This is a genomic window from Brevibacterium metallidurans (assembly GCF_037101285.1).
Taxonomy (GTDB): Bacteria; Actinomycetota; Actinomycetes; order Actinomycetales; family Brevibacteriaceae; genus Brevibacterium; species Brevibacterium metallidurans.
Window position 1 is genome coordinate 457,156 of record NZ_BAAAAF010000001.1, and the last position, 56,170, is coordinate 513,325.

Genomic DNA, 56,170 nt, shown 5'->3' on the forward strand with positions numbered 1-56,170 from the left:
GAGGACTCCGCCCCGTGCGGCAACTGCGACACGTGCCTCACCCCGCCGGCGACCTGGGATGCGACGGTGGCCGTGCAGAAGCTGCTCTCGACCGTCATCCGCCTCGACCGCGAACGTGGGCAGCGCTTCGGCTCCGGCCAGGTCATCGACGTCCTGCGCGGCAACGACAACGACCGCTCCCGCGCGTCGAACCACGACCAACTCAGCGTGTGGGGCGTCGGCGCGGAGCTCTCGGAGACCGAGTGGAAGGCCGTCATCCGCCAGAGCCTGGCTCGCGGACTCCTCGAATCCCACGGCGACTACGGCGTGCTCGTCCTCGGCCCCGCCGCCGACCCTGTGCTGCGCGGAGAGGCCGAGGTCTCAATGCGCATCGACCCGGTCAGACGCTCCGGTGGCGGTCGCAGCGCATCCAAGCGCCGAGGCGGTGCCGAGGTTGCGCTCGACCCCGCGGACTCCGCGCTGTTCGAAGCGCTGCGTGCGTGGCGGGCGACCCAGGCCAAGGAGCAGTCCGTGCCGGCCTACGTCGTGTTCCCGGACGCCACGATCTACGGCATCGTCGACGCCAAGCCGAGGACGATCGCCCAGCTGGGCGAGGTCAGCGGGGTGGGGCTGAAGAAACTCGACCGCTACGGCGCCGAGGTGCTCGAGGTCATCGCCGCCCACGCCGGGTGAGTCGGCGCCGCGTTCACCCCTCGGCTTCGAGGAACGCCTCCGGACCCACCTCGGCGGCGGTCGGATCCATCCACATGAACTCGAGGATGTTGCCGTCCGGATCGGTCATGCTGATCGCGTACATGAACCCGTGATCCTGGGGCGGACGGTTCTCCCCGCCACCGGATTCGAGGATCGTCGTGCGCATCGCATCGACATCTTCGCGGGAGTCGCGGCTGAGCGCCGTCATCACCTGCGCGGTCGAATGCGGGTCGGCGATCGGCTTGTCGGTGAAGGTCTGCAGGTACTCCTTCGTGAGGATCATGAAGAAGATCGAGTCGTCCCACTTCACGCACGCGGCGTTCTCATCGGAGAACTCGGGGACGATCTGGGTGCCGAGGGCGGAGTAGAACGCCTTCGCCTGCTCGAGGTCGAGGGTCGGAAGGTTGACGAAGATCTGGGACATGGCTGCTCCTTCGCAGAGGTGGGGCGGTGCGGGGTGACGTTGCAGATCATCCTCATCCTCGCCTGCCCGCTAACCAGCGTCAATGGCCTGAGTCGACGCCTTGGTTCGCTGCCCTCGGCAATTGTCCTGGCTCACCGTGCTGATGCCGGTCGTGCACCCGCCCCCGCCCTGTCACGGGTCATAGGACAGAAAGTGTGTCGTTCCCGGGCGCGTCATCCGCGATGGTGGGCGAAGACGAGACTCGTCTGCGTATGCGCGATCGCCTGGTCAGCGAGATGGTCGTCGATGTAGGTGTGGAGCCCGATCGGGTCGGTCGTCGCGATGTGGACGAGGAGGTCGCGCTCCCCGGAGACCTGGAAGATCTCGAGGGTCTCGGGCACCGCGAGCAGCCGGTCGATGACGGCAGACATCGAGGCCCGGCCAACCGGGGTCATCCGCACCGAGATCATCCCGAACACACGCAGACCGAGCGCCTCATAGTCGATGTCGGCGTGGAAGCCCCGGATCACTCCGCGCCGGCGCAGCGCGCTCACCCGCCCCGAACACGTCGACGGCGCGATGCCCACGCGCTCGGCGAGCTCCTTGTTCGAGATCCGCGCATCGGCACTGAGCTCACGGAGGATCGCGAGGTCCGCCTCGGCGAGCGGTTCGGTCTCAGCTGTACGGTGATCGGCGATCAGCTCCGAATGATTCGTCATTTCCAACCCGGTTCTCCGTCGATCGTTCATTTTCACCTCGATCTTCCCGCATCTTTGGCACGATGGAAAGATGACCGACCTCACCGGAACCACCGACCCCGCGACCGAACTCGACGGCGACAGCACGGCCGACAGCACGGCCGCCATCGACCGCGCCGCGTGCGAGCGCCTCGACGCCGCCGACCCGCTGCGCGCCTTCCGCGAGGACTTCATCGTCCCCGCGGACACGATCTACCTCGACGGGAACTCGCTGGGCGCCCGCCCCAAGGGAGCGGCCGAACGCGCCCGCGATGTCATCGAAGACGAGTGGGGCGAGGGGCTCATCCGGTCGTGGAACACCGCCGGCTGGTTCGAGCTGCCGGGCATGCTCGGCGACAAGGTCTCCGGCCTCATCGGCGGCGGCGCCGGCAGCACCGTCGTCACCGACACGACGTCGATCAACCTCTTCAAAGCCGCCTCGGCGGCCCTGCGGATCCAGGCCGAGGACGCCCCCGAGCGCCGGGTCATCCTCACCCAGCGGGAGAACTTCCCCTCCGACATCTACATGCTCCAGGGACTGGCCGAACAGCTCGACGACGGCTATGAGGTCCGCCTCGTCGACGACGCCGAGGTGACCGAAGGCTTCCCGACGTCGATGACCGACGAGGTGGCCCTCGTCGTCCTCACACACGTCAACTACCGCACCGGCCGCCTCTTCGACATGCGTTCGACGACCGAGGCGATCCATGACGGCGGGGCGCTCGCGATCTGGGATCTCTGCCATTCGGCCGGCGCCCTGCCCATCGACCTCGCCGGGCACGGCGCGGACATGGCCGTGGGCTGCACGTACAAATTCCTCAACGGAGGACCCGGATCCCCGGCGTTCGTCTGGGTCTCCGAGTCCCTGCAGAACCGCTTCGCCCAGCCCCTGTCCGGGTGGTGGAGTCACGCGAAGCCCTTCGAGATGAGCCCCGACTATGCTCCCGCCGACGGCATCCGCCGCTTCCTCACCGGCACCCAGGGGATCGTCTCGATGTCCGTCGCCGAGGTGGGCCTCGACGTGGCAGCGCGTGCGGACCTGGGTGCGGTGCGGGAGAAGTCGCTGGCGCTCAGCGACCTCTTCATCGACCTCGTCGAGACGCGGCTGGCACACCATCCGGTCGAGATCGTCACCCCGCGCGACCACGCGCAGCGGGGCTCGCAGGTCTCGATCGCCCACGCGGAGGGGTTCGCGATCATGAGCGCCCTCATCGACCGCGGGATCATCGGCGACTACCGGGAGCCGTCGATCCTCCGCTTCGGCCTCACCCCGCTCTATCTCGGCTATGCCGATGTGTGGGACACGGTCGAGGCGCTACGAGACATCCTCGACAACCGTCTCTGGGACACCCCGGAGTACAAGGTCCGCGGCGCAGTCACCTGAGTTTTGAGCAACCCTCCGGGCGTTCGGCAACCCTGCGCCAAGTTGCCGAGCGCCCGGAGGGTTGCTGAGATTCACACCATCTCGGCGTAGACCCCGAAGTACGGTTCGCCCGCGCGGTTCGTCGTGCGGGTCGCTGCGAGGGTCGCGAGCAGGCGGGCATTCCGCTCTCCGGTGACGGGGTCGAGCTCGATGACCGCGCAGCGCGGCACCGGCGCACCGATCCGCACCCGCAGGTCGGCACTCGTCTCGACGCCGGGCGCACTCGTGTCGGCGCCGGGCGCACTCGTGTCGAAGCCGCGCGCACTCGTCTCCCGTCCGGCGCCGCGCACGAGCATCTCCCGACCCGCCCAGGTCTCCTCGACGAACGGCTCCGCAGTCTCGACAAGCAGGGTCGCCCGGAATCGGGCCGCTTCGCGAAGGAGGGTCGGGTGTCCGGCGCGGACTCCCACCTCGGCGAGGGATGCTGTGCCCACGATCGTCAGCGGTCGGCCGAAGACGATCGCCCCGCGCGGCGCTTCGGCAAGGCGCACAGCTCGCCCGAGATGTGCCGACAGCAGCTCATCGTGGGCACCGCCGGTGAGGGCGAGCGGAACCTGCCTGCCCCAGTAATCGCAGGTCAGCGTCTCACCGGAGAGACCGGGCACCCCGGAGACCGATCGTCCGTCGGGCAGCGTCACCTCGAGTTCGGTCCCATGCAGCTCGGCGACGACGGCGAGCAGTCGCGGGTTCTGCACGGTCCGCAGTACGCGCCTCGTCCCGACGTCGATGAGGCAGAAGCGACGATCGCCGACCGGCCCCGCGGCATCGAAGCGCGCCTCCGGCTGGCCTCGGTGGCGGGTGCCCTTGATCGGCGTGAAGCCGACGGAACGGGCGTCGAGGACGTGGTCGTCCACCTCGGCGAACCCCCTTCCATTCCACTCCGTGAACATCTTCGTCCCACCATAGGCGATGGCCGACCTCGGACGATCGCCGTCCCTAGGCTGGTGGGAGCCGTGCACCCACGATCAAGGAGCCTGCACATGCCGAAGACCACGATCGGCCTCGGAATCATCCTCATCCTCATGGGCGTCATCGGATGGCTCGCCACCGCAATGGCGAGCTGGACCGCGCTCATCCCCGCGATCCTCGGCCTCGTCATCGCGATCTGCGGGTTCATCGGCCTCCGCAGCCCGAAGATCGGCATCCACATCGCCCTCGTCGTCGCGCTGCTCGGCGTCATCGGCACCTTCATGAACGTGCTCAAACTCGGCGATCTCCTCGCCGGCACCGCCGAACGCCCCGCCGCCGTGATCATCAGCACCGTGACGTTCGTCCTCCTCGTCGTCTACATCATCATGGGCATTCGGTCCTTCATCGCCGCCCGCCGGAGCCCATCCGTCGTCTGAGTCACCGTCTCCGCAGTCGAGTTGCGGTGCCGCTCCCGACAGTCTCGTCGCCTCCCCACGCCGAGGCGGTCGTGTGCATTGTCCTCGCAGGCGCCTCCCGGCGGTGCGGCTGTGTTTGCGATGCCGGGGGCTGTTGCTGTGTCCGTGGCGTCGGGGGCCGCCACCGTGTCCGCGGTGCCAGGGCTCCGGCTGTGTCCGTGGCGCGCGTTAGTCTGCCCTTGACCGCGCATGTGCGACCGGCACATGATCAACAGTGAACAAGGAGGATCACATGTCCACCGACAGCACTGCCCAATCCCAGCCCGCCCTGCCATCCGATCGACCGAAGACGGCCCTCGTCGTCATCGATGCCCAGAACGGAGTCCTGGCCGAGGCCTGGAACACCGCCGAGGTTGTCGGGACCATCGCCGACCTCGTCGACCGTGCCCGCGACTCCGGGACCGAGGTCGTCTGGGTCCGCCACAACTCCGACGAGCTGCCCCTGGACTCCGAACAGTGGCAGATCGTCGCAGGGCTCACCCCCGCAGAGGGAGAGGCGATCGTCGAGAAGACCCACGCCAGCAGCTACGAAGACACCGACTTCGAGGACGTGCTCGCAGCCCGAGGCATCGGACACCTCGTCGTCACCGGCGCCCAGACGGACTGCTGTGTGCGCTCGACGATCCACGGCGGGTTCGCCCGCGGCTACGACGTCACCCTCGTCGCCGACGCCCACACCACCGAGGACCTCACCGAGTGGGGAGCACCGCCGCCCCAGGATGTCATCTCCCACACGAACCTGTCCTGGACCTTCGAATCGGGGCCGGGACGGACCGCCGCGGTGAAGGAGGCCTCGGAGGTCGACTTCGGCACACGGTGACCGTGACCGCGGGAGTGTCGGCGTTGCGCCTGCGCTGTCTGCTGGGTCTGCGTCTACTGCCCGGACTGCACCAAGTGCCCGGACTGCGTCGATCGCCGGGTCTGCGATCATGGTGCCATGAGTGACGAGACGCGCAGCATCGACCTGACCCGCATCGCCGAGAACCACTACCGCGCGACCGCTCCGAACGGGGCGAGCATCGAATTCGGGCGCGGTGAGGGCCTGATGACCCCGGTCGAGCTTCTGCTCGCGGCCGTTGCCGGGTGCTCCTCGATCGACGTCGACACGGTGACGAGCAGGCGAACCGAGCCGACCCGCTTCGACGTCCGGGCCAGCGGAGACAAGGTCGTCGAGGACGGCGCGAACCGGCTCGAGAGCGTCCACCTCGACTTCGACCTCGCGTTCCCCGACGACGAGGCGGGCCGACGCGCCGACTCGCAGATCGAGAAGCTCGTCGGACTCTCCCACGACAAGTACTGCACGGTCTCGCGCACCGTCGAACTGCCGACGAGAGTCGACTTCACGATCCGCCGCGACTGAACGCTCCTCGAGGACGGATCCGGCGGATCAGGCACTCTGCGTCGAGACCTCCGCAGACTGTCCCCAATTGTGGGCCCACTGCCAGGCGATTGTGCGCCCACTCAAGGATGATCCGGAAGCCGGAATCACCCGTTGGTGGGCGCAAACCCGAGGCGTCGCGCCCGCGGCACCCGCGCGCGCGGCACTCGCGCCGTCAACTCACAAGCTGGCGTCAGCTCGCAAGCAGCCGTCAGCTCGCGAGCAGGCGCTTCTTCTCCACCTCGATGTCGAAGTCCGCGGGCGGCCACTGCGGGTCGATGCGCTCGAGGGCGTCGATGATGAGTCGCTGCACGGCGAGCCTGGCGTACCACTTGCGGTTCGCCGGCACGACGTGCCACGGGGCGATGACCGTCGAGGTGAGGTCGAAGACATCCTGGTAGGCCTGCATGTACTGGGGCCACAGCAGCCGCTCGTCGACGTCGCCGGTGTTGTACTTCCAGTACTTGTCGGGCCGGTCGAGACGTTCGAGGAGCCGGTCGCGCTGCTCTTCGGGGGAGATGTGGAGCATGACCTTGATGACGATGACCCCCGCCTCGGCGAGTTCGGCTTCGAAGGCGTTGATCGCGTCGTAGCGGCGTTCGATCTCCTCGGGAGGCGCGAGTTCGCGGACCTTGCCGATGAGCACGTCCTCGTAGTGCGAGCGGTCGAAGACACCGATCATGCCCGCGCCCGGCACGTGCGGGCGGATGCGCCAGAGGAAGTCGTGGGCGAGCTCCTCCTCGGTGGGCTTCTTGAATGCGGCGAGTTCGACGCCCTGCGGGTCGACGGAGCCGACGACGTGCCGGACGATCCCGCCCTTGCCCGCGGTGTCCATCGCCTGCAGGACGAGGAGCACGGCCGGGCCGGTCTCCTGGTCGTGGTGGGCTGCGAACAGGCGTTCCTGCAGGTCATCGAGGTCCGGTGCGGCCGCGGCGAGGTCCTTCTGGCCTGCCTTCTTGTCACCGTCGTATCCGGGGGTCGACTCCGGGTCGACGTCGCCGAGGCGGAAGCCTTCGCCGACGCGCAGGAGGGATGCGGGGTCCTGGGTCCAGTTGCTGCTCATGCGCTCATCTTCGCAGGTGGTCCCGGACGCGTCCATATGAGCACCCGTGAGTTCTCCCCGAGTAGGCCCCGATCCCCTACCCTGGAGATACCCGGCACCCTGGCGATACCCCCGCACCTCGGCGATACCCCGCAGCTCTGAGATTGCAGCGTGAGGAGCGTCCCATGGACGACGAACTGCTCATCGTCGAAGACCTCATGCTCCTCCTGCTCGCCGACGACGGCAGTCAGATCGCCGGCTCGAAGGTCCTCCACTGCGCCCTGCCTGCGGCGATCCTGACCGAACTCGCGCTGACCGGCAGGCTCGAGGTCCACTCGCATCGTCGGGTCGGAGGCACTCGCATCCACGCTTCGCGCACGAACGCCGACCCCGAGATCGATCCCCTCCTCGCCGAGGTGCTCCGCGCGATGGGCGGGTCCGAGCACTCCGCGTACGGCCTCGTCTCCGCGCTCGGCCTCGACGTCCGACAACCCGTCCTCGACCGTCTCGCCGCTCGTGGCCTCATCCTCCGCGAGACCAGGAAGATCCTCGGCGTCCTCCCCACGACCCGCTGGCCCTCCCTCGATTCCCGCGCCGAGGCGGCCCTGCGCGACCGCGTCACCGCAGTCCTCGACCGGGGCCGATCCCCCGATGCGCGGACCGCGGCCATCATCGCGCTCATCTCCGCGGCCGGGGTCTACGTCCAGCTCAGCCCGCGGATGCCGTGGAACGCCGAGGTGGCCGGGCGGCTCAAGGCGATCGAACGGGGTGAGGTCACCGGCCATGACAGCACGCCTGCGACGCAGGAGATCATCGACGAGATCGCCCGCGCGGTCTTCGCGCTGACGTCCTCGGCCTCCTCGGCGCCGATCCTCTGAGGGGCGCGAGTCTCCCGAGGTCCGGGATCCTCTGACTGCAGCGAGCCTCTGAGGTCCGCGATCCTCCCAAGCTCCGGGATCCTCTCAGCCCTCAGTCCGGGCGGCGGAAGACCGAGGGCAGACGTTTGCCTCGCGACCTGCCTTCGCGGGCCCGGAACGACCATTGCCGCATCGGCTGCGGCACCCGCCACTGCAGCTTCCATGCGAGCATCCGGAACCCGAACGCCAGGGCCGCGATGATGACCGAGGTGATGCCGCCGAGGAGGCCGACCCGCTCGGCGAGGATCGTCAGCCCCGACCCGAAGAGGGCGGGGATGAGGTAGAGGTCGGTGCCGCGGAAGATCGCGGGATCCTCGTTGGCCACGACGTCGCGCAGCAGCCCGCCGCCGCACGCGGTCAGCGCCCCCATGAGGAGTGCCACCGCTGGTGGGGAGCCTGCTTCGAGGGCGATCGCGGTGCCGGTGAGGCTGAAGAGACCCATGCCGAGGGCGTCGAAGACGATGATCCAGATCCGCGCGCGGAACGTGCGCTGGCCGATGAAGTAGATGAGCAGGGTCGCCACGAGCGGCGGGGCGAGGTAGACGGGGTGGGCGAGCGCATTGGGCACCCGGTCGAGGAGGATGTCGCGGATGATGCCGCCGCCGATCCCGGCGAGGATACCGAGGACGAGCCCACCGGTGATGTCGAAGTTGCGCCTGGCCGCGAGCAGAACTCCGGAGATCGCGAAGACGAAGGTGCCCAGGAGGTCGAGGGCGAGCAGGACGGTCTCGGTGAAGGTCATGGTCCTCCTCGGTGGGTTCGTCTGCCTGCGCCCCACTGTAGTGCGGCTAGGGTGAGTCCATGACCTCGCCTGCCCCCGCGACCACCCCCTCAAGGTCCTCTGCGACCGCCCAACCGACCGTCGTCCTCATCCACGGTGCCTTCGCGAACTCGTTCTCCTTCGCGCCCCTCCAGGCGGCACTGGCCGCCCGCGGCATGCGCTCTGCGGCGCTCGACCTGCCCGGTCACGGCTTCGCCACGACGTCTCCCGCCGCCTACCAGTCCCCACAGGACCTCGAGGCGCTGGCGAGTGCGCCGAGTGCGATGGCCGGGATCTCCCACACCGACACCGTGACCCACCTCGCCGAGGCGGTCGCCTCGATCCGTGCGCACGGCCCCGTCATCGCCCTCGCCCACAGTCGCGGCGGCGCCGCACTGACCTCGGCCGCGAACACCCGGCCCGAGCTCTTCGACCACCTCGTCTACGCCTCGGCGTGGGCTCCGGTCGACCTCGACGCCGCCGCCTACAACGCCGAACCCGAGATGGCCGGGGTCGACAATGCGGTGCTCGCATTCCTCCTCGTCGGCAGCCCGGGCGAGCTCGGGGCGCTGCGCTGCAACTTCCGGGCCGCCGCCGGTGAGCAGTTCGCCGCCCTCAAGGACCTCTTCGGCGCCGATCGCAGCGACGACGAGTTCCGCACGTTCCTCGGCCTGTTCCAGACGGACGAAGGCCTCGACGCGGGAGGCGCCGACGACCGTGCGCAGGCGGGCACCTGGGGGAGAATCCCGCGGACGTTCCTCCGCCTCGGCGCGGACCGCTCGATTCCCCCGGCGATGCAGGACCGCCTCATCGCCGAGGGCGACGCACTCACCCCGGACAACCCCTACCGGGTGCGGACCCTGGACTCATCCCATCTGGGATGGCTCATCGATCCCGCCGAGGCGGCCCAGGCGATCGCGGACATCGTCGCCGAGGTGAGGGCCGGCTGAGATCCCCGGTCCGCGGACCCGGAGAACGACCGACGCCGCAGCCCCGGTGAGACTGCGGCGTCGGGGTGGGTCAGCCGAGCTGAACGTCGTCGGCTGTCAGCTGAGCTGGAAGTTGTCGGGGTTCTTGTACTCTTCGATCTCGACGCTCGGGGTGCCCATGCCTTTGAGCAGCTTCGAGATCGGGCAGCGGGCGTGCGCGCGGGCCGCGTACTTCTCCGCGTCGGCGTCCGAGATGCCTTCGACCGAGATGTAGGCGCGGGGCACGAAGTAGTACCCGCCGGACTTCTCCTGGTGGACGTCGACCTCGCAGCGGACCCGGGAGAGGGCGTCGATCTCGTTGACGGCGAGGACCACTTTGAGGGTCTCGCCGAGGCAGGTGCTCCAGGCCATTGCGAGGAACTGCTCCGGATTGCTGCCGAGCTCCGTGTGGGAGGTCGGTGCGGTGGGCAGAGTCATCCCGTCCTCGACCCGCACCTCTCCCGAGGTGCCGCCGAGGTTCTCCACCTTCGCGGTGTAGATGGGGGCATTCGGGCTCTTCGGTTCGTCGTCCGAGTCTTCGCGGCGTGCCTGCGGCTCGGCGTATCCGGGGTTCTCAGTCATTGATCCATGCTACGACAGCAGCGCGGCACGCGGCTGAACGTTTCGTGAAATGGCGGTCACGACGAGGGCACGTTCTCGGCACGCATCTGCAACATTCGGAACGCGCTCCCCGGCAACAGGCGCGGCGCTCCCCGGCAGCGAGCTCGGCACACATCTGGACCGGGTTCGGCTCCGAACCACGGTCATGAGACCATCCCTGCGCCAGCGCGCGCCTCTCCTGCGTTCGATCCTCAGCGGGGTCGCTGCGACTCTGCTCCTCTTCGGCCTCGCCGACCTCCTCGCACGGCTGATCGGGCCGACCTCGGCGCCGCTGCTCGTCCTCGGACAGGCGATCATCCCGTTCACGCCGACGAGCGTGATCAAACCCGTCATCGCCCTCTTCGGCAGCAACGACAAGATCGTCCTCGTCGCCACCGTCGGGATCGGAGCGCTCGTCATCGGTGCCCTCATCGGGTGGCTCGGCGCCAGACGTCCGCGGGCGGCGCTCATCGCGTTCGGGCTCGCCGGACTCGTACCCGCGCTCGCGGTGCTCACCCGCTCAGCGGCCGGTCCGGTCGACATCGTGCCCACGCTGGCAGGCCTCATCGCCGGTCTGATCGTGCTGTGGGCGGGCCTCCGGTTCGACGGTGCCGGCGCGAAGACGGGTGCCGCTGCCGACCCACCCGCCACGCCAGCCGACGCAGGCGCCGAGTCCGACCCAACCGAAACTACCTCCACCCCGACCCATCTGCTCTCGCAATCAGCGTCCCCGACTCCCACCTCGGCGAGTCGGCGGCGCTTCTTCGCGCTCACCGGCGCGGCGGCGGCGATCGGAGCGATCGGGCTCGCCACAGGACAGTCACTCGTCGCACTGACGAGGGAGGCGGGCGGCGCTGTTGCGAACCTCGTCCTCCCCCGCGCCGCGCGGAGGGCACAGCCCATCCCTGCGGACGCCAGCCTCGGCGTCAAGGGCATCCGGCCCTTCATCACGAAGCAGTCGGACTTCTACCGCATCGACACGGTGCTCGCCCCGCCGACGATCGACCCGCGGGACTGGTCGCTGCGGATCCACGGAATGGTCGAGAACGAGGTGACGATCACGATGGACGAACTCCTCGACCTGCCGCTGACCGAACAGCACACGACGCTGACCTGCGTGTCCAACCCGGTCGGCGGGGATCTCCTCGGAACGGCGACGTGGCTGGGCTACCCCGTCCGCGAGCTGCTGCGCCGCGCCCGCCCGCAGGCGGATGCGGACATGGTCCTCTCCCGGTCCTTCGACGGATTCACCGCCTCGACTCCGCTCGAGGCGATGCTCGACGACCGCGAGGCGCTCCTGGCGGTCGGCATGAACGGGGAGCAGCTGACTCCCGAGCACGGCTTCCCGGCGCGTCTCGTCGTCGCCGGTCTCTACGGGTTCGTCTCGGCGACGAAGTGGGTGACCGAACTCGAGCTCACCCGCTTCGACGAGCAGGAGGCGTACTGGACCCAGCGCGGCTGGGATGCGAAGGCGCCCATCCTCGTCGCCTCGCGCATCGACGTGCCGCGGCCCCTCGCGCGGCTGGCCCCGGGCACGATCGTCGCCGGCGGCAGTGCGTGGGCGCAGCGGCGGGGGATCGCCCGCGTCGACGTCCGCCTCGACGACGGGGACTGGACACCGGCCGAACTCGGCGCGGAGGCCACGGTCGACACGTGGCGGCAGTGGAAGGCCGAGTTCCCCGACGTCGGTTCCGGTCTCCACGCGATCACCGTGCGCGCCGTCGACAAGGACGGCACGGTCCAGACCGCCGAGCGCCGTGAGTCGATCCCCAATTCGGCCACCGGCCACCACCGCATCCAGTTCACCGTCGACTGATGCCGTCGACTGATGCCGCCAACTGGCGTCGTCGGCAGGCGAACTTTCCCAAGATTTCTCACCCGCACACCCATCCGAAACGACAGCGGCTGCGAACACCAAGTACACAGCAGGACAGTCAAGAGCTGTGTCGACCAGAGAATCGCAACACAGTGAAACAAGGAGAAGAACGATGACCACCACGCTTCGCACTCGCACTGCAGCTCTCGTCTCGGCCGGCGCGATCGGCCTTCTGGTGCTGTCCGGATGCTCGGGCACGAGCGGTTCGGAAGGCAGCTCGGAGTCGGAGTCGAGCAGCTCGGCCGAGACCTCGGCACCGGCGTCCGAAGACACGATGGCCGACTCGGCCCTCGTCGGCCCCGGCTGCGCGGCCTACGCCGAGCAGAACCCCGATGGCGCCGGCTCGGTCGAAGGCATGGCCAAGGATCCCGTGGCCACGGCGGCCTCGAACAACCCGATGCTCTCGACGCTCACCGATGCCGTCTCCGGCAAGCTCAACCCCGACGTCAACCTCGTCGACACCCTCAACGGCGACGAGTTCACCGTCATCGCCCCGGTCAACGAGGCGTTCGACAAGATCCCGAAGAAGGACCTCGAAGCGGTGGCGGGCAACGCCGATGAGCTGACGAAGGTGCTCACCTACCACGTCATCCCCGGTCAGCTCTCCCCCGATGAGATCGTCGGCGAGCAGGAGACAGTCGAGGGCTCGAAGGTCAAGATCGCCGGCAGCGGCGACGACCTCACCTTCGACGACGCCAAGCTCGTCTGCGGTGGAGTGAAGACCGCGAACGCGACCGTCTACATGGTCGACAGCGTGCTCATGCCTCCCAAGTGAGGCATGTCCCGACCTCCCACGTGAGGGATGGGAGGAGCTGCCGGGGACCGATCTCTCAGTCCGGTCCCCGGCGGCGCTCACGGGTCTCGCTCCCCCACCGAGGCTCCACGACCCACCCCCACATCAGGTCGGCCTGACGCCCACGTCACTCAGGGCCTTCCCCTCACCCCGCAGTCGCCGCTACCGGTATGTCGTCCAACCGCCTCGGCGGGAGATGACATGATGGGAACATGACTTCCCATGACCACGGGGCCGAAGGGGACTCCCCGCCCGGCAGCAGCGATCAGGCCGGCACCCGGACGGAGACCGCGTCGGACCCCTGCGGCCGGCTGCTCGTGCAGATCGCCGCCGGCGATCGCGACGCGTTCGAGGAGCTCTTCGTCTCCCAATCCCCCATCCTCATGGCGGTCATCATGCGCATCGTCGTCAGTCGCTCCCTCGCCGAGGAAGTGCTCCAGGAGTGCTTCGCCGAGGCGTGGGCGCGCTCGGGCAGCTTCGATCCCTCACGGGGAACCGGCCGAGCCTGGCTGGTGACCATGTGCCGCCGACGGGCCATCGACTGCGTACGCAGCGTCCAGGCCTCCCGAGACCGGGATGTGGCCGACGGACTGCGGTCGGCCGCGGAGGTCGGCGAGGAGGTCGAACAGACGGTCATCGATCACGCCGAGTCCGATCGCACCGTCTCAGCACTCAAGCTCCTGCCTGCCGATCAGGCTCAGCCGATCGTCATGGCGTTCTATCAGGGCATGACCCACGCTCAGATCTCGGAGAGACTCGGAGTCCCGTTGGGCACGATCAAATCGAGGATCAGAGACGGCATGAGGAAACTGCGGAAAGAGTTGGAGGCGAGCCGATGAGCGCAGATCGCGACTACCTGGCCGCCGGACTGGCCCTGGGCGGGCTCAGCGACGACGAACTCGCCGAGGCGCGCGCCCTGACCGAGACCGATCCCGAGTTCCGTGCCGAGGTCGAAGCCTACGCTGACACCGTGGCCCTCATGGCGCTCTCCGACGAGCCCCAGACCGTGAGCGCGGAGACGCGGCAGGCGATCCTCGCCGTGCCCGATGCCGTCGCGCGGGAGGATCCTCCCGCCGAGGCGGCCCCCCGAAACAGCGAACCGACGACGGCAGCGCCGATCGGGTCGACATCCTCGGCAGCGGGGTCCGGGTCAGCGTCCGCGGCACCGTCGGCGACGGAGTCCGAATCGGCCGCATCAGCAGAGCCGATCGACCTCGCGCAGCGGCGCCGACGGCGGATGCGCACGTGGCTTCCATGGGCGGCGGCCGCGGCCGCGGTCATCCTCGTCGTCACCGGGTTCTCGGTCAACGCGTGGCAGATGCAGCGCAAACAGGACGCGGTGGCCGAGCGGCTCGAGCACACGCAGCGGACCCTCGACGACGCGACCCGTCTGCTCAGCGCGCCCGACCTCAAGGCCTCGACGACTGTGCTCGCCACGGGTGGGACGGTCACCGTCGTCTCCTCGGAGGCCGAGCAGGCCATCCGCGTGAGCACCGCCGACGTCGCCGATCCGCAGGACAAGTCCCTGCAGATGTGGGTCATCGGCGCCGATGGGGCCAAGAGCGCCGGTCTCCTCGTCGGCAGCCTCGCCTACGTCGATGACAGCACCTTCGGCGCGGGCAGCCAGTTCGGCATCACCGTCGAACCCTCCGGCGGTTCCGAGCAGCCGACGACCGAACCGATCCTCGCCGTCGACCTCTAGGGTTTCCGGCGGGCCCGTCCACGCTGCCCCGTGCCGCACGGCTCCGCCCTGCGGCGGAGCCGACGGACCCGCACTCCGCACAGCGGTGGATGCCCTGCGTTCACCTCGGTGCCTAAGCTGGAGGAATGGCAGAGCAGATCACCGCCGAGGAGAGGCGGCCCCGGGCACGCGACTGGTACCTCGTGGTCGCCCTCGGCGCCGGGTCGGCGATCTTCGCCGCGCTCTACGATGCGACGGGGTACTGGCCCTTCAAGGTCCCGCTGTGGGTCTCGTGCCTGGCCTCGTTCGTCGTCGCCGTGCCTCTGGTCTGGCGCCGGCGCTTCCCGAGCTGGGTGGCGTGGGTGGTGTCGACGATCTTCGTCGGCGCGCAGTTCCTCGGGGCGATGGAGCCGGGAGTCTCACAGATCGCCGTCTTCCTCGCCGTCTACTCCGTCGGGGCGTGGCAGAGCGACCGGCGGCGGGCCGTCCTCTCCCGACTGCTGCTGTGCATCGCGATCTTCGTCTCCCTCATCGCAGCTGCCGCCGTCCAATGGTCGAATCTCGGTCAGCTCACGGTGCTCCAGTACGCAGCGTGGTCGAGCATCTCCTTCCTCATCAACATCGTCTTCTTCGGCGGAGCCTGGGTCTTCGGCAATCGCGCATGGAGCCAGCGTCGGCTCATGACCGAACTCCGCGAGGCCAACGAGGAGGTCAGTCGGCAGAGCCGGCAGCTGGCCGACCAGGCGATCGACCTCGAACGGGTGCGCATCGCCCGCGAACTCCACGACGGCGTCGCCCACCACATCGCCGGGGTCGGCATCCACGCTGCCGCCGCCAGGCGCAGTCTGGAGAAGAACCCGGAGAAGGCACGCGAGTCGCTGAGCATCATCGAGTCCTCGACCAGGGAGACCGTCGACGAACTCCGGACCCTCGTCTACACCCTGCGGGACACGGAAGGGCAGACCGCCTCGGCGAATCGGACGAGCGGCAATCCGGGTTCCGGCAACCCGGGCTTGGGCGATCTGCCCGAACTCATCGCCGATGCCCGCCGCGCCGGGCAGACCATCGACGTCGAGACGCTCGGGACTCCGCGCCCGCTCACCCCGATCATGGAGCTCTCCGTCTTCCGGGTCATCCAGGAGTCCCTGACGAACTGCCGCCGGTATGCGGGTGCCGACGCCGAGGTGTCGGTGCGGCTGCGCTACGGCGTGAGCGACCTCGAGGTCGAGGTCAGCGACTCCGCGGCGGGCCCGACCGCGCACCAGTCGGTGGGCACGGGGCTCGGCATCGTCGGCATGCGCGAGCGCATCGGCGCCCTCGGCGGGACCCTCGAGGCGGGTCCGAAGTCCCGCGGCGGCTGGCTCGTGCGCGCCCGCCTGCCGTATGCCCGCAGCAGCGCTCCCGCGTCCCCGACCCCCGATTCCGCGAAGGCCTGAGCATGATCCGTGTCCTCCTCGTCGACGACCAGTCCCTCGTCCGTGCCGGCTTCCGCACGATCCTCGAGACCGAGGACGGCATCACCGTCGTCGGCGAGGCCGAGAACGGGCAGGTCGCCATCGACCGCGCCCTCGAGCTCCGCCCCGACGTCATCTGCATGGACGTGCAGATGCCCGTCATGGACGGCCTCGTCGCGACCGCGGAGATCGTCCGTCGCGGCCTCGGCAGCGCCGTCCTCATGCTCACGACCTTCGACCGCGACGACTTCCTCTTCGACGCCCTTGCTGCGGGCGCCGGGGGCTTCCTCCTCAAGACCGCCGAGGCGGAGCAGCTCATCGACGCCGTCACCGCCCTCGCGCACGGCGACGGTCTGCTCTCCCCCGAGGTGACCCGTCGCGTCATCGAACGCTCCGTGAGCACCCCGGCGGCCACGGCGACGCCGGCACCCGAGCTCGACCTGCTCACCGACCGCGAACGCGAGGTCCTCCAACAGCTCGCCACGGGACTGACGAACGCGGAGATCGCAGGCCGGCTCTACCTCGGTGAGGCGACGGTGAAGACGCACGTGTCGAACGTCCTCGGCAAGCTCGGCATCAGGGACCGCACGCATGCGGTGATCTGGGCGTATGAGAACGGGGTCGTCAGGGTCGGCGGGAACCCGGGGTAGGGCTCCGCACGGATTGCCGAGCGCCAGTCCGCGCGAAGAGCCGACCGAACCGGTGCGGAGGTCCGGGGCTGTCGGCGTCGCTCGCGGCACCGACAGCCCCTGATGACGAGGATGGGAGCGACAGGTCGTCTCCGGGGAACTGCGTCATCGGGTACTCCTCAGAGGGGATGCAAGGGAGTCGGACTCCACTTACATTCCGTAGCGTAACGCAATGTAGACTGCTGTTCAACGGCTCCCTCGACGATGCGAACATGTGCCGCACTCGGGACGGGCACCCCACCTGACGAAGGACGATCGACATCACCACCCATCGACTCTCCGGTCGACCGCGAGACGATTCGATCGACACCGCGATCCTCGACGCGACCGCGCAGATCGTCATCGACGACGGCTACGGCGCCGCGACGATCGCCGCGATCACAACGGCCGCCGGCACGAGCAAACCGGCCTTCTACCGCCGGTTCAGCGGTGTCGCCGAACTCGTCCCGGCTCTCGTCGAGCGCCGCCACAGCCTTCCCGTCCCCGGTGACACCGGTTCGCTGGCAGGGGACCTCCGTGCCTTCCAAACCGAGCAGGCGAAGATCTTCAACGACCCGTTCGTCCGGGCCGCGATGCCCGGCTGGCTCGCGCACATGCAGGAGAGCCCGGAGGATTCGGGCCCGTTCGTCGACGGGTTCCTGCCGCAGCGGATGGCGGTCCTCAACGAGATCGTCGCCCGGGCGGAGGCGCGGGGAGAGGCCGTGCGGACCGCACTCGACATGGATGCGCTCATGGAGGCCTGCGTCGGGCCGTTCCTCATGCGCTCGCTCATCCCCCAGTCGCCACCGATCCGGCGGGGCGAGATCGAGCGCACCGTCGATCTCGCCTGCCTTCTCATCGAGCAGGCGCGGCAGGCCGCAGGCGACGCGCCTGTGGTCACGCAGCCCGCGTCTCCCCCGGACAGCGGAGGCCGAATTCGCCCTCACGGCTGAGCCGCCCGGGGCGTCCTCCGCCTAGCGTGGAGGCATGATCAGTCTCGAGGGAATCTCCCGCAGCTTCGGCGACCGCCAGGTCCTTGACGACCTCAGCTTCGACATCGGGGCCGGCCGGATGACCGGCTTCGTCGGATCGAACGGTTCGGGCAAGACGACGACGATGCGCATCCTCCTGGGCGTCCTCGCCGCGGACTCCGGCCGGATCACCATCGACGGGACCGAGATCACCGCGGCCGACCGCAGCGCGATCGGCTACATGCCCGAGGAGCGCGGGCTCTATCCGAAGATGCCGATCATCGACCAGCTCGTCTACCTCGCCCGCTTCCACGGGCTGAGCCGGCATTCGGCGAAGCGCCGGGGTCTCGAACTCCTCGACCGACTCGACCTCAAGGGGAAGCCGAGCGACACCCTCGAATCGGTCAGCCTCGGCAACCAGCAGAAGGTGCAGATCGCGGCCGCCCTCATCCACCGACCCCGCGCGCTCGTCCTCGACGAACCGTTCTCCGGTCTCGACCCCGCCGCCGTCGAACGCACCCTCGAGGTCCTCACCGCCTTCGCCGACACCGGTGCTCCCGTCCTCTTCTCGAGCCATCAGCTCGACCTCGTCGAACGCCTCGTCGACGACCTCGTCATCATCGGCGACGGCCGGCTCATCGCCGCCGGCACCGCTGAGGAGCTGCGCCGCTCCCGCAGCCTGCCCGAATGGACGCTCGAGACCGATGCCGACCTCGCGTGGGTCCGCACGATCCCCGACATCACGGTCACCGAGTTCGACGGCCGTTGGGTGCGCTTCTCCGCCCCTGACGACACTGCCGCCGAGGCGGTCCTCCGCCGCGCGATCGACGTATCGTCGGTCCGGTCCTTCGCCCCGCATTCCGTGCCCCTCAACCGTCTCTTCCAGGAGGTCACGCAGGCATGAGCACCCATCAGCCCACCCCGGCCACCCATCTGTCCACGCCGGTCGAGACGACTCGGGCCGGTTTCACCACGGCGATCGGACTCGTCATCGAACGTGAGGTCATGGTGCGGCTGAAGTCGAAGTCGTTCATGATCTCCACCCTCCTCTCGATCGTCCTCTTCGGCGCCTTCGTCGCCGTCTCAGGGACGCTGCCCTCACTCTTCGCCTCCACGGACAGAGTGGCGGTCACCTCGGCGGAATCCCTATCGGGAATCGAGAACGTCGAACCGGTCGTCGTCGCGAGCGTCGAGGAGGCGAAGCGGCTCGTGAGCTCCGAAGACGTCGCCGCGGCCGTCGTCGAGGACCCCGGGTCGCCGACCGGGTCGACGGTCATCGCGCTGCGGCCGGCACCGGAGTCGCTGACGACCGCACTCAGCCGCACCCCGAACGTCGAACTCCTCGATCCCGATGCCCCGGACCCGACGCTCACGCGGTTCATCGGTCTGGGTCTCGGGCTGATCTTCCTCTCCTCGGCGATGACCTTCGGGATGACGATCGCCTCCTCGGTCGTCGAGGAGAAGCAGTCGCGGATCGTCGAGATCCTGCTCGCGTCGACCTCGGCGAGGGTGCTCATGTTCGGCAAGGTCATCGCCTGCTCCCTGCTCGCGTTCGCGCAGATCGCGCTCACCGCGGTCTCGGTGCTCGTCGGGGCGGCGATCAGCGGCAACGATCTCGTGCTCGGACGGCTGGCGGAGCCGATCGCGTGGTTCATCCCGCTCTTCGTCGTCGGCTTCGTCATGATCGCCGCCCTCTACGCGGCGGCGGCCTCGATGGTCTCGCGTGCGGAGGATCTCGGGTCGACGAGTTCGCCGATCATGATGCTCATCCTCATGCCCTACATGGGCGTCGTCCTCTTCGCCGACAACGAGGCGGTCATGGCGGTGCTCAGCTACGTTCCGTTCTCTGCGGCCGTGGCCGTGCCGATGCGGGTGTTCACGGGCACAACGCAGTGGTGGGAGCCGCTCGTCTCCCTTGCGATCCTCGTCCTCACGACCCTCCTCGCCCTGCTGCTGGCCACCCGGATCTTCCAGCGCTCGATCCTCCGCTCGGGTCCGAAGGTCTCGTGGAAACAGGCGCTCTCGCGGTCGTGACTGGGTTGTTCACGTTCCCTTCATTCCGGATCAACACAGTCTGCGAATTGCCTGAGTAGGTTGAAGAGGCAGTTTCGCGCACTCGCGCACCACGATCCGGAAGGACATCCATGGCCAGGACAACTCTGCGCGTCGCCGCTGCGGCAGGCGCCCTCACTCTCGCACTCTTCGGAGTCGCGGCCCCCGCCTCGGCGGCGGGAATCGACGAACCCGGCGGCGCCCGCCAGCTCGACGGCGACATGACCGACTCGATCCGCAAATCCATCGAGGATGCGGGAGCGAAGAACGTCATCCTCCTCATCGGCGACGGCATGGGCGACTCGGAGATCACCGTGGCCCGCAACTACGCCGAGGGCGCCAACGGCCGCTTCTCCGGCATCGACGAACTGCCCCTGACCGGCAGCTACACGACGTACTCGGTCGACAAGGAGACGGGCAAGCCCGACTACGTCACCGATTCGGCGGCGAGCGCCACCGGTTGGGCCTCGGGGACGAAGACCTACAACGGGGCGCTCGGCATCGACCGCAAGGGCAACCCGCAGAAGACGCTCATCGAACTCGCCCGCGCGAACGGGCTGAAGACCGGCAACGTCTCGACCTCGGAGATCCAGGACGCGACCCCGGCCGCGCAGGCCTCCCACATCAGCGACCGCGGCTGCTACGGACCGGAGGAGACGAGCAAGGAATGCTCCACCGCGGCGCTGGAGAACGGCGGCCTCGGTTCGATCAGCGAGCAGATCCTCAACACGCGTGCCGATGTCACCCTCGGCGGCGGTGCGGCCTCGTTCGAACAGACCGCGAAGGCCGGCGACTGGCAGGGCAAGACGCTGCGCCAGCAGGCGACCGACCGCGGCTACCAGCTGGTCAGCGACGCGAAGTCCCTCGAGGCCGTGACCGAGGCCAACCAAGACAAGCCGGTCCTCGGCCTCTTCTCCGACGGCAACTTCCCCGTCCGCTGGCAGGGACCGCTGGCCACCCGCACCGGCGGGGCCGAACCGGCTGCGAAGTGCGAGCCCAACCCGGAGCGCACGTCTTCGGTGCCGTCCCTCGAAACGCTGACGAACAAGGCCGTCGACCTCCTCGACAACGACAAGGGCTTCTTCCTCCAGGTCGAGGGCGCGAGCATCGACAAGCAGAACCATGCCGCGAACCCGTGCGGTCAGATCGGTGAGACCGTCGACCTCAACGAGGCCGTCACCGCGGCCCTCGACTTCGCGAAGAAGGACGGCGAGACCCTCGTCATCACCACCGCCGACCACGCCCACTCGAGCCAGATCGTCTCGACCGGGTCGACGACCCCGGGCCTCACCCGCACCCTGACCACGGCTGACGGCAGCCCGATGACCGTCGCCTACGGCACCGCCGAGGCCGGCAAGTCGCAGAGCCACACCGGCTCCCAGCTGCGCATCGCCGCCTACGGACCGGGAGCGGCCAACGTCGTGGGACTGACCGACCAGACCGACACGAACTACACGATCGCCGACGGCCTCGGCCTCGACCGCAATGCCGAAGTCCCCGGTGACCCGGGTGACGATGCGAACGGTTCCGACGACTCGAAGGGCGCGTCCGACTCCAACGGCAGTGCCGATGGCGGTGGCAGCTCCGACGGCGGCCAGGACTCGAACGGCGGCGGCGATTCGACCGGTGGTGCCGACGGCTCCGAGGCCGATGCCGGTGGTGCCGGCGGGTCGAACGGCGGCAGCGCGGACGGCGGCGAGGGCAACACCGGTTCCGGTGGTGACAAGGGCCCGGGCATCGCCCGCGGCGGCGGAGGGTTCCTGCCCCGCACCGGTGTCGAGATCGGCGCGGCGATCTTCTTCGGCGTCGCTGCGATCATCGGCGGCACCGCACTCGTGCGCCTCGCCCAGCGTCGCAAGCTCATCAACATCTGAGCGCAGTCGCCGAGGCTCCCTCTGACCTCCTCCCGGAAGGCGACCAGTCCTGGTGAGGGGCATCCACAGCGGTGAGTCGGCGTCGGCTCGGTCCGAACGGACCGGGGCGGCGTCGCCTCACCGCTGTCGTGCATCGTCAGTGTCCGCCCGGCGGCGAGGCCCGTGCATCGACACAAGCAGCACCCTCGCCCCACCACCGTCCCGAGTCGCAGTCACTCCGACAGGCACCCCCATTCCTTGACCGGGCAGTCCCTGCGTGGTTCGGTGGACTCTATGACTGAGCCTGCGCTCACCCTCACCACCGACCGCCTGCGGCTGCGCACGTACCAGCCCTCCGACGCCGAGGCGCTGCTGCCCATCTACTCCCGCGACGACGTTTCGCGGTTCCTCCTCGGTGATCCCTGGACCGCCGAGGTGGCCCGCACCGAGATCGGCAAACGAATCTCTAAGACGGGGCTGAGCGGTGAGACGAAGGCGCTCGCGCTCGTCATCGAGACCGATGACGACAACGACGCGATCGCCGGGTCGCGGGTCATCGGCGACATCGCGATCTGGCTCGACGGCACAGATCCGACGAAGGCCGAGATCGGCTGGGTGCTCGACCCCGCAGCGGGCGGCCACGGCTTCGCTTCGGAGGCCGCGATCGCCGTGCTCAACATGGCTTTCGACGACTGCGAGCTGCGGCGGGTCGTCGCGCAGATGGACGCCCGGAACACCGCCTCGGCGAGGCTGGCGGAGCGGATCGGGATGAAGCGGGAGGCGCATCTGCGTCAGGACTGGTGGTCGAAGCGCGAATGGACGGACACCCTCGTGTTCGGGATGCTCGCGAGCGACCGCAGAACCGTCTGACGCAGAACCGTCTGACACGGCACCGCCTGACGCAGGCCTGCCTGACCCTTACGGCGTCCGCCGGCGCAGGGTGAGCGAGCCGAGGACGATCGCACCGACGATCCAGCACCCGATGATGAGCATGCGCCACCAGACCCAGGCCGCATCCTCGGCGCCGGTGGCCACTGCGGTGAGCGCATCGATCGCATGGGACAGGGGCAGCCAGTCGCCGATCGTCTCGAGCACCTCGGGCAGCTGATCGCGGGGCAGGAAGATCCCGCCGAGGAGGATCTGCGGGAAGACGAAGACCGGCATGAACTGGACGACCTGGAATTCGGTGCGGGCGAAGGCGCTCGCGAGCAGCCCGAGTGCCGTGCCGAGGAGCGCGTCGGCGATCGCGACGGCAAAGAGGAGTCCGACGGAGCCCTCGACGTCCAACCCGCACACCCAGATCGCATAGGTGCCCGCGATCGCCGTCTGGACGACCGCGAGCAGCCCGAAGGCGAGGGTGTAGCCGAGGATGAAGTCGCCTTTGCCCAGGGGCATCGACAGGAGGCGTTCGAGGGTGCCGCTGCGACGTTCGCGCAGGGTCGCGATGCTCGTGACGAGGAACATGACGATGAAGGGGAAGAGCGCGAGCATCGCGGGACCGATCGACGCGAAGACCTCGGTCTTGTCGAAGATCCACGCGACGAGGCCGATGAGCAGGCTCGGCACGACGAGGAGGAGGACGATCGTGCGCGGATCGTGCCCGATCTGGGCGAGCACGCGTCCAGTCGTCGCGAGGGTGCGCTTCGGGCTCATGGCCGGCTCCCGGGCCGTTCGCGCCGATCGCTGCGCCTGTCGGGTCCGTCGTTTCGTCGGTCGTCGTGGCGACCGAGGTGAGGTCGCGTCGTACCCGGCTCTGTGCGCTCGCCGAGGAGGCGGTGGGCCCTGTCCTCGTCGCGTTCGATGATCCGCAGGAACGCGTCCTCGGCGGTCGCGGCGCCGGTGCTGCGCAGGAGTTCTCGCGGAGTCGTGTCGGCGATGACGCGGCCTTCGCGCATGAGCAGGAGTCGGTCGCAGCGGGTGGCTTCGTCCATGACGTGGCTCGAGACGAGGATCGACGCCCCCTCGTCGACGAGTCCGCGGAAGATGCCCCAGAGGTCAGCGCGCAGCACGGGGTCGAGGCCGACGGTGGGCTCGTCGAGGACGAGGAGCTCGGGCTCCCCGAGCATCGCGGCCGCCAGCGACACGCGGTTCGCCTGACCGCCCGAGAGCGTACGGGCCATCTGCCGAGCCTGCCCGGTCAGACCGGTGCGCTCGATGACGCGAGCCGCGTCGGCGGCGGGCGCTCCGACGATGCGGGCGAAATAGCGGAGGTTCTGTTCGACCGTGAGGTCCTCATAGATGCTCGCCTGCTGGGTCATGTAGCCCACCCGGTGGCGCAGGCTCCTGGACCCGGCGGGGCGGCCGAGGACGGTGACGGTTCCCCCGCGGGTGATCTGCATGCCGACGATCGCGCGCATGAGCGTCGTCTTCCCGCTGCCGCTCGGGCCGAGCAGGCCGATGATCTCCCCCGCGGGCAGGTCGAGGTCGAGGCGATCGAGGACCGTCGTCCGACCGCGGCGGACGGTGAGTCCGCGCATCTCGACCACATTATTCACCATACGATGAATTAGACGCCTGTTCGCGGTGCGCGTCAAGGGGCGGAGTCGGCGTCCTTCAGGCGGTGCGGCCCTCGAGGTGGCTCTGCACGGACACGCTGACCCGGGCGATCACCTCGGCGATCGGTTCGGACGCCAGCGGTTCGACGGCGATGACGTGCCGGACGATCAGGGTCCCGGCCATCTGGGAGATCACGAGGGAAGCGCGCAGGTTCGCCTCGGCGGGATCGATCCCCTCAGTCTCGAGCCTGCCGGCGATCGCGGAGCCGAGCTCACGGACGATGAACTCGCGCATCAGTCCCCCGGCCCCCGATCCGCCGATCGCGGACCTGAGCAGAGTGATCCCGATCGGCCGGACCTTCGGGTCCTCCCAGGCCGTGAGGACCGTGGTGACGATCGATTCGCCGAGGCGGTCGAGCGGAGCGTCGAGTGCGCGCCGCACCATCCGGTCGGGACGGACAGGGAGCCTGACCGCCTCGGTGAAGAGGGCGGCCTTCGAGTCGAAGTAGTGGTGGACGAGCGAGGGGTCGACGCCGGCCCGGCGGGCGATCCCCCGCATCGACGCCGCATCGTAGCCGCGTTCGGCGAACTCGCTGGACGCTGCCTTCGCGATCGCCTCACGGGCGTCACCGCGCGAGGACTTCGGCGGACGTCCGCGACGGCGGGGTGCTGGATCGGACACGGAACTCAGCTTAGTCGCCGTCGGACGGTCGCCTCGGCAGGATGCGGGAGAGGCGGCAAAGGTCTGCACATCGGTCCGCTTCGGGTGCCAAAGGTGTTCGAAACGCGCCTCTGATCGGTCAGGACCATCCGCGCAGGGGCCCTAGCGTGGGAAGGGCAGCGTTTTCAAGGAAAGGCACCCATGTTCAGGCAGTCGTCGAAGCTGGCCAACGTCCTCTACGACATCCGAGGACCCGTCCTCGAAGAGGCGGAGGCGATGGAGGCAGCGGGGCACACGATCCTCAAGCTCAACATCGGCAATCCGGCCCCCTTCGGCTTCGCAGCCCCCGAGACGATCGTCCAGGACATGGTCGGACATCTGCCCGAGGCGCAGGGCTACTCCGATTCGCGCGGGATCCTCTCCGGCCGTCGCGCCGTCGTCCAGCACTACGAGTCGAAGGGCATCACGAACCTCGATGCGAGGGAGGTCTTCCTCGGCAACGGGGTGAGCGAGCTCATCACGCTCTCCCTCCAGGCGCTGTGCAATCCCGGCGACGAGATCCTCGTGCCCAGTCCCGACTATCCGCTGTGGACCGCCTCGGTGGCGCTGTCCGGCGGCACGCCGAAGCACTATGCCTGCGATGACGAGAACGGCTGGCTGCCCGACCTCGAGGACCTCGAGGCGAAGATCACCGAGCGCACACGCGGGTTCGTCGTCATCAACCCGAACAACCCCACCGGCGCCGTCTACCCGCGGCAGACCCTGGCGGCGATCGTCGACATCGCCCGGCGTCACAACCTCATCGTCTTCGCCGACGAGATCTACGAGAAGATCACGTACAACGGCGTCGAGATGATCAACATGGCGACCCTCACCGGCGACGACGTCCTCTGCCTGACGTTCTCCGGACTCTCGAAGGCCTACCGGATCGCCGGTTACCGGGCAGGCTGGCTCGCGATCACCGGACCCCTCGCCGAGGCGAAGAGCTACATCGAGGGCATCACGCTGCTGGCGAACATGCGCATGTGCGCGAACGTGCCCGCTCAGCACGCGATCCAGGCAGCCCTCGGCGGACATCAGTCGATCGAGGATCTCGTCCTGCCGACCGGCCGCCTCGGCGAGCAGATGGAGGTCGCCCACGCCGGGCTCAACGCGATCGACGGAGTGAGCGCGCAGCGCGCCGACGGGGCGCTCTACCTCTTCGCGAAGCTCGACGTCGAGAAGTTCGGGATCACCGACGACGAGCAGTTCGCCCTCGACCTCCTGCGCGAGCAGAAGATCCTCATCTCCCACGGCACGGCGTTCAACTGGTCCCGGCCCGACCACTTCCGGCTCGTCACCCTGCCGTCGGTCGACGTCCTCGAGCAGTCGATCGAGCGCCTCGGCGAGTTCCTCTCCGGGTACCGCCAGGTCGCGCCGACGACGTGCGAGCTGCCGATCGTCCGGGAGGTCGAGGGCGCGGCGTGAGCGCCCGCGTCGGGTCGGGCGATGTGGTGCCGATAACCTGGGGTGATGAGCGGGAGCGGATCGAGCAGCGGCAGCGGTAAGGGACGTACCCGCAGGTCATCCCGACAACAGCCGGGGTCGCGGTCGGCGGGGTCGCGGTCGTCGGGTGCAGGCTCCTCGTCTCGGCGTCCGTCGACCCTACGTGCTTCGTCCTCGCGTCCGTCGACCCGGCGCGCTTCCTCCCGGCGGTCGCGCCGACCGCTCGTCATCACAGCACTCGTCCTCGTCTCGGTCCTCGCCTTCGCTGCGGCGTGGTGGTTCGTCTGGGTGCCCAACGGCCGTCCCGCCCTCGGGCCCGGCGAGGTCATCGCGATCGACGTCTCCAACCATCAGGGCGCCATCGACTGGTCGGCCGTCGCCGGCGACGAGGTCGAGGCGGCGATGATCAAAGCGACCGAAGGCAACGACTATGTCGACCCGCGCTTCGCCGAGAACTGGGCGGGCGCAGGCGAAGCGGGTCTGCGGCGCGGGGCCTACCACTTCTTCACCCTCTGCTCGCCGGGCGCCGAACAGGCGAAGAACTTCCTCGCCGCAGCGCCTCCCGACCCCGAGGCCCTCGCCCCGGCGATCGACCTCGAACTCATCGGGGCCTGCGCGAAGCGCCCACCGCAGGCGCAGGTCGACGCCGAACTGGCCGATTTCCGCCGCATCGTCGAAGAGGCGTGGGGCCGCCCCCTGCTCGTCTACGCCCGCGGATCCTTCACCTCCGAATACTCGATCGGCGCACTGGCCGAACGCCCGCAGTGGGTGACGAACTTCTTCGCCCGACCCGAGAACGACACCTGGACGATGTGGCAGGTGCACTATTTCGCGAAGATCGACGGCATCGAGGGTCAGGTCGACCTCGACGTGCTCCGCCTCGGCGGAATTCCGGACCCGAAGTAATCACGAGCTCACCGCAGGGTGGCTGCCTCAGTGCGGCGCATCCCGTGCCGCGGGCCCCGCGCCTCGCCCGACGCCACCCCGCTGCAGTCGCCACCCCACTACAGTTGAGCAATCTATGCCCACTCGTCGACGATTCCGCGGAACCCTGGAGGCGACTTTCGCCACGATTCCATCCGCAAGTGGGCGCACACCGATCCGCGCACCCGCCATTGGTCCCAGAATCACAGCCATCGGCCACCAGAGCGCGTCACAGAAGTTCATAGTGTAGTAATTCACTCAACTTAATGGCTATTGTGTGGGAGTACCGCAGAACTGCTCAACAATCTCCCTCATGGAAGGCGGCCACTATGCGACAGCTCATCGTCCTAGGCATCGTCGGGCTCATCGCCCAGCTCATCGACGGCTCGCTCGGCATGGCGTACGGCGTGACGTCGACGACCCTGCTGCTCGCCACCGGCATCGCCCCGGCGACCGCCTCGGCGGCGGTGCACTTCTCCGAGATCGGCACCTCGCTGGTCTCCGGCATCTCCCACCACAGGTTCGGCAACGTCGACTGGCGCACGGTCCTCATCCTCGCCGTCCCCGGCTTCATCGGCGCGTTCGCCGGGGCCACGTTCCTCGCCGGACTCAACGGGGATGCGGCCACCCCGTGGATCTCCGGGATCCTGCTGGCCCTCGGCGTCTACGTCGTGTGGCGCTTCCTCGCCCTCGGCGGCGCCCGACCGACCTTCAAGGGACGCCCCGGCAAGGGTCTGCTCGTGCCCATCGGCCTCGTCGGCGGCGCCCTCGACGCGATCGGCGGAGGCGGCTGGGGTCCCGTGGGCACGACGACGCTGCTCTCCTCCGGACGCCTCGAACCGCGCAAGGTCGTCGGCTCGATCGACACGAGCGAGTTCGTCGTCGCCGTCGGCGGATCCCTCGGCTTCCTCTTCGCCCTCGGCTCGCAGGGCATCGAATGGTCGATCGCCGGGGCGCTGCTCGTCGGCGGCATCATCGCCGCCCCCTTCGCCGCCTGGCTGGTCAAGATCCTGCCCGCGAAGGTCCTCGCGATCGCGGCCGGCGGCATCATCATCCTCACCAACGCCCGCACGATCGCCCTCTCCCTCGGCGCGACACCCCCGGTCGTGACGACGATCCTCATCGCGCTGGCGCTGGCGTGGGTCTCGCTCCTCGTCCACGTCATCCGCCTCGAGCGGAAGACCCGCCGTGAGGAGGCGCAGGCCGAGCCGGTCCCCGCCGACGCCTGAGCGGCGCCCTCCCGACACCTGCCCGCGGCACCGCGGACCGACCTTCCCGGCACCGCGGACCGACCCGCCGTCTCGGCGCTCTCGGTCCGCGGTGCCGCTGTACGATGACGGCATGCGGGTCACCACGAAGTCCGACTACGCCCTGCGCGCCCTCATCGAGATCGCCGGCGCGGGCGAGAGCGACCCCATCAGCGCCGACGAGCTCGGACGCCGGCAGGACATCCCCAAGGGCTTCCTCCAGGCCATCCTCGCCGATCTGCGCCGCACCGGCATCCTCGTGTCCGTGCGCGGGAAGTCCGGCGGATGGAGGTTCGCCCGACCCGCCGCCGAGGTGAGCGCCGCCGACGTCATCCGCGCCGTCGACGGCCCCCTCGTCTCGATCTACGGCCAACGGCCCGAAGCCGTCGAGTACGACGACGCCGCCGAGGCGCTCCAGCAGGTGTGGGTGGCCGCGCGCTACGCCCTGCGCGACGTGCTCGAGAAGGTGACGATCGCCGACCTCGCCGCGAAGCGGCTGCCGAAGGAGATCGCCGAGAAGGCCGCGATCGAGGACGCCTGGCAGCCGCACTGACCATCCGGACGCACCGGCCCGCGACCGGCGATCACCGCACCCGCCTCGGCGTTCCCTCTCAGCACCGCTTGTCACCGCCAGACGGCGGTGACCGTGCGGACGTCGGCGATCACCTCGGTCAGTGCCGCGCCGTGGGCGGCGACGATCGGGTCGTGTCGGGCGGGTCCCCGGCTCGGGCCCTGGACCCGGGCCCGGGAGACGACGAGGACGTCCCGGCGGGCGGCGCTGAGCGGCAACGGCAGGATCTCGATCCCCTCGTCGGCGGGCAGCGAGGATTCGGGGATGACGGCGATCGCGAGGCCCGCGGCGATCATCCGATTGATCGCCGCGTAGTCGTCCATCCGCATCCCCACCCGCGGTTCGAAGCCAGCGGAGAGGCAGAACGCGCGGATCACCTCGTCGATCGCGTCGCCCGGATCGATGCTGAACGCCCATGTCTGGGGGACGAGTGCGGCGAAGTCGGGCATCCCGTCAGCCCCGATGGGGACGGGCCCGACCGAGGTGGGCACGCAGAGGAAGAGCTGTTCGGAGTAGAGGTGCTCGGCGGTCAGGGACGGCGGGATCCACACCTTGTCGACATCGGTCGAGACGAGCAGCGCTAAGTCGAGATCGCCGGCTTCGAGGCGGGCGACGAGCTTGGCGTGCTCGTCCATCGTCACATCGAGTGCGGCCCCGAGCCCCTGCGTCGACTCGTCGGTCTGCCACCGGGGCCGTTTCTGCAGTTCGTGGTGGAGCTTCGGGATGACGCGGGCACCGACCGTCGGCACCGCCCCGATCTTCACCGGCACCGCCTGCGTGTCCCGCCATAGGGCCACCTCGTCGCCGAGGCGGTCGCAGAGTCCGAGGATCTCGACGGCCCGGGTGACGACGAGGCTGCCGACGGTCGTCGGGTGCGATCCGCGCGGGGTCCGCTCGATGAGCGTGGCCCCGAGAGCGCGTTCGAGATTGCCCAGGTGATGGTTGACGGTCGGCTGGCTCCAGCCCAGTCGTGTCGCCGCCGAGGCGACCGAACCGGCGTCGGCGATCGCGCGCAGAGCCATGAGACCGCGAGTATCAAGGAATTCCATATTCCTCTCCCCGTCAGTTCAATACTGGATATAGAGTACAGGAGGAAAGTTGGTATTCTCCCGTCGACGTCCGTTCCCTACTCTGAAGGAATGACCGTGCACCAGGATTCCCCCATGCCCAGCTCACCCGACAACGAGGGCCGCAGGGCCGCACACGCACCCTATGCCGATGCGCTTGATCGGGTGGCGGCGCGCGACTCCCTCTTCCTCACCACTCCGGGTCACGGGCGCAACGGCGAGGGCATCGCCCACGGTCTGGCCGACTACTTCGGCGAGCGCATCCTCTCCCTCGACGTCCCCCCGCTCTTCGACGGCATCGACCTCGGCGTCGACACCCCGAAGGATGAGGCCCTCGAGCTCGCCGCCGAGGCGTGGGGTGCCCGCCGCACCTGGTTCCTCACCAACGGCTCCTCGCAGGGCAACCGGATGGCAGCACTCGCGGTCGGCACGCTCGGCACCGGCGTCGTCACCCAGCGCAGCGCGCACTCGAGCTTCATCGACGGCATCGTGCTCGCCGGCCTCAACCCCCGCTTCGTCTCCCCCAACGTCGACGAGGCCAACGGCATCGCCCACGGCGTCACCCCCGATGCGCTGCGCCACGCCATCCGCATGCACCCGGAGAAGGTCACCGCGGTCTACCTCGTCACCCCGAGCTACTTCGGTGCCGTGGCCGATGTCGCGGCGCTCGCCGAGGTGGCCCATGAGGCCGGTGCGATGCTCATCATCGACGCCGCCTGGGGCGCCCACTTCGGCTTCCACCCCGATCTCCCTGCCTCGCCCGTCACGCTCGGGGCCGACATGGTCATCATGAGCACGCACAAGCTCGCCGGTTCGTTCACGCAGTCGGCGCTGCTCCACCTCGGCGACACCGAGTTCGCCGACCGGCTCGAGCCGGCACTGGCCCGCGCCTTCATGATGACGTCCTCGACGAGTGAGAACGCCCCGCTCATGGCCTCGATCGACATCGCCCGGCGCGAGCTCGTCAACTCCCACGACGCGATCTCCGAATCACTGGAGAACATCCGGCATGCCCGCGCGCAGATCGAGGGCTCCGAGCACTACCGGCTGCTCTCCGGCGACTTCCTCAACTTCTCCGACGTCGTCGACATCGACCCGTTCCGCCTGCCCATCGACATCACCGCCACCGGCCTCGACGGGCACACGATCCGGGGCCGCCTCGCCGAGGAGTTCGCGATCTACGCGGAGATGGCGACGGCCACGACGCTCGTCGTCCTCATCGGCCTCGGCAAGTCCCCCGACATCTCCCGCCTTCTCGACGCCCTCGAGCAGATGCGCACCGAGAACGCGGCGACGCATGAGATCGCCGAGGACGAGTCGGCGTCGGCGATCCCGCCCCTGCCGACCGCCGGAGACCTCGTCATGCTTCCGCGCGAGGCGTTCTTCGCCGAGTCCGAGGTCGTTCCCGCCGCCGAGGCGGCCGGCCGCATCAGCGTGAGCTCGCTCGCCGCGTACCCGCCCGGGATCCCCAACGTCCTCCCCGGTGAGGCGATCACCGAGGAGACGGTCGACTTCCTCCAGGCCGTCGCCGCAAGCCCCTCGGGCCACGTCCGCGGCAGCGTCGACCCGGCACTCGAGTCCTTCCGCGTCGTGCGCGACCCCAAGGCCGCGGAGTCCTCGCTCTGACCTGACGGGCCGGACGACCACCTCGGCGGGGACCATCTCCCTCGCAGGGACTGATGCGACGCCGGGGACGACCGCCTCGGCGACGTCAGCCTTCTCACATCGACCGCGGTCGGGACCACCCTCCCGACCGCGGTTCTCAGGCTGCGTCCGGGTCCTCCCGGGCAGACTCCTCTCGGCCTTGTCGGGCAAGGCCTCCTGCACCTCGGCGGACAAGCTGTCCTGCGGTGGAATTTCCGTGCGAGAACACCCGTGAGCCCTCGCTGGAAACACCTCTCCTTGTGTAATCTGAGTCACACGAATTGTTGACATGAGTTGCACACAGCGCAAGGATGTTCTGCATTGTCTTTTCGCCGTCCGGCTTCTCCGCGGCGAATGCATTGCAGTCAACGTGAGGATTCTCAGATGACAACCGGCCCATCCGAACCGTCCAGGGAAGGCCGTAAGCCCTTCCGCATCAAGCGGAGGAAGAAGCGGTTGGAGGCAGACGACTGCATCGTCGTCGAACCGAAGTCCATCCGCACCGCGATCGGCGGCACCACCGTCGGCAACTTCATGGAATGGTTCGACTTCGGCGTCTACGGCTACCTCGCCGTGACGATGACGACCGTGTTCACCGAGGGCATGGACAAGCAGATGGGTCTGCTCGTCACGCTGCTCGGCTTCGCGGTCTCGTTCCTCGTCCGGCCGCTCGGCGGCATGGTGCTCGGTCCGCTCGGTGACAAGATCGGTCGCCAGAAGGTCCTCTTCTTCACGATGGCCACGATGGCCACCGCGACCGCGCTCATCGGCATGCTCCCCACGGCCGCCCAGGTCGGCCTGTGGGTGATCATCCCGCTCTACCTGCTCAAGATGATCCAGGGCTTCTCGACCGGCGGCGAGTACGCCGGTGCGACGACCTACGTCTCCGAGTTCGCCCCCGACAAGTCCCGCGGCTACTGGGCCTCGTGGCTCGACGTCGGCTCGTACCTCGGCTTCGCGGCAGGGGCGGGAACCGTGGCGATCACCTCGGTCGTCACCACGAGCCTGTGGGGCGAGAACGCCATGGTCGAGGGCGGGTGGAGGATCCCGTTCCTCGTCGCGATCCCGCTCGGCGTCGTTGCGATCTGGTTCCGGATGAAGATCCCCGAGACCCCCGGCTTCGAAGCCGCCCAGGACGAGGGTCTGGTGACGAAGAACAACGACGACCCGTACGCACGTCACGGGCTCATCGGGGTCATCCGCCACTTCTGGAAGGAGATCCTCATCGGCATCGCGATCGTCGCGGGTTCGCAGACGATCGGCTACGCGCTGACGAGCTTCATGCCGACCTACCTCGAGGAGACGGTCAAGGTCTCGAACATCCAGGCCGCCGTCGTGACGATCCCCGTGCTCGTCCTCATGTCAGCGAGTCTGCCGCTCATCGGACGCCTCTCGGACAGGCTGGGACGGAAGTTCGTCTTCGGTCTCGCGGCCGTGATGACGATCGTCCTCATCGTTCCCGCGTTCGCCGTCATGCAGATCGGTGAGATGTGGGCGGTGACCGTCGCACTGTTCATGGTCGCCCTGCCTGCGGCGTTCTACATCGCGTGTCTGGCCTCGACGCTGCCGGCGCTGTTCCCGACGGCCTCGCGCTACGGCGGCATGGGTCTGACGTTCAACCTCGGCGTGTCTCTGTTCGGCGGCACGACCCCGCTGTTCAGTCAGGCGCTCATCGACCTCACCGGCAACTCGTACATGCCGGCGTTCTACATCATGTTCTTCTCGGTCATCGCCCTCATCGCCGTGTGCTTCATGAAGGAGTCCGCGCACCGTCCGCTGCTCGGGTCGTTCCCGACGGTGAGCTCGCACGAGGAGGCCGTCGAACTCGAGAAGACGCAGGACGAGAACCCCGACATCGACCCGGAGACCATGCCGATCGGTGCGGGGAAGTAGCCGTCCGACCCTTCCCGCTGTCCCTTCCCACCGTCGCCCCTCGCCGCCCGCGGCGAGGGGCGACGGTCGTCTCAGGCAGCTCAGCCCTCGGTGCGTTTGAAGAAGTAGAGGTTGCGGGTGACGAGCTCGGCCACCTCGTCGCCTGCTCCGGCCTCGATGAGGTCGACGATGTCGATGAGCTCCTTCGCCGAGGCGACCGCGACGGTCTCGACGGGTGTCCCGGTGACCGCGGCGCCGCCTCCGATGCGGGACTGATCGCGCAGGCGCAGACTGATCTCCGCGGCCCGGGGTCCGAGGCCGAAGGCGAGCAGCGACTCGTGGAAGCGGCGATCGTGGGTGTAGAAGCCGACGATGTCGCCGGTCTCGGCTGCGGCCACCGTCGCCTCGGCGTGAGAGCGCAGCAGCCGGAGTCGCTCGCCGATGTCACCGTCGGCAGCTCTGGGCTCACTGTCGGTCCCTGGATCGCTGTCGGCGCCTGCACCCGCACTGGCCCCCTTCGCCTCGACCGCCTGTCGGCAGAGTTCGCGGACGGCGGGGACCGCGAGGAGGACGCGGATGCGGATGATCTCCTCGAGATCGGTCTCGGTGATCGGCACGAGGCGGAAGCCGCGGTTGGGAACGGCTTCGACGGTGCCCTCGGTGACGAGGGCCATCATCGCCTCGCGCACGGGGCTGAGCGAGATACCCAGCTGCTTCGCGAGTCCCGCGGCCGAGTAGATCCTCTCCTCGTCGAGCTCACCGGTGGCGATGGCGTCGCGGATGATCGAGAGGGCGTGCTCGCGCAACGACGGTGGGGCTGCGGGTCGTGCTCTGTCCAAAGCCACTCTCCTCAATCGTCGTCGGCTGAACGGTCACCGGCGAAACTATTGACAGCATAGCCGTGGGAATCGACCATGGAAGCATGGTAGTCGGTAATCGATTACCCAATCTCGAACACAGCACCGCCGAACACAGCACCGTCGAACGAACGACCACCGATCCCAGCACCACTGTTGCAACAGATGCCGCACTCACCACTCACGTTCCTGCGATGGAGGAGGAATGGACGATCCGCAGCTCCAGCCCGGCGACCCGCTGCTCCAGCCGTTCGACCTCGGCGGACTCTCCCTGAAGAACCGCATCGTCTCGACCTCGCACGAGCCGGCGTACACCGAGCTCGGCATGCCGAAGGACCGCTACCGGCTCTACCACCGGGAGAAGGCCCGCGGCGGGGTGGGACTGACGATGATCGGCGGTTCGGCGATCGTCTCGAAGGACTCCCCGGCTGCGTTCGGCAACATCGATCTCTCGACCGACGAGGTCACTCCCTGGCTCGCGGCCATCGCCGAGGACTGCCACGCCGAAGGCACCGCCGTGATGATCCAGGCGACTCACCTGGGCATGCGCTCGTCGAACTTCACCGGCGACTGGCTGCCGCTCGTCTCTCCCTCCCGTACCCGGGAGGCCGCTCACCGGTCGTTCACGAAGGCGCTCGAGGACTTCGACATGGATCGCATCGTCGCCGACTTCGCCGCCGCGGCGGCCAGGGTCGCCGAGGCGGGCTTCGACGGCATCGAGATCATGCACGCCGGTCACCTCCTCGATGCGTTCCTCGCCCCGTGGCTCAACGAACGCACAGACGAGTACTCCGGTGAGCTCGCCGACCTCACTCGCTTCCCGCTGCGGGTCATCGACGCGGTGAGGGCGGCGGTGCCGAGCGACTTCCTCGTCGGCATCCGCATGGCCGTCGATGAGCGCCGGAACGACGGCATGCGCGAGGACCGGGCCACCGACGTCCTCGAGACCTACACCGCCCACGGCATCGACTTCCTCAACGTCAACGTCGGCACGATCGGCTCCGACCGGGTCCTCGCCGAGGCGATTCCGGGCATGGGCACCCCGTCGGCACCGTGGCTCGAGACGTGCCGCCGCATTCGCAAAGCCATTGAGATCCCCGTCCTCCACGCCGCCCGCATCGCCGACGTGCCCACCGCCCGGTACGCGATCGAGGACGGCTGCCTCGACCTCGTCGGGATGACGCGGGCGCAGCTGGCCGACCCGCATCTCGTGCGCAAGATCGCCGAGCATCGGGAGGACGACATCCGCCCGTGCGTCGGCGCGAACATGTGCCTCGACAGCATCTACACCTCGGGGTCGGCGACGTGCATCCACAATCCCGCGACCGGTCGCGAGGCCGACCTCCCGCAGGAGATCCGCAGCGACGCGGCAACGCAGGCCACGCACCCAGCGGCGCAGTCCAAGCACGTCGTCATCGTCGGCGCCGGTCCAGCCGGTCTCGAAGCGGCTCGGGTCGCAGCGGTCCGCGGGCACCGGGTCACCCTCCTCGAAGCCGATTCCGCGCCCGGCGGTCAGGTGCGCATCGCCGCCCGCTCCGACCGGCGCCGGGATCTCATCGGCATCGTCGACTGGCGTGTCCAGCAGTGTGCGAAGCACGGCGTCGACCTGCGGCTCAATGCCTTCGCCGACGCCGAGGCGGTCCTCGCCTTCGATCCCGACGTCGTCATCGTCGCCACTGGAGGGATCCCCGACACCGGTGCGCCGTTGGGTCGGACCCAGGCGTTCGACGTCTGGGACGTCATGGACGACCACCTGCGCGGGAAGCGGCGCGTCCTCGTCTTCGACGATCATGGCGCCTACCCCGCTCTCGATGCGGTCGAGCGTCTCGCCCGGGCCGGTCAGGAGGTCATCTACGTCAGCCCGGAACGGACGATCGGGATCGACATCGGGTCGATGAACTCCCCTGCCTACCTGCGGGTCTTCTCCGAATTCGGGGTCGAGGTCCGCCTCGGCGAGCGTCTCATCACGGCGGATCCGGAGGGGACGAGCGTGCGGGCAGGACTGCGCAACGAGTACTCCGACAAGGAGACGCCCGTCGCCGCCGATGCCGTCGTCGTCGACCATGGGACCCTGCCGAACGACGAGGTCTACCTCGAGCTGCGGGAGCGTTCACGCAACCGCGGTGCGATCGATCTCGAGGCGTGGGTGCACGGCCGGCCGCAGCCGGAGATCTCCCTCGCCGAGGCGGACGCCCCCTTCGTCCTCTATCGGATCGGGGACGCGGTCGCCTCCCGGAATGTCCATGCCGCCGTGCTCGAGGGACTGCGCGTGGGCATGGCATTGTGATGGTCAGACCCTGTGCGAGGCGGATTCGATGACGTGCACGACGATCGACTATCACACGGCCGGTGAGCCGTTTCGGATCGTGGCCGATCCGCCGGTCGAGATTCCCGGAGACACGGTCGCCGAGCGGCGGGCCCAGGCGATCGGGGGCAGCGAGGTCGACGATCTGCGCAGGCTGCTGTGCTTCGAGCCGCGTGGACATGCCGCCATGTACGGCGGGTTCTTCACTCCGCCCGACGACGAAGGAGCGGACTTCGGGGTGCTCTTCTGGCACAAGGACGGGTTCTCGACCGCGTGCGGGCACGGGACGATCGCGCTCGGCGCGTGGGCGATCGAATCGGGGCGCGTCGCTCCGGATCCGTCGGGGGTGACCGAGGTCGTCATCGACGTGCCCTCGGGTCGGGTGCGCGCGGCGGTGCGCACCGACGAGGACGGGCTCGTCGAGTCGGTCGACTTCGTCAATGTGCCCAGTCGCCTCGTCGCGACGGGCGTCGCGGTGGACACCAGTCGGGGCCGGGTCGAGGTCGATCTCGCGTGGGGCGGGGCGCTCTATGCGTGCGCCGATGCGGATCGGCTCGGACTCGTCGTCGAACCCGGGGCTCTCGGTGATCTCATCGCCGTCGGCCGCGAGGTCAAGGCGGCTCTGTCCGGGCATCCGCTCACGGTGCATCCCACCGATGAGCGGCTCAGCGGCGTCTACGGCACGATCTTCGTCGATCGCCTCGGCCTCACCGACGAGGGTGAGCTCCACCAGCGCAATGTCACGATCTTCGCCGACGGTCAGGTCGATCGCTCGCCGTGCGGCTCGGGCACGGCAGCGCGCGTGGCGGCCCTGTGGGCGAGCGGAGAGCTCGCCGCCGACCAGGTCCTCGTCCACGACTCGATCGTCGACACGCGGTTCCGCGCCCGCGTGCAGAGCGTTGTCGGGGGCGCTGCCGGCGGGCTCAGCACTGTCGACGAGAGGACGGGAGCCGGAAGCGGCGGTCCCGGCGCCGGACACTGGGACAGCGTCGTCCCCGTCGTCACGGGAACCGCTCACAAGGTCGCCGAGTGCACGTTCTCCGTCGATGCCCGCGACGACCTCGTGCCCGGCTTCGTCCTCCGCTGACTGCTCCGTTTGGGCACCGCATACCAGGTGCTGACCTCAGCGGTCGACGACGAGGTCGCTCAGCGGTGTCGAACAGCAGGGGAGGAATCGGCCGGCGACGAGCTCCTTGGGGCGGATGCCGCCGGCATGGTTCATCTCGACATCGCCGCTGATCAGGTCGGATTTGCACGTCCCGCACATCCCCTGCTCGCACGAGGATGTGAACGCCATCCCGGCCGCGAAGGCGGCATCGAGGACGGTGGTCTCGGCATCGCATGGCACCTGCGTGCCGCTCGTCGCGAAGGTGATCGAGAAGGGTCGTGTCCCCACGCCGCCAACACTCTTCCGGCCCTGCCCGCTCCGCTTCGCCAGACGTGCGGCCGGCGAGGTCGAGAAGACGAACGACTCCTCGTGGATGGCCCGGACACCCACCTCGGCGAGGAGGGGACGGACGGCATCCATGTAACCGGTCGGCCCGCACACGAAGGTCTCGCGGTTCCAGGCGTCGGGGACCGCCTCGGCGAGGATCTCATGGCTGAGCCTGCCCCGCCGGCCCGCCCAGACCTCGGTCGCGGAGTCGCGGGAGCACACGGTGATCACGGTGATCCCGGGGACCTCGGCGAGCTGGTCAAGTTCGGTGCGGAAGACGATGTCGTCCGGGGTCGAGGCGCTGTGGACGAGGACGACGTCGAGCGTCTCGGGGTCCGTCCGGGCGAGCAGCGCGCGAACCATCGACATGATCGGGGTGATGCCCGAGCCTGCGGAGAGGAAGAGGTGCCTGCGGGCGGGGTGGAAGCTCGTGCTGAACAGGCCGTAGGGGCCGTCGACGTGGAGTCGGTCGCCCACGCGGAGACGGTCGTGGAGGTGGCTCGACACCGCGCCGCCGGGCCGGCGTCTGACGGTGAGGGTGAACGTGTTCGTGCCCAAGGGCGCCGAGGAGATCGAGTAGCAGCGGTCGAGGCCGAGCTCGGGCACGCGCACCGTGAGGTACTGTCCGGGTTCGAAGTCGACAGCGGTCAGCCATGGTGCGCGGAGGTCGATCGAGATGATGTCGCGGGTGACCGGGGTGATCGCGATGCATTCGGCGAGTCCGGTGATCCCGTCGTCGGTGCTGCCGGGTACGTCGGTCGTACCGCCCCACGCGGGAACCCGGAACGTCGACTTGCTCGGCACCGCCTCGGCGACCAGCGGGAACGGCGACCTCACATATCTCATCGCCCGCTCACCCTCTCCCTGTGCGCCTTGAGCCGTTCGATGTACCACGTGCAGAACTCATCGAGGTGCCCTTCGGTGGGGGCGTAGGGTCCCGGCAGGTACGCCGGCGACGACACCCCCAGCTGGCCGCGTTCGCAGAAGGCCGCGTCCTGTTCGTTCGTCTTCATCCACACCGACGTGAGGTTCGCGAGGTCGTAGTCGACGCCCTCCTCGGCATCGGCGTCGACGAGCCACGTCGTGCGCACGAGCGTCCTGTCCGCGGCGAGGGGGACGACGCTGAAGGTGACGATGTGGTCGCCCATCGCGTGGAACCACATGTTCGGCTGGACATGGAGTGAGGCCCTGCCCAGGGTGAAGGTGTCGAGGTCTCCGAGCAGCTTCGCCGAGGCGGCCGACCCGTCCATCGTGTACGACTCCCCCTGCCCGTCGAGGGCGGCGCGCTCGATCCTGAATCCGGTCGGGCGACCGCTGAGCTCCTCGACGAGGGCAAAGGGCAGTCCGTTGCGGTCGCAGTTGTCGTGGAGTCGGCGTTCGGCATCGAGGAAGCGGTGGTAGGCCGGCTGCAGGCGGGGCGGTATCTCGTCAGGGGCATAGCCGTAGGTGGGGAAGAACGTGCAGGTGAGCTCCGGATGGCCGGCTTCGCAGTGGTAGCACTCGCGGTTGTTCTCCATGACGAGCTTCCAGTTCGAGTCCTCGATGAGGTCGACCTGAGCTGCGACCTTCGCTCCGGCGATGTCGTGCGGGGCGAGGTAGGGGGAGATGACCTCGGCCACCTCGTCGATGTCGTGCGGCTCGGGCCCGAGGCAGAGGAAGATCAGTCCGGCGATGGTGCGCACGCTGACCGAGCGCAGGGAGAAGCAGGCGGGGTCGAAGCCCGGTGCCTGTGCGCCGGCGGAGATGAGCTCACCGCCGGGAGTGTAGGTCCACTGGTGGTAGCTGCAGACGATGTTGCCCACCGATCCGGCGGGCTCGCCCAGCAGTCTTGTCCCGCGGTGGCGGCAGACGTTGTGGTGGGCACGTATTCCGTCATCGTCGTCGCGGATGACGATGACCGAGTACGTGCCGATGTCGATGGTGACGAAGTCGCCGGGTTCAGGCACCTCGGCGACGCTGCCGACGAAGATCCACGTCGAGGCGAAGATCGCCTCGACATCTCGGGCGAAGAGGTCGGGACTGATGTAGAACGGGGCCTCGAGCGAGTATCCGGGGCGGCGCTCGTCGATGAGTCGGTCGATGTCGGGACCGGCGATGTCGCGGCCAGCGATGCCGAGACGGGGCACCGACCCGTCGGGTGCTGCCTGTCCGGGGGCGGCCCTGCTCAGTCCATCCTGACTCAGTCCATCCTGACTCAGTCCATCCTGACTCAGTCCATCCTGAATCAATGCAGCCTGCCCGGGGGCAGCTTGCCCGGGCGCAGCCTGTCCGGGTGCTTGCGGCCTGCCGACGGCCGTGTCATCGGGGACCAGGGTCATGGATTCCACCGCCTTGCTTCTGTGCGTATCTGCGGCGCTGCCGTCTGTCATGCCACAGTCAGCGATGCCACCGTGAGCGATGCCACCGCCAGCGTGCGGTCGGGGCCCGGTCCGTCCGGGCGCTGGGAACGCACCGCTTGAGCGACCAGTGTCCGCTCCCCTTCAGTGTCCGCCTGGCCGCCGGCGAAGAGAAGCGAATCCTTTCGCCAGCGATCGTGCAAGAATATTGCATGATCGATCGTCGCCTCCACGTCCTTCGGGTCCTCGCCGAGGTCGGCACCGTCACCGCCGCGGCAGAGCGGCTCGGCTACACACCTTCGGCGGTGTCGCACCAGTTGAGGACCCTGTCGAAGGATCTCGGCGTGAGCGTGCTCGAACAGCGGGGGCGCGTGCTCGCGCTCACTCCGGCCGGGCAGTTGCTCCTCGAGCGCACACAGGAGCTCTTCACCCGCTGGGAGGAGATCAGGGGCGAACTCGCCGCCGTCGGCCCGTCTACCGGTCAGCGCGTGCTGCGACTGTGCGGGTTCTCGACCGCGGCGGCGAGCCTGCTGCCGCTCACCGCGGAGCGGGTGATGCGGGAACATCCGGGCGCTGCCGTGCGGATCATCGAGGCCGATCCGCAGGAGTGCTTCGACCTGCTCGTCGCCGAACAGGCCGACATCGCCGTCGTCGTCGCCACCGACCCGCTGCCGCCGCGCAGCGATGCCCGCTTCGAGCAGTCCTCGCTCTTCAGCGATCGGCTCGACCTCCTCGTGCCCAGCCACCACCGGCTCGCCGGCCGGGAGTCGGTGGCGCTCGGCGAGGCCGCCGAGGAGCAGTGGATCCTTGATCGCCCCGGCACCCCGTACCACCGGCTGGTGCGCACCGCGTGCGCGGCGGCGGGCTTCTTCCCCGAGGTCGCGCACGAATCCCATGAGTGGGAGACCGGTGCCGCGCTCGTCTCCGCGGGTCTCGCCGTCGCCCTCGTGCCGCGGCTCGCCCGGCTGCCCGAGGGCTACGACGTCGTCAGGGTGCCCCTCCGCGGGGATCCGGTGCCCTCGCGGAAGATCCTCACAGGGGTGCGCAGCGGTTCGTCCGGTCAGCCGCTCATCGCCTCGGCGCTGGATATCCTCGCCGAGGCGGCCGCCGCCGTGGTCCGCCGCACCGGCTGATTCCGCAGCCGCCGCCGTCGTCCGCAGCACCGGCTGATCCGGCACACGTCGGCGTATCTTGGTGGCGGCAGGCACCGCCCGTCGGCAGCACCAGCATCGCCTGGTGACGGCAGCAGGCACCGCCCGGCGGCAGCAGCTGTCGCCCAGCGAAGGGCGCTCACGTCGCCCACCGGGCGGACGCGGTTCGGAATTGTGGGCGCGATCACATAGGGTGGGCGGCGATCGTGAACCCGTTCGCACCGACCCGGTGCGGACGTGAGTGAGCGTCACCGGAACCGAGCACCAAGGAGCACCCGTGGACGACGTGACCTATCTCGATGCCGAGACCGTGTTCTCCACCCTCTCCCCCGCCGAGGCGGTCGCCGCCCTGCGAGAGACCCTCGCCGGCGGCTTCGATCCCAGCGATGACATCCCGCGCACCGTCACCGATGTCAGTGCGGGCAACATGATCTTCATGCCCTCGGAGTTCGGCCCGTGGGTGGGGGTCAAGCTCGTCGGCGTCTCGACGGGCAACGCCGAACGCGGGCTGCCGCGCATCCTCGGTCAGTACCTCATGTACGAGGCCTCGACTCTGCGCCTGCGCACGGTCATCGACGGGGCCGCGCTGACGACCCTGCGCACCCCGGCCGTCTCCGTCGCCGCGGTCGAACCCGCGCTCTCCCGCTTCACCGCTCCGGTCAGGGTCGTCGTCTTCGGTGCCGGTCCGCAGGGTGTGGGCCATGCCGACACGATCGCCGAGGTGGTCGACGTCGCCGAGGTCTCGTTCGTCGTCCGCTCTCCCGATCAGGCCGGTCATCAGGTGCGACGCCGCGGACGGGTCATCGAAGCCGGCACCGCCGAGGCGAATGAGGCGCTGCGTGCGGCCGATATCGTCGTCACGGCGACGACGGCGAGGACGCCGCTGTTCGACGCCGATCTCGTCCGTCCCGGTGCGATCGTCCTCGCGTGCGGTTCGCACGATCCGCATGCCCGGGAGCTGCCGGCCGAGCTCTTCTCCCGCGCCGAGGTCGTCGTCGAGGATCTCGGCACGGCTCTGCGGGAATGCGGTGACGTCGTCCTCGCGATCACCGACGGCGCGCTCGACGCGGATTCGATCGTCACGATGTCTCAGGTGTGCACGGGCGAGGCCCCGCTCGACGACGATCGCACGCTGATCTTCAAGGGGTCGGGGATGTCGTGGGAGGATCTCGCGGTCGCGTCAAAGCTCGTCGAGGCGGCCGACCGCTGAGCTGAGGGGCGCCGTCGTGCCCTGTGCTCAGGCCCAGTCCTGCATGGGTCGCGGCGTCCAGTCGGGGAACCACGGGCGTGAGCGGTGCAGGGCGGGCTGGTGGGAGGTGTCGCCGGAGAATTCGCCGGCGGCGTCGAACGAGGTGCGGTAGCCGGAGTAGCGGCCTCCGGACTGGGCTTCGATCGAGCCGTCGATGACGGAGAAGATGAGGCTGTCGAGCTGTTGGAGGAGCACGTCCGAACCGTAGTCGCAGAAGTCGCAGCCGCAGTCGGGTACGCGGGCGAGGGAGACGGCCGGGTCGCCGAGGGCGATGATGACGTTGGCGACGCGGTCGACGCCGTCCTCGTCGGCGACGTAGTCGTTGAACCCGATGACGAGTTCGGGGTTGCCGTCGACGTCGCTGGTGAGGATCTCGCTGCGGTCGGCCACCGAGAGGAAGGGGTCGTCGCTGGCCCAGTTCACTGCGTGGGCGGTGAGGTGGCAGCCTCGGCGGGTGAGGACGTTGATCCACGCCCGTGCGCGAGCGTGGACGATGTCGAACTTCTCGTGGTCGGTGACCTCGGACCAGCCATCGGGGGCGGAGCCGCCACCCCATTCGAAGTCGGGGTCGAGGTGGGGGTCGTCCCACCTCGGCGTGTCAGCTGCGATGGCGCGGAAGTCGTCTTCGACTTCGCGGAACAGCTCTGCGGCCCTCTCCGACACCGGCAGGGTCGCAATCGCGGGATTCCACTGCTGGTCAGAGGGGTCTTCGTACGATCGGGCAAGGTTGGTTCGCAGCTCTTGCCACCAGAAAGTCATGATCCGATCTTAGACCGGTCCCGACCCGACGGCGTCAGAAGCGCGTCACCGGGGGTCACCGCCTGGTCATGACTGCTTATCGATATCGTCAGCGCGGTCGAGGACGTCGGCGAGCTCGTTCAGCCACGCCGCATATCCGTCGTAGGTATAGGCGCGCTTGTCGTCCCAGGATCCGAGTTGGTTGGCGGCGACCGTCGGCAGGGCCGTGAAGATCGGATTGTCCGCATAATCCGCCGAGGCGTCGTGGACGAGGATGACATCGGCGGGGCAGTCGCTGATCTTCTCCCACGAGACCTCCGCCCAGGAGCTGTCGGCGCCGGCATCGGGTCCGGCGAGGCGGACGCCGTCGTCGGCGAGCATGGAGGCGACGCCGAGCTCCTTCGCCGTGTAGATGATGTCGGCGTTGAAGTTCGCCAGGAGGACGGAGAGCCAGTCCTTCTGCGCGGTGATGTCGCGGATGCGCCGGCGGGTGTCGTCGAAGTCCTGGCGCGCGGAGGCGATCGCGTCGGTCTCGGTGTCGGCGCCGAGGGCCTGCGCGATCGCGGCGTACTGGGCGAACATCTCATCGGGGGTCTGATCACTGAGCTTGACGGGCACGAAGGGGGCGAGTGCGCTCACCTGCTCTTTGAGTTTGTCGTCCCACCAGGTCCAGCCGTCGCCGGTGTCGTTGCCGTAGGCGACGATGATGTCCGGGGCCGCGGCGGCGAGCGCCTCGGTGTCGAGTTCCATGTCGGCGCCGACGACCTCGACGCCGGTGGAGTCGAAGGACCTGCCCGGGGACTCGTTCTTCCCGAAGCCGAAGACGGCCACGGGTGCGATGCCGTAGGGGGCGAGCGCGGCGGCCGAGTAGTAGTCCATGGCGATGCGTTCGGCCGGGCGGTCGAGGGTGACGGTGACCCCGTCGTAGCCGGCGGGCGAATAGGAGAAGTTCGCGGCAGGGTTCGCAGCCGTCGACTCGGGCTCTCTTGTGCAGGCGACGAGGGCGAGTGGGGCGAGCGCGGACAGGGCGAGAAGCTGGCGACGGCGCATGGGTGCCTTTCGGACGGCGGACGCGGATGACGTGCAGTGACTCTCGGTGACTCTCTCCGCCGTGGGAGTCCCACTGACGGAACACTGACCACCGTAGCACTGATTTGGAGAGGCTATCCTAACCAGCTATGGGGTAGACTCGTCGTGGACTTCCCGCCATCGGCGATGAGGTGATCCGACGTTCCGGGTCGGGCCTCTCGCCGAGGCTTCCGACCCACCGCGGTCGTGTCACGGGTCGTCGTCGCTGGGGAGCGGGAACGATCCCTGCGCGCACCGACGACTCTGTGCGCGCCGGGGACCAAGGAGAACACATGTCACGCCCAGCCGTCAGCGCCTTCGATGCCACCGTCATCGGGATCGAAGATCTCAGCCCCGCCTTCCGCCGTGTGACCTTCGGCGGCCCTGGCCTGGAGAACTTCGGCATCAACGGACATCCGCGCGATCTGCGCCTCAAACTCGTCATTCCTCCAGGTGAGGCGACCGAGCCGAGGTTCGACCTGATCGGATTCCTCGCCGAGCAGTCCGCCGCCGGTGTCCCCTGGTATCAGGCGTGGCTGCAGGTCGATGAGAGCGAGCGCGGCTGCATGCGCACGTACACCGTCCGTGAGTGGCGTGACGATGTCCGTGAACTCGTCGTCGACATGGTCCTCCACACCGATGCGGACGGGCATTCCGGCCCTGCAGCGGGCTGGGCGGAGACGGCGCAGATCGGCCACCGTCTCCACATCATCGGACCCACCCGTGATCACGACGGCGTCTACGGCGGGATCGAGTTCGATCCCGGCGACGCCGACCAGATCCTCATCGCCGGGGACGAGACGGCGGTGCCGGCGATCGCTTCGATCTTCGAGTCGCTGTCGGGCCGCGATGTGCGCGGCAAGGCGGTCATCGAGGTGCCGACCGCGGCGGATGTCCTCGACCTCGCCCTGCCGGAGGGCTTCGAGATCGAGTGGCTGCCGCGCGGCGATGCGGGCTTCGGGGAGAAGCTCGAACCTGCCGTGCGTGCGGCGGTCCGGGCTGAGAGCAGGGTCCTCGCCGAGGTGGGGGCGGGTGCGGTCGAACTCGAGGATGTCGACATCGATTCCGAGATCCTCTGGGACGTTCCCGCGCAGCTCACGCAGGCCGCGCAGAGCAGTTCGAGTGAGACCGAGCGGACGGCTCGACCGTTCTACGCGTGGATCGCCGGCGAGGCCGGACCGGTCAAGCGGCTGCGGCGCTACCTCGTCCAGGAGGTCGGCGTCGACCGCAAGCAGGTCGCGTTCATGGGTTACTGGCGTCAGGGCAAGGCCGAGGGCTGAGCGGATCACTCCGCTGTCCGTTCACCTCGGTGCGTGCTTCGGTCAGTCCGAGCGCTTGGCGGATGCTCTCAGCGAGCCCACGATCTGCGGTCCGATCGCACATGCGGCCCCGACGAGGCAGAGGACTCCGCCCGCCGCTGCCAGCGGCGGCGGCACCTCGGCGAGGATGATCCATGAGAGAAGAACGACGATTGCCGGGACGAGAAGGCTTGAGGAGCTGAGCAGGCCTGCCGGGAGGACGCGGATGGCGAATCCCCAGAGATTGAACGCGATCGCCGTGGGCACGACGCCGAGGTAGACGACCTGGAGGGTGATGCCGATGGGCGCGGCGGCCACCTCGGCGATGAGGCTCGGAGTGAAGACGAGACACGCCACCGTGCCGGCGAGGATGCCGAGCCACGTCACGGTCACGGAGTCCTCGCGCGAGAGGAAGTGCTTCTGGAGCAGCACACATGCCGCGTAGAGCACGGCGGCGACGAGGCTGAGGACCAGGCCGCCGATGGTGATGACGCCCGTGAAGCTCGCGGCTGTGATCAGCCCGATGCCGCCGAGGGAGATGAGGATGCCGAGCAGGAGGCGCCAGGGCAGCCCTTCGCGGAGGACGAGGCCGGCGAAGACCGCGATGATGAGAGGGGCGATGTTGACGATCATCGAGGCAGTGCCGGCATCGATCGAATGCTCTGCGGCGTTGAGGACGACGACATAGGCGGCGAACCATGCCACTCCCCAGAGGGCGACGATGAGCCAGGCGCGTATCGAGGATGGGAACCGTGGGCGCCGGAAGAGCATCCACAGCGAGAGCACGGCAGCGGCGGCAAGGCAGCGCAGCAGTGCCATCGCTCCGGGGTTGAAGTGGGCAGCTGCGTCACGGATGACGACGAAGGACGACGCCCAGAAGACCATGGTCAGCAGTGCGGCGATCCATGGCAGTGCGGGGAAGCGGACGGAGAGAGGCAGCGATCTGGTCGTCGGCGCATTCGTCGACGTTGCCGGTGCCGTGATCTGCACAGCGTCCTCGGTTGCCTTCGGCGAGCCTTCTCGATGGGTATTGCGTCTCATATCTGCGATTATTGCCGCACTCACCGTCAAGGAAAAGCGCACACCATTGCACAACTGTGCATGAACTTCGTACGGTAGAGGGATGCACACCGTCGCGCATCTGCAGTCCTTCAAATCGGTCGCGGTGACCGGCTCTGTTCGCTCTGCCGCTCATCATCTCGGACTCTCGCCATCAGCCGTGAGTCATCATCTCAAGCTGCTTGAGCGCGAAACCGGGCTGACTCTGTTCACCCGACGTGGACGCGGATTGTGCCTGACCGAAACAGGTGCTTCGATCCTCGGCGAGATCGATGCCGTTCTCGAGTCGTCGAGTCGGCTGCAGCAGCGGATCTCCGAACTCCAGGAGAGCCGGGTGGATCGGTTGTCGATCGGATACTTCGCGTCGGCGGGCACGAGATGGCTGCCGGAGCTCGTCGCCTACCTGGAGAACCGGTACCCGCACACCGCCGTTCAGCTCAATCTCGCTGAAGGACCATGGAGGGAACTGAGCTCCGATATCCAGGTTGTCATCTCGGATAGGCGGGAACTGCGCTTCCCGGTCGAGGTCGACAGCAGCTTCCTCGTCGAAGACCCGTATGTCGTGGCTGTTCCCGATGATCACCCGATCGCGTCGCGCGCATCGATCTCGCTCGCCGAGCTCGAGGGGATGCAGTGGATCGACAATGACATCGGTGACGGCCCCTGCCGAACGATCCTCTTCGACGCATGTGCGCGAGCCGGCGTGCAGATCCACTTCAAGCATGAGGCGCATTCCTTCCCGACGGCACTGCACATGGTCAGTCGCGGCCTCGGGATAACGGTCCTTCCGCGGCTCGGCATCGATCCGCTGCCGCCGGGAGTGCGAATCGTGCCACTGGCGGAACCCGCTCCGACGCGATACATCCACGCGATCAGCGACCCGGGGCATCCGCAGCAGGCGCTCATCGCCGATGCGATCTCCGCCCTGCGGGATCTCGCTGTCGACGACACCACACGGATCTCTTCACACGGATGACGTCACGCAGACGGGGTCACGCAGACGGCGTCACCCGGATGACGTCACGCAGACGGCCTCACGCAGGCGTCGTCCGAGAGAGTGTTGGGTCGCTTACCGTCGTCCGGGCAGGGCTGTGCCTTCACCCCGTGCCCCGCTGATGATCCTGACCAGTCCCGCCAGAGCGATCATCTCTCACCATGTCAGGGCGGTCATCGAAGAGCGACGCGATGATCTCGGCGGTGATGTAGCGCGGATGGAGGATCGGCCGCCTCGCAGGGTCCACCGCCGCAGGGGGTATCCATGACGGTCGCCCGTCGGCGAGCATTCTCATCTCCCAGTCGGACCGGTCGAGCAGGTGGTGATGGTAGCTGCACACCAGAGCCAGATTGTTGATGTCGGTGCGCCCGCCCCGAGCCCACGGCACCACATGATTGGCCTCGCACCATCCCGGCGGGGCGTCGCACCCCGGGAACGTGCACCCCTTGTCTCTGGCGGTGATGATCGCGACCTGCTTCTTGTCAGCGAACCGCTTCTCGGTTGCCACCTGGACCGTTGTCGCCTTCTCGCTCATGAGGTGGAAGAACACGGCCCCGTTGAGGCCGTTCGCTCTCAGTTCGTCGATCGGGATCGGGGTCTCGACTCCGGTCGTGCCTTCGCCGGTGCCGTTCGCAAGGTCGTCCGCCGTCGCGGTGACGACGAGCGCGTACGGGGAGCCGGTCCCCGCCTGTTCCATGCTGATCCGAGAGACGAGAGTGGCGAATCGTTCGTAGATCAGCGCCCTGGCCGTTGGCCGTTCATCGGTGAGGTCGACCGAGGTGCCGTCTTCGCGCACTCCGACGCCGACTGGGGAGCCGGTGGGGCCTTTGTCGCCGCCGCTGCCAGTGCCGACCGCGCGGCCGCTGCCAGTTCGGTCCGCGCCGCCGCCGTCAGTGCCTACCCCGCGGCCGACTCCACCGATTGCGGCGCTGGCCGCTCCGTCATCGACGATCGGCAGCGGGGCGTCGTAGCGGTCGCCGCGAAGCACCGCGTCGACGACGTCGAACAGCGACTCCTGACCGGCGTGCTCCGCCGCACCGGACATCCCAGCATCGGAGAACAACGCATCGCCGGAGAGCCCCATATCGCCGGAGAACAGACTCGTGTCCGCCGCACTAGGTGAGTCGGACCCGATCGAACCCGCACTTTGTCCCGCATCGGCAGATCCTGCCGTCGACGGTGTCGAACCAACCTGATCAGCGGATTGGATGCGGGATGTCAGCAGCCCGTTGAGTGCCGCTCCTGAGACCGGGTCGAGCAGTCCGCCCAGCACCCAGTCGCCGTTGGCCTTGGGCCGGATCGTCACAGAGTAGTCGGCCCGCGGAGTCTCTTCGCGGGGTCGCTTCCCATCGGGATCGAGGTAGCCGAGCATATGGTCGAAGATGCCGCGCAGATCCCGGACCCGCACCTGTGGTGCGTAGTCGACCAGCTGTTTCTCCACCTCGGCGCGCTTCTCCGGACTCACCCAGTCGGGCAGGTCGCGCATGCAGTCATCGATGGCCTTCGCCTGTCCCGCCGACAGCGACCCGCTGTGCAGGCCGTCGGCGACCTCGGGGCACAGAGGGGCGAGCCGCTGCCCGGATTCGCTGACCCTCCCGCCGAGGTTCTTCGCCAATTCGGTCCGCCTGTTGGCTTCGGTCGGGGTGAGATTGAGCCGGTGCTGGATGAGAGCCTTCGTGCTCTTGGCACCGCTGTCCGTCGGAGTGCCTACGCGTTCGTAGACGGAGAGAGCCAGCGTCGAGAGGTATTCCGTGATCCGTGAGAGCGCTTCGACTCCGTCGACGAGGAGCAGGGCCTCGTCGGGACCCATCGGCTTCTCGAAGGACCTCAGTCCGTTGCTGAATTCCATCAGGGTGGTGATGCTGTCGGTGATCTCGGGGGCGAAAGCTGAGAGATCCGACCAGCCTGCGTCGGTGAGCAGCGGGTGCCGGCTCACCCAGGCCGGGGCTGCGTCATCGCCAGCTGCGTCCCGTCCCTCGGATCCCTGATCGCGGAGCTCTGAGCTTGGAGAATGCGGCGCCTGGTCGACGGCAAACGACGGTGTGCTGATATCCGGATCATCGATGGAGTCGAAGTAGTCGGAGGCCGGTTCGTCGGCCGGTGGCGGCTCAGACATGTCGACGGCGTCCCTGGCGCCGAATTCATCGGCGAGAGGGTGACCGGAGAGATCGAATCCGGCAGCCGCGAGCTGATCACGCAGAGAGATGACCTCGGCGAGGCGTTCGTCGTCAGCTGATCCTGCGTCGCCGCGCCCGGATCCGACACTCGCTGTCCCGTCACCCGCGGAGCGGAAGTCGTTCCGGGAGCGATCCGCACCGGACGCATTCCTCCGCGCAGCCGAAGCACGTCCTGCGCGTTCCTCCGGCTTCTCGGAGTTGCGGTCCGGGGTGAGAGTCATAGCCTCCAGGTCCAATCATCAACGTCTGTGTTGATCCTCCCATTATACACCTGATTCGGATTTGTCAACCCATTTGTTTGGTTTTTGTTCTACTGTGAAGGCGCATTTCGATACTCTTCGATTCTCATATCAATCATACTTGTTACAAAAGCGGACGCAGAGACCTGCATTCACCGCCCTGAACTGGGAAGACGTTGCGTGAATCCGCGCCCGCGCATCACGGATGCGCCCTGACACCCGCGCGGAGCAGCGGATCCGCCTGCGCGCTTGGCCGATCGCGATCGTCCACAGAAGTGGCTCTGACGGTCCACCGGCCACGCCTCGACGGTCACCACCTCACCTCGAGCGGTCCGCGGAACGTTCCGACACCCTCCTCACCACTGAAATCAGACCTCGACCTACGATGACAGTGACACAGATTCGACGATGCCGGAGGCGGACTCGATGAACTCGGCTGTTCCGCACCTCACGACAGAAGACCTGCCTGAGGCAGCCAGTGCACCGGCAGGCACCCTCGCGCCAGCGGGGCCCCTACACCCGCACCCCCACCGACGGACAGGTGAGCATGGAACCGATGACCGAGCTCGAATCCGAGACGCTGCGCCGGTACTACCGGCACTTCGCCGAGGTCGAAGCGGCCGACACTTCACCGCTGTTTGCCGAATGGGCGGCGGGAACGGCCGACGATGACGAGATCATCGACCTCCTCCTCTCACTCCCCCAACCCAAACGGCAGGCCAACCTTCTCTTCGCCGCTGCCCGACACCTCGGCGCCGGGGAACCCGATTTCGCCCAACTGCGCGCGTGGCTGCTCGCGCACTGGGATGCGGTGCGATCGCTCATGCTCGAACGGTCGACGCAGACGAACGAAGCCGGTCGCTGTGCTGTCCTTCTGCCGGTCCTGTCGCAGGTGAACGGGCCGATCGCGCTCATCGAGGTGGGCGCCTCGGCGGGGCTGTGCCTCTATCCGGACCGCTACAGCTACGAGTATCGGACCGCCGAGGGTGTCGTCCGCCTCGATCCGGAGGACGGACCGAGCACGGTCGTCCTCGAGTGCGGGCTCACCGCCGCGCAGCCCCCAACGAGGCTCCCCGAGGTGGTCTGGCGGGCCGGCATCGACCTCAATCCGCTCGATGTCACCGACCCTGAGGAGCGCGCATGGCTGCGGTCCCTCATCTGGCCCGAGCACGACGCGCGCCGGGCCCGCCTCGACGCCGCTGCCGCGATCGCCGCCGCTGACCCGCCGCGACTCGTCGCCGGTGACCTCACCGAGGCGGTCGACTCCCTCATCGCGAAAGCGCCCGCCGGTGCCCAGATCGTTCTCTTCCACAGTGCGGTCCTCGCGTACGTCGACGCACCGGGACGCGACAAATTCACATCGCTCATGCGCTCACGCGACGACGTCATCTGGGTGAGCAACGAGGGCGAGCGCGTGCTGCCGGATCTCGGCGAACAGCTGCGCGGCTTCGGCATCGAGAGCGCCGGCGGACGGTTCGTGCTCACCGTCGACGGCGTCGCGACCGCGCTCACCGGGCCGCACGGCCAGAGCTACCAGGGACTGACCCGACGAACCCCCGCCTGAGGCACAGGCCCATCTCCGCGCCGAACAGCGAAACCGCCAAGCCCCCACGTCACGGCAGCCCTGCGTCACTGCAGACACCGCATCACTGCGAACCCCCGCATCACTGCGGACCGGCCCCCTGGGCTGTGTCGATCATCCACGGCACCCCGAACTGGTCGACGCACGCCCCGAACCCCGCCGACCAGAACGTCGGCGCGAACGGCATCTGCACCTCACCGCCCTCGGCGAGGATGTCGAAGACCCGCTTCGCCGCGTCCGGATCGGGAGCGGTGAAGTTGAGCGCGACCCCGGACATCGCATCGCCGGTGCCCGTGGGGTCGTCGGCTCCCATGATGAGCGAATCGCCGAGGTTGAGCACCGCATGCATGACCGAATCCTCGGGTGCGCCCGGCATCCGCGCCTCGGGTGGGGCGTCCTTGCTCAGCATGATCGACAGTTCGCCGCCGAAGATGTCACGGTACCGTTCGAACGCCGCAGCGCACCGGCCGCCGCTGAAGAAGACGTGGGGACTGATCGCCATTGCTTCTCTCCTCAGGGAGTGGACGGGTGTTCCCGTTCGACCGGCCTCGTCGCCGGTCGCAGTGACTCAAGTATGCCCCGAGCCGCCCACCAGCAACAGAGCCCGCTGAGTCTACAGACCCCGCTCGCTTCACCCGACGTCGCAAATGTCATGCGGCGCCGGGTCGAATCTGGGACGTCGGGTGAAGTTTGGGTAGGCGTCGGGGGCGGACGAGCCCCGGTTACGCCCATGCGACGACGAGGCGGGCCGCCTCGGCGGGGATCGTCGGATCGACGCCGGTCACCTCGGCGAAACGGCGCAGTCGGTTGGCCACGGTGTTCCGGTGGCAGTAGAGCTCGGCGGCCGTGAGCCCGATGCTCCCGGACCGCAGATACGCCCGCACGGCCTCGACGAGGCGCTCCCGCTCGGCCGTCCCGCACCGCTCGAGCGCCTCATCGACGTCGGAGACGACCGATTTGCCCGTCGCGTTGAGCGCCCGCGCCGCCAAGCGCGCCCACCCTCGGCCCCAGGTCATCGCCCGCGTCTCGCCGGTGTCGAAGACCTGCGCGAGGTCGCGGGCCGTGAGCGCCGACCTCCGCAGCGCCCCGATCCCGGCGGCGACGACGAGGCCCACCCGCGCCTCGGCTAGCTGTGATTCGATCCCACTCGCCCGTGCCCCGGACAGCCCCGCGAACCGCACGTCCTCCGACTCGGAGGACTTCGCGCCCGCCGACCCCTCGGACCGCGTCCCGGTCGAGGTCCTGGTGAAGGCGATGAGGACGTCGCCGAGGTGGTGGGTGAACATCGTCCCGCCCGCCCGCTCGTGCGCGGAGACGATGACCCGCAGGGCCGGGGTGTCCTCGGCCCCGGCGGCAGCGACGATGAGCGGGTCCGTGACGGCAATGCCCAGCGCCGAGGCGATCGTCGCCAACCGCTCCTCCGTCGGGTTGACGTCCTGGAACAGTCCCGCGATGACGCCCTGGCGGACCGAGGACTCCTCGGCGCGCATCCGTGCCTGCTCCGCGGTGTAGGCCTGCTGGACCTGGAGGACGTACTCGTCGACGGTGCTGAGCACATCGCCGGTGTGCCGGATGACGAGTTCGGCGTCGTCCTCGGTCGCGACCCGGGTGAGCGCCTCCCACAGCACCGTGAAGTCGTGGCGGATCGCCGTCATGAGCGCTTCGAGGGGAATCCCGGCCCGCGCTCGGGACACCCCCACCTCGGTCGAGACAGGCACCGCCCCGTCGAAACCGCCGGCGCGGAGGCCGTCGATGAGGGTGCTGAAGGACCGGCGGCCCGTGCGCCGCAGCTCGGAGACCGGGATCGGCGCGGGGTCGTAGCCGGAGACGGTGACGACCCGGGACATGAATGACTCGGTGAGGGCGTCGAGGTCGAGGGCGTCGAGGAGTTCGAACCATCGTGCCTCGTCACCGGGCAGAGGCCGGTCATGGAGGCGACGCGGATGGTGCCGCCGATGGTTGACCCTCCGCGCATTTCCTCCTGGGTACTTCTCACTGCCCATCACCTCAGTGTATGTGCAGATGCACAATGCGGACCCGGATAACTGCGGCATTTCCCCGTGGAAACCGAGCGATCTCACTCGGTAATGTCGTGAGTCACACGGTCATCGCACCCGGACCCACGTGCCGCTGCGCAGGAGCGAGGACCACAGGACCGACCCCGGCCCCGCTATCGACGGAGATCAAGCATGAGCAGCAATCCCAGCACCTCGGCGATCGAATACGACGCCACCCAGGAACTCAGCGTCAAGGACGCGAACAAGGTCGCCGTCGGCGCACTCATCGGCACCGCCCTCGAATGGTACGACTTCTTCCTCTTCAGCGCCGCGGCCGCGCTGATCTTCAACGTCCAGTACTTCACCTCGGAGAACGCCACCGCCGCCGCACTCGCCTCGTTCGCGACCTTCGGCGTGGGCCTGGCCGCACGCCCCATCGGCGGCATCATCTTCGGCCGGATGGGCGACAGGATCGGGCGCCGTCGGGTGCTCATGATCACGATCGTCGGCATCGGCGTCGTCACCGGCCTCATCGGCATGCTGCCGACCTATGCGGCGATCGGCTTCGCCGCCCCCGTCCTCCTCGTCCTCCTGCGCATCGCACAGGGTCTCTTCGTCGGCGGCGAATGGTCGGGGGCGATGACGCTCGTCGTCGAGAATGCCCCGCTGCACCTGCGCGCCCGCTACGCCGCGATCCCGCAGATCGGTTCGCCCATCGGCACGATCCTGTCCTCGGGCGGGTTCTTCGTCATGACGCTGCTGCTCTCGCAGGAGAGCTTCAACTCGTGGGGCTGGAGGATCCCGTTCCTCATCGCCATCCCGCTCCTCCTCGTCGCCGTCTACATCCGCAGCCGTCTCGAGGAGTCCCCGGTCTTCCGTCAGCTCGAGGAGTCCGGCGAGGTCGAGAAGAGCCCGATCTCGACGACGCTGAAGAACAGCTGGAAGCAGATCATCGTCGGCATGGCCGCCGCCCTCCTCGGCGTCGGCGGCTTCTACCTCGTCACCGCGTTCTGCGTGTACTACGGGGTCAACATCCTCGGCTACGACGATTCGCTCCTCCTGCTCGGCAGCATGGTCGCCGCCGCCGTCGAGATCTTCATCCTCATCTGGGGCGGCGCCCTTGGGGCGAAGTACGGCGCGAGCAAGGTCATCCTCTGGGGAGGCATCGCCTCGGCGGTCATCGCGGTGCCCGCGTTCCTCATGTTCTCCTCCGGTCAGCCGGTGCTCATCGTCATCGCGATGACCGTCGCCGTCGGTGCGCTCTCCCTGCCGTACGCGGCCTCGGGCACCGTGCTCACCGGCCTCTTCCCCGCGACCACCCGGTACACGGGGGTGGGGATGGCGCAGAACGCCGCGGGCATGCTCTCGGGTTTCATCCCGCTGCTCGCGACCGGGTTCGTCGCCTCGGCGAACGACCACTGGTGGCCGGCGGCGGCGATGCTCGTCTTCCTCTCCCTGTTCACGGCGTTCGCCGGAGCGATCGCGCCGCGGCTGAGCGTCGACCTCCCCGGCTTCAAGCACTGAGCCGCCGAGCCCACCCCATGAAAGGACCCCCACCCATGTCGATGTCCGCTGGTCACGCGATCGTCAGGACCCTCGAGAACGCCGGCGTCGACCGCGTCTACGCGGTCCCAGGCGAGAGCTACCTCGACGTCCTCGACGGACTCTATGACTCTCCGATCGAGACGATCGTGTGCCGGCAGGAGGGCGGCGCCGGCTTCATGGCACTCGCCGAGGGACGGCTGACGGGCACTCCCGGCATCGTCATGGTCACCCGCGGGCCGGGCGCGGCGAACGCGATGATCGCGATCCACACCGCGTGGCAGGATGCGACCGCACTCGTCCTCTTCGTCGGGCTCGTCCCCACCGCAGATCGTGCGCGCGAATCCTTCCAGGAGTTCAGCCTCCCCGAATGGTTCTCCTCGACCGCGAAGCGAGTCATCGTCATCGACGACGAGGATCGTGCGGGAGAGCTCACCGCCGAGGCGCTGCGCATCGCGGCCTCGGGTCGTCCCGGCCCCGTCGTCGTCGGTCTCCCCGAGGATGTCCTCGTCCGCCTCACCGA

The 56,170-nt window shown here is 68.5% G+C and carries 52 protein-coding genes (2 of these 52 running past the window's edge); 33 read left to right on the top strand and 19 right to left on the bottom strand.

What is annotated here, in order from left to right; genetic code table 11:
- Positions 1-672 carry the final stretch of a DNA helicase RecQ gene (gene recQ, locus AACX88_RS01980; protein ID WP_339391419.1) on the top strand. Its footprint begins 1,164 nt before the window's first position, so only the last 672 of its 1,836 coding nucleotides appear in the window; the start codon falls outside the window, past its left edge; its stop codon occupies positions 670-672.
- A gap of 13 nt (positions 673-685) precedes the next feature.
- Here recQ and AACX88_RS01985 read toward each other — a convergent pair whose 3' ends face one another.
- Together AACX88_RS01985 and AACX88_RS01990 are read right to left on the bottom strand one after the other, a co-directional pair.
- Entirely contained in the window at positions 686-1,117 is a 432-nt protein-coding gene (locus AACX88_RS01985; protein WP_339391420.1) for a VOC family protein, read from the bottom strand.
- Positions 1,118-1,329: 212 nt separating this feature from the next.
- Positions 1,330-1,815, bottom strand: a complete 486-nt coding sequence (locus AACX88_RS01990) for an Lrp/AsnC family transcriptional regulator (protein WP_339391421.1) — start codon at positions 1,813-1,815, stop codon at positions 1,330-1,332.
- Positions 1,816-1,885: 70 nt separating this feature from the next.
- Here AACX88_RS01990 and kynU point away from each other — a divergent pair, with 70 nt between their 5' ends.
- On the top strand, positions 1,886-3,217 hold the full coding sequence (gene kynU, locus AACX88_RS01995) for a kynureninase (RefSeq protein ID WP_339391422.1): 1,332 nt from the start codon (positions 1,886-1,888) through the stop codon (positions 3,215-3,217).
- A gap of 71 nt (positions 3,218-3,288) precedes the next feature.
- On the opposite strand, the gene AACX88_RS02000 is transcribed toward kynU, so the two are convergent.
- Positions 3,289-4,146: an MOSC N-terminal beta barrel domain-containing protein gene (locus AACX88_RS02000; RefSeq protein WP_339391423.1), complete on the bottom strand. Its 858-nt coding sequence runs from the start codon at positions 4,144-4,146 to the stop codon at positions 3,289-3,291.
- Between the two features lie 90 nt (positions 4,147-4,236).
- Here AACX88_RS02000 and AACX88_RS02005 point away from each other — a divergent pair, with 90 nt between their 5' ends.
- The 3 genes from AACX88_RS02005 (at position 4,237) to AACX88_RS02015 (ending at position 6,001) form a co-directional block, all read left to right on the top strand.
- Positions 4,237-4,602 (top strand): hypothetical protein, encoded by a 366-nt coding sequence (locus AACX88_RS02005; RefSeq protein WP_339391424.1) that lies wholly within the window; start codon positions 4,237-4,239, stop codon positions 4,600-4,602.
- Between the two features lie 271 nt (positions 4,603-4,873).
- Positions 4,874-5,461, top strand: coding sequence for a cysteine hydrolase family protein (locus AACX88_RS02010; protein ID WP_339391425.1), 588 nt, complete (start codon positions 4,874-4,876; stop codon positions 5,459-5,461).
- 117 nt (positions 5,462-5,578) lie between these two features.
- Positions 5,579-6,001, top strand: coding sequence for an OsmC family protein (locus AACX88_RS02015; protein WP_339391426.1), 423 nt, complete (start codon positions 5,579-5,581; stop codon positions 5,999-6,001).
- 229 nt (positions 6,002-6,230) lie between these two features.
- On the opposite strand, the gene AACX88_RS02020 is transcribed toward AACX88_RS02015, so the two are convergent.
- Positions 6,231-7,082, bottom strand: a complete 852-nt coding sequence (locus AACX88_RS02020; RefSeq protein WP_339391427.1) for a polyphosphate kinase 2 family protein — start codon at positions 7,080-7,082, stop codon at positions 6,231-6,233.
- Positions 7,083-7,246: 164 nt separating this feature from the next.
- Between AACX88_RS02020 and AACX88_RS02025 the strand changes: the two genes are divergently transcribed.
- The gene (locus AACX88_RS02025; protein WP_339391428.1) at positions 7,247-7,939 is read left to right on the top strand and encodes a GOLPH3/VPS74 family protein; all 693 of its coding nucleotides are present in this window, start codon (positions 7,247-7,249) and stop codon (positions 7,937-7,939) included.
- Positions 7,940-8,030: 91 nt separating this feature from the next.
- Here AACX88_RS02025 and AACX88_RS02030 read toward each other — a convergent pair whose 3' ends face one another.
- Entirely contained in the window at positions 8,031-8,720 is a 690-nt protein-coding gene (locus tag AACX88_RS02030) for a trimeric intracellular cation channel family protein (RefSeq protein WP_339391429.1), read from the bottom strand.
- Positions 8,721-8,779: 59 nt separating this feature from the next.
- Here AACX88_RS02030 and AACX88_RS02035 point away from each other — a divergent pair, with 59 nt between their 5' ends.
- Entirely contained in the window at positions 8,780-9,688 is a 909-nt protein-coding gene (locus AACX88_RS02035) for an alpha/beta hydrolase (RefSeq protein WP_339391430.1), read from the top strand.
- Positions 9,689-9,784: 96 nt separating this feature from the next.
- Here the strand turns inward: AACX88_RS02035 and AACX88_RS02040 are convergent, their stop codons facing one another.
- Positions 9,785-10,288, bottom strand: coding sequence for an OsmC family protein (locus tag AACX88_RS02040; protein WP_339391431.1), 504 nt, complete (start codon positions 10,286-10,288; stop codon positions 9,785-9,787).
- 184 nt (positions 10,289-10,472) lie between these two features.
- On the opposite strand from AACX88_RS02040, the gene AACX88_RS02045 reads away from it, so the two are divergent.
- The 11 genes from AACX88_RS02045 (at position 10,473) to AACX88_RS02095 (ending at position 22,524) form a co-directional block, all read left to right on the top strand.
- Positions 10,473-12,122: a molybdopterin-dependent oxidoreductase gene (locus AACX88_RS02045; RefSeq protein ID WP_339391432.1), complete on the top strand. Its 1,650-nt coding sequence runs from the start codon at positions 10,473-10,475 to the stop codon at positions 12,120-12,122.
- Between the two features lie 172 nt (positions 12,123-12,294).
- On the top strand, positions 12,295-12,957 hold the full coding sequence (locus AACX88_RS02050; protein ID WP_339391433.1) for a fasciclin domain-containing protein: 663 nt from the start codon (positions 12,295-12,297) through the stop codon (positions 12,955-12,957).
- Between the two features lie 230 nt (positions 12,958-13,187).
- Positions 13,188-13,814: a sigma-70 family RNA polymerase sigma factor gene (locus tag AACX88_RS02055; protein WP_339391434.1), complete on the top strand. Its 627-nt coding sequence runs from the start codon at positions 13,188-13,190 to the stop codon at positions 13,812-13,814.
- Positions 13,811-14,677: an anti-sigma factor domain-containing protein gene (locus tag AACX88_RS02060; protein ID WP_339391435.1), complete on the top strand. Its 867-nt coding sequence runs from the start codon at positions 13,811-13,813 to the stop codon at positions 14,675-14,677. The genes AACX88_RS02055 and AACX88_RS02060 overlap by 4 nt, the downstream gene beginning before the upstream one ends.
- A gap of 125 nt (positions 14,678-14,802) precedes the next feature.
- Positions 14,803-16,092 (top strand): histidine kinase, encoded by a 1,290-nt coding sequence (locus AACX88_RS02065; RefSeq protein ID WP_339391436.1) that lies wholly within the window; start codon positions 14,803-14,805, stop codon positions 16,090-16,092.
- 2 nt (positions 16,093-16,094) lie between these two features.
- A complete protein-coding gene (locus AACX88_RS02070) occupies positions 16,095-16,760 on the top strand; it encodes a response regulator (RefSeq protein ID WP_339391437.1) in 666 nt (221 codons plus the stop codon).
- 353 nt (positions 16,761-17,113) lie between these two features.
- Positions 17,114-17,731, top strand: a complete 618-nt coding sequence (locus AACX88_RS02075; RefSeq protein WP_422614402.1) for a TetR-like C-terminal domain-containing protein — start codon at positions 17,114-17,116, stop codon at positions 17,729-17,731.
- Positions 17,732-17,765: 34 nt separating this feature from the next.
- Positions 17,766-18,653, top strand: coding sequence for an ABC transporter ATP-binding protein (locus AACX88_RS02080; protein WP_339391438.1), 888 nt, complete (start codon positions 17,766-17,768; stop codon positions 18,651-18,653).
- Complete coding sequence (locus AACX88_RS02085; RefSeq protein ID WP_339391439.1) at positions 18,650-19,783, top strand: ABC transporter permease; 1,134 nt, start codon at positions 18,650-18,652, stop codon at positions 19,781-19,783. Before AACX88_RS02080 ends, AACX88_RS02085 begins: the two co-directional genes overlap by 4 nt.
- 110 nt (positions 19,784-19,893) lie before the next feature.
- Entirely contained in the window at positions 19,894-21,675 is a 1,782-nt protein-coding gene (gene phoA / locus AACX88_RS02090) for an alkaline phosphatase (protein WP_339391440.1), read from the top strand.
- 273 nt (positions 21,676-21,948) lie between these two features.
- Positions 21,949-22,524: a GNAT family N-acetyltransferase gene (locus AACX88_RS02095; protein ID WP_339391441.1), complete on the top strand. Its 576-nt coding sequence runs from the start codon at positions 21,949-21,951 to the stop codon at positions 22,522-22,524.
- A 48-nt stretch (positions 22,525-22,572) separates the two neighbouring features.
- On the opposite strand, the gene AACX88_RS02100 is transcribed toward AACX88_RS02095, so the two are convergent.
- Genes AACX88_RS02100 through AACX88_RS02110 form a run of 3 tightly spaced genes read right to left on the bottom strand, consistent with a single transcriptional unit; the run spans position 22,573 to position 24,831 of the window.
- A complete protein-coding gene (locus tag AACX88_RS02100) occupies positions 22,573-23,307 on the bottom strand; it encodes an ABC transporter permease (RefSeq protein ID WP_339391442.1) in 735 nt (244 codons plus the stop codon).
- Positions 23,304-24,152, bottom strand: a complete 849-nt coding sequence (locus tag AACX88_RS02105; protein WP_339391443.1) for an ABC transporter ATP-binding protein — start codon at positions 24,150-24,152, stop codon at positions 23,304-23,306. The genes AACX88_RS02100 and AACX88_RS02105 overlap by 4 nt, the downstream gene beginning before the upstream one ends.
- 55 nt (positions 24,153-24,207) lie before the next feature.
- Positions 24,208-24,831 (bottom strand): TetR/AcrR family transcriptional regulator, encoded by a 624-nt coding sequence (locus AACX88_RS02110; RefSeq protein ID WP_339391444.1) that lies wholly within the window; start codon positions 24,829-24,831, stop codon positions 24,208-24,210.
- A gap of 180 nt (positions 24,832-25,011) precedes the next feature.
- Between AACX88_RS02110 and AACX88_RS02115 the strand changes: the two genes are divergently transcribed.
- From AACX88_RS02115 to AACX88_RS02130, 4 genes are all read left to right on the top strand, one after another.
- Positions 25,012-26,277 (top strand): pyridoxal phosphate-dependent aminotransferase, encoded by a 1,266-nt coding sequence (locus AACX88_RS02115; RefSeq protein ID WP_339391445.1) that lies wholly within the window; start codon positions 25,012-25,014, stop codon positions 26,275-26,277.
- A gap of 45 nt (positions 26,278-26,322) precedes the next feature.
- Positions 26,323-27,201, top strand: coding sequence for a GH25 family lysozyme (locus tag AACX88_RS02120; RefSeq protein ID WP_339391446.1), 879 nt, complete (start codon positions 26,323-26,325; stop codon positions 27,199-27,201).
- A gap of 347 nt (positions 27,202-27,548) precedes the next feature.
- Positions 27,549-28,448, top strand: coding sequence for a sulfite exporter TauE/SafE family protein (locus AACX88_RS02125; protein ID WP_339391447.1), 900 nt, complete (start codon positions 27,549-27,551; stop codon positions 28,446-28,448).
- 112 nt (positions 28,449-28,560) lie between these two features.
- Positions 28,561-29,019, top strand: coding sequence for an RrF2 family transcriptional regulator (locus tag AACX88_RS02130; protein WP_339391448.1), 459 nt, complete (start codon positions 28,561-28,563; stop codon positions 29,017-29,019).
- Positions 29,020-29,090: 71 nt separating this feature from the next.
- Here AACX88_RS02130 and AACX88_RS02135 read toward each other — a convergent pair whose 3' ends face one another.
- Positions 29,091-30,086: a LysR family transcriptional regulator gene (locus AACX88_RS02135; protein ID WP_339391449.1), complete on the bottom strand. Its 996-nt coding sequence runs from the start codon at positions 30,084-30,086 to the stop codon at positions 29,091-29,093.
- Between the two features lie 90 nt (positions 30,087-30,176).
- On the opposite strand from AACX88_RS02135, the gene AACX88_RS02140 reads away from it, so the two are divergent.
- Together AACX88_RS02140 and AACX88_RS02145 are read left to right on the top strand one after the other, a co-directional pair.
- The gene (locus tag AACX88_RS02140; RefSeq protein ID WP_339391450.1) at positions 30,177-31,730 is read left to right on the top strand and encodes an aminotransferase class I/II-fold pyridoxal phosphate-dependent enzyme; all 1,554 of its coding nucleotides are present in this window, start codon (positions 30,177-30,179) and stop codon (positions 31,728-31,730) included.
- A 402-nt stretch (positions 31,731-32,132) separates the two neighbouring features.
- A complete protein-coding gene (locus tag AACX88_RS02145) occupies positions 32,133-33,641 on the top strand; it encodes an MFS transporter (protein ID WP_339391451.1) in 1,509 nt (502 codons plus the stop codon).
- A gap of 80 nt (positions 33,642-33,721) precedes the next feature.
- Here the strand turns inward: AACX88_RS02145 and AACX88_RS02150 are convergent, their stop codons facing one another.
- Positions 33,722-34,459, bottom strand: coding sequence for a GntR family transcriptional regulator (locus AACX88_RS02150; RefSeq protein WP_339391452.1), 738 nt, complete (start codon positions 34,457-34,459; stop codon positions 33,722-33,724).
- A 223-nt stretch (positions 34,460-34,682) separates the two neighbouring features.
- On the opposite strand from AACX88_RS02150, the gene AACX88_RS02155 reads away from it, so the two are divergent.
- Positions 34,683-36,764, top strand: coding sequence for an oxidoreductase (locus AACX88_RS02155; protein WP_339391453.1), 2,082 nt, complete (start codon positions 34,683-34,685; stop codon positions 36,762-36,764).
- Positions 36,765-36,792: 28 nt separating this feature from the next.
- The gene (locus AACX88_RS02160; protein WP_339391454.1) at positions 36,793-37,869 is read left to right on the top strand and encodes a proline racemase family protein; all 1,077 of its coding nucleotides are present in this window, start codon (positions 36,793-36,795) and stop codon (positions 37,867-37,869) included.
- Positions 37,870-37,905: 36 nt separating this feature from the next.
- Here AACX88_RS02160 and AACX88_RS02165 read toward each other — a convergent pair whose 3' ends face one another.
- Positions 37,906-39,054, bottom strand: a complete 1,149-nt coding sequence (locus AACX88_RS02165; protein WP_339391455.1) for an FAD-binding oxidoreductase — start codon at positions 39,052-39,054, stop codon at positions 37,906-37,908.
- 5 nt (positions 39,055-39,059) lie between these two features.
- Complete coding sequence (locus AACX88_RS02170; RefSeq protein ID WP_339391456.1) at positions 39,060-40,343, bottom strand: aromatic ring-hydroxylating oxygenase subunit alpha; 1,284 nt, start codon at positions 40,341-40,343, stop codon at positions 39,060-39,062.
- Positions 40,344-40,765: 422 nt separating this feature from the next.
- Here AACX88_RS02170 and AACX88_RS02175 point away from each other — a divergent pair, with 422 nt between their 5' ends.
- The gene (locus tag AACX88_RS02175) at positions 40,766-41,686 is read left to right on the top strand and encodes a LysR family transcriptional regulator (protein WP_339391457.1); all 921 of its coding nucleotides are present in this window, start codon (positions 40,766-40,768) and stop codon (positions 41,684-41,686) included.
- Positions 41,687-41,981: 295 nt separating this feature from the next.
- Positions 41,982-42,914, top strand: coding sequence for an ornithine cyclodeaminase family protein (locus tag AACX88_RS02180; RefSeq protein ID WP_339391458.1), 933 nt, complete (start codon positions 41,982-41,984; stop codon positions 42,912-42,914).
- A gap of 27 nt (positions 42,915-42,941) precedes the next feature.
- Here the strand turns inward: AACX88_RS02180 and AACX88_RS02185 are convergent, their stop codons facing one another.
- Both AACX88_RS02185 and AACX88_RS02190 read right to left on the bottom strand, forming a co-directional pair.
- The gene (locus AACX88_RS02185; protein ID WP_339391459.1) at positions 42,942-43,712 is read right to left on the bottom strand and encodes a DUF6226 family protein; all 771 of its coding nucleotides are present in this window, start codon (positions 43,710-43,712) and stop codon (positions 42,942-42,944) included.
- 66 nt (positions 43,713-43,778) lie between these two features.
- Positions 43,779-44,741, bottom strand: coding sequence for an ABC transporter substrate-binding protein (locus AACX88_RS02190; RefSeq protein ID WP_339391460.1), 963 nt, complete (start codon positions 44,739-44,741; stop codon positions 43,779-43,781).
- A 311-nt stretch (positions 44,742-45,052) separates the two neighbouring features.
- Between AACX88_RS02190 and AACX88_RS02195 the strand changes: the two genes are divergently transcribed.
- A complete protein-coding gene (locus AACX88_RS02195) occupies positions 45,053-46,039 on the top strand; it encodes a siderophore-interacting protein (RefSeq protein WP_339391461.1) in 987 nt (328 codons plus the stop codon).
- A 42-nt stretch (positions 46,040-46,081) separates the two neighbouring features.
- Here the strand turns inward: AACX88_RS02195 and AACX88_RS02200 are convergent, their stop codons facing one another.
- Positions 46,082-47,098, bottom strand: coding sequence for a DMT family transporter (locus AACX88_RS02200; protein WP_339391462.1), 1,017 nt, complete (start codon positions 47,096-47,098; stop codon positions 46,082-46,084).
- Between the two features lie 82 nt (positions 47,099-47,180).
- Here AACX88_RS02200 and AACX88_RS02205 point away from each other — a divergent pair, with 82 nt between their 5' ends.
- Positions 47,181-48,092, top strand: coding sequence for a LysR family transcriptional regulator (locus AACX88_RS02205; protein WP_339391463.1), 912 nt, complete (start codon positions 47,181-47,183; stop codon positions 48,090-48,092).
- Positions 48,093-48,213: 121 nt separating this feature from the next.
- Here the strand turns inward: AACX88_RS02205 and AACX88_RS02210 are convergent, their stop codons facing one another.
- Entirely contained in the window at positions 48,214-50,508 is a 2,295-nt protein-coding gene (locus tag AACX88_RS02210) for an HNH endonuclease signature motif containing protein (RefSeq protein WP_339391464.1), read from the bottom strand.
- Positions 50,509-51,082: 574 nt separating this feature from the next.
- Here AACX88_RS02210 and AACX88_RS02215 point away from each other — a divergent pair.
- Complete coding sequence (locus AACX88_RS02215; RefSeq protein ID WP_339391465.1) at positions 51,083-52,090, top strand: DUF2332 domain-containing protein; 1,008 nt, start codon at positions 51,083-51,085, stop codon at positions 52,088-52,090.
- Positions 52,091-52,190: 100 nt separating this feature from the next.
- On the opposite strand, the gene AACX88_RS02220 is transcribed toward AACX88_RS02215, so the two are convergent.
- Together AACX88_RS02220 and AACX88_RS02225 are read right to left on the bottom strand one after the other, a co-directional pair.
- Positions 52,191-52,610, bottom strand: a complete 420-nt coding sequence (locus tag AACX88_RS02220) for a VOC family protein (protein ID WP_339391466.1) — start codon at positions 52,608-52,610, stop codon at positions 52,191-52,193.
- Between the two features lie 220 nt (positions 52,611-52,830).
- Positions 52,831-54,111: a PucR family transcriptional regulator gene (locus AACX88_RS02225; protein ID WP_339391467.1), complete on the bottom strand. Its 1,281-nt coding sequence runs from the start codon at positions 54,109-54,111 to the stop codon at positions 52,831-52,833.
- 186 nt (positions 54,112-54,297) lie between these two features.
- Between AACX88_RS02225 and AACX88_RS02230 the strand changes: the two genes are divergently transcribed.
- Both AACX88_RS02230 and AACX88_RS02235 read left to right on the top strand, forming a co-directional pair.
- Entirely contained in the window at positions 54,298-55,629 is a 1,332-nt protein-coding gene (locus tag AACX88_RS02230; RefSeq protein ID WP_339391468.1) for an MFS transporter, read from the top strand.
- A gap of 35 nt (positions 55,630-55,664) precedes the next feature.
- Positions 55,665-56,170, top strand: partial view of a thiamine pyrophosphate-binding protein gene (locus tag AACX88_RS02235; RefSeq protein WP_339391469.1) — the 5' end (the start) only. The gene runs 1,390 nt beyond the window's last position; the window shows 506 of its 1,896 coding nt (coding positions 1-506); it begins with the start codon at positions 55,665-55,667; the stop codon falls past the right edge of the window.

Excerpts from the sequence above, each read along its gene's own strand:
- AACX88_RS01985 (WP_339391420.1), bottom strand. The coding sequence starts at position 1,117 with ATGTCCCAGATCTTCGTCAACCTTCCGACCCTCGACCTCGAGCAGGCG.
- AACX88_RS01990 (WP_339391421.1), bottom strand. The coding sequence starts at position 1,815 with ATGACGAATCATTCGGAGCTGATCGCCGATCACCGTACAGCTGAGACC.
- kynU (WP_339391422.1), top strand. The coding sequence starts at position 1,886 with ATGACCGACCTCACCGGAACCACCGACCCCGCGACCGAACTCGACGGC.
- AACX88_RS02000 (WP_339391423.1), bottom strand. The coding sequence starts at position 4,146 with ATGTTCACGGAGTGGAATGGAAGGGGGTTCGCCGAGGTGGACGACCAC.
- AACX88_RS02005 (WP_339391424.1), top strand. The coding sequence starts at position 4,237 with ATGCCGAAGACCACGATCGGCCTCGGAATCATCCTCATCCTCATGGGC.
- AACX88_RS02010 (WP_339391425.1), top strand. The coding sequence starts at position 4,874 with ATGTCCACCGACAGCACTGCCCAATCCCAGCCCGCCCTGCCATCCGAT.
- AACX88_RS02015 (WP_339391426.1), top strand. The coding sequence starts at position 5,579 with ATGAGTGACGAGACGCGCAGCATCGACCTGACCCGCATCGCCGAGAAC.
- AACX88_RS02020 (WP_339391427.1), bottom strand. The coding sequence starts at position 7,082 with ATGAGCAGCAACTGGACCCAGGACCCCGCATCCCTCCTGCGCGTCGGC.
- AACX88_RS02025 (WP_339391428.1), top strand. The coding sequence starts at position 7,247 with ATGGACGACGAACTGCTCATCGTCGAAGACCTCATGCTCCTCCTGCTC.
- AACX88_RS02030 (WP_339391429.1), bottom strand. The coding sequence starts at position 8,720 with ATGACCTTCACCGAGACCGTCCTGCTCGCCCTCGACCTCCTGGGCACC.
- AACX88_RS02035 (WP_339391430.1), top strand. The coding sequence starts at position 8,780 with ATGACCTCGCCTGCCCCCGCGACCACCCCCTCAAGGTCCTCTGCGACC.
- AACX88_RS02040 (WP_339391431.1), bottom strand. The coding sequence starts at position 10,288 with ATGACTGAGAACCCCGGATACGCCGAGCCGCAGGCACGCCGCGAAGAC.
- AACX88_RS02045 (WP_339391432.1), top strand. The coding sequence starts at position 10,473 with ATGAGACCATCCCTGCGCCAGCGCGCGCCTCTCCTGCGTTCGATCCTC.
- AACX88_RS02050 (WP_339391433.1), top strand. The coding sequence starts at position 12,295 with ATGACCACCACGCTTCGCACTCGCACTGCAGCTCTCGTCTCGGCCGGC.
- AACX88_RS02055 (WP_339391434.1), top strand. The coding sequence starts at position 13,188 with ATGACTTCCCATGACCACGGGGCCGAAGGGGACTCCCCGCCCGGCAGC.
- AACX88_RS02060 (WP_339391435.1), top strand. The coding sequence starts at position 13,811 with ATGAGCGCAGATCGCGACTACCTGGCCGCCGGACTGGCCCTGGGCGGG.
- AACX88_RS02065 (WP_339391436.1), top strand. The coding sequence starts at position 14,803 with ATGGCAGAGCAGATCACCGCCGAGGAGAGGCGGCCCCGGGCACGCGAC.
- AACX88_RS02070 (WP_339391437.1), top strand. The coding sequence starts at position 16,095 with ATGATCCGTGTCCTCCTCGTCGACGACCAGTCCCTCGTCCGTGCCGGC.
- AACX88_RS02080 (WP_339391438.1), top strand. The coding sequence starts at position 17,766 with ATGATCAGTCTCGAGGGAATCTCCCGCAGCTTCGGCGACCGCCAGGTC.
- AACX88_RS02085 (WP_339391439.1), top strand. The coding sequence starts at position 18,650 with ATGAGCACCCATCAGCCCACCCCGGCCACCCATCTGTCCACGCCGGTC.
- phoA (WP_339391440.1), top strand. The coding sequence starts at position 19,894 with ATGGCCAGGACAACTCTGCGCGTCGCCGCTGCGGCAGGCGCCCTCACT.
- AACX88_RS02095 (WP_339391441.1), top strand. The coding sequence starts at position 21,949 with ATGACTGAGCCTGCGCTCACCCTCACCACCGACCGCCTGCGGCTGCGC.
- AACX88_RS02100 (WP_339391442.1), bottom strand. The coding sequence starts at position 23,307 with ATGAGCCCGAAGCGCACCCTCGCGACGACTGGACGCGTGCTCGCCCAG.
- AACX88_RS02105 (WP_339391443.1), bottom strand. The coding sequence starts at position 24,152 with ATGGTGAATAATGTGGTCGAGATGCGCGGACTCACCGTCCGCCGCGGT.
- AACX88_RS02115 (WP_339391445.1), top strand. The coding sequence starts at position 25,012 with ATGTTCAGGCAGTCGTCGAAGCTGGCCAACGTCCTCTACGACATCCGA.
- AACX88_RS02120 (WP_339391446.1), top strand. The coding sequence starts at position 26,323 with ATGAGCGGGAGCGGATCGAGCAGCGGCAGCGGTAAGGGACGTACCCGC.
- AACX88_RS02125 (WP_339391447.1), top strand. The coding sequence starts at position 27,549 with ATGCGACAGCTCATCGTCCTAGGCATCGTCGGGCTCATCGCCCAGCTC.
- AACX88_RS02130 (WP_339391448.1), top strand. The coding sequence starts at position 28,561 with ATGCGGGTCACCACGAAGTCCGACTACGCCCTGCGCGCCCTCATCGAG.
- AACX88_RS02135 (WP_339391449.1), bottom strand. The coding sequence starts at position 30,086 with ATGGAATTCCTTGATACTCGCGGTCTCATGGCTCTGCGCGCGATCGCC.
- AACX88_RS02140 (WP_339391450.1), top strand. The coding sequence starts at position 30,177 with ATGACCGTGCACCAGGATTCCCCCATGCCCAGCTCACCCGACAACGAG.
- AACX88_RS02145 (WP_339391451.1), top strand. The coding sequence starts at position 32,133 with ATGACAACCGGCCCATCCGAACCGTCCAGGGAAGGCCGTAAGCCCTTC.
- AACX88_RS02155 (WP_339391453.1), top strand. The coding sequence starts at position 34,683 with ATGGACGATCCGCAGCTCCAGCCCGGCGACCCGCTGCTCCAGCCGTTC.
- AACX88_RS02160 (WP_339391454.1), top strand. The coding sequence starts at position 36,793 with ATGACGTGCACGACGATCGACTATCACACGGCCGGTGAGCCGTTTCGG.
- AACX88_RS02175 (WP_339391457.1), top strand. The coding sequence starts at position 40,766 with ATGATCGATCGTCGCCTCCACGTCCTTCGGGTCCTCGCCGAGGTCGGC.
- AACX88_RS02185 (WP_339391459.1), bottom strand. The coding sequence starts at position 43,712 with ATGACTTTCTGGTGGCAAGAGCTGCGAACCAACCTTGCCCGATCGTAC.
- AACX88_RS02190 (WP_339391460.1), bottom strand. The coding sequence starts at position 44,741 with ATGCGCCGTCGCCAGCTTCTCGCCCTGTCCGCGCTCGCCCCACTCGCC.
- AACX88_RS02195 (WP_339391461.1), top strand. The coding sequence starts at position 45,053 with ATGTCACGCCCAGCCGTCAGCGCCTTCGATGCCACCGTCATCGGGATC.
- AACX88_RS02200 (WP_339391462.1), bottom strand. The coding sequence starts at position 47,098 with ATGAGACGCAATACCCATCGAGAAGGCTCGCCGAAGGCAACCGAGGAC.
- AACX88_RS02205 (WP_339391463.1), top strand. The coding sequence starts at position 47,181 with ATGCACACCGTCGCGCATCTGCAGTCCTTCAAATCGGTCGCGGTGACC.
- AACX88_RS02210 (WP_339391464.1), bottom strand. The coding sequence starts at position 50,508 with ATGACTCTCACCCCGGACCGCAACTCCGAGAAGCCGGAGGAACGCGCA.
- AACX88_RS02215 (WP_339391465.1), top strand. The coding sequence starts at position 51,083 with ATGACCGAGCTCGAATCCGAGACGCTGCGCCGGTACTACCGGCACTTC.
- AACX88_RS02220 (WP_339391466.1), bottom strand. The coding sequence starts at position 52,610 with ATGGCGATCAGTCCCCACGTCTTCTTCAGCGGCGGCCGGTGCGCTGCG.
- AACX88_RS02225 (WP_339391467.1), bottom strand. The coding sequence starts at position 54,111 with ATGGGCAGTGAGAAGTACCCAGGAGGAAATGCGCGGAGGGTCAACCAT.
- AACX88_RS02230 (WP_339391468.1), top strand. The coding sequence starts at position 54,298 with ATGAGCAGCAATCCCAGCACCTCGGCGATCGAATACGACGCCACCCAG.